The 45,036-nt window shown below is 72.3% G+C and carries 38 protein-coding genes, 1 tRNA gene and 5 pseudogenes (1 of these 44 only partly in view); 26 read left to right on the top strand and 18 right to left on the bottom strand.

The features are described 5' to 3' along the window. Positions 1–534, bottom strand: the 5' end (the start) of a protein-coding gene (locus AC5WS8_RS28150; protein ID WP_496106293.1) for a baeRF2 domain-containing protein. The gene continues 573 nt to the left of window position 1, outside the view; only the first 534 of its 1,107 coding nucleotides appear in the window; it begins with the start codon at positions 532–534; its stop codon lies beyond the left edge, outside the window. 13 nt (positions 535–547) lie between these two features. On the opposite strand from AC5WS8_RS28150, the gene AC5WS8_RS28155 reads away from it, so the two are divergent. Continuing rightward, positions 548–880: a DUF6158 family protein gene (locus tag AC5WS8_RS28155; RefSeq protein WP_496106336.1), complete on the top strand. Its 333-nt coding sequence runs from the start codon at positions 548–550 to the stop codon at positions 878–880. Between the two features lie 186 nt (positions 881–1,066). Here AC5WS8_RS28155 and AC5WS8_RS28160 read toward each other — a convergent pair whose 3' ends face one another. The 5 genes from AC5WS8_RS28160 to AC5WS8_RS28180 form a co-directional block, all read right to left on the bottom strand. After that, entirely contained in the window at positions 1,067–1,606 is a 540-nt protein-coding gene (locus AC5WS8_RS28160; RefSeq protein ID WP_496106294.1) for a type 1 glutamine amidotransferase domain-containing protein, read from the bottom strand. A gap of 32 nt (positions 1,607–1,638) precedes the next feature. Further along, positions 1,639–2,316 (bottom strand): diguanylate cyclase, encoded by a 678-nt coding sequence (locus AC5WS8_RS28165; protein WP_496106295.1) that lies wholly within the window; start codon positions 2,314–2,316, stop codon positions 1,639–1,641. Positions 2,317–2,338: 22 nt separating this feature from the next. Then, positions 2,339–2,779 (bottom strand): CBS domain-containing protein, encoded by a 441-nt coding sequence (locus AC5WS8_RS28170; RefSeq protein WP_496106296.1) that lies wholly within the window; start codon positions 2,777–2,779, stop codon positions 2,339–2,341. Between the two features lie 109 nt (positions 2,780–2,888). Next, entirely contained in the window at positions 2,889–3,260 is a 372-nt protein-coding gene (locus AC5WS8_RS28175) for a DUF2795 domain-containing protein (RefSeq protein ID WP_496106297.1), read from the bottom strand. Between the two features lie 121 nt (positions 3,261–3,381). Beyond that, positions 3,382–5,181: a thiamine pyrophosphate-requiring protein gene (locus tag AC5WS8_RS28180; protein WP_496106298.1), complete on the bottom strand. Its 1,800-nt coding sequence runs from the start codon at positions 5,179–5,181 to the stop codon at positions 3,382–3,384. Positions 5,182–5,602: 421 nt separating this feature from the next. Between AC5WS8_RS28180 and AC5WS8_RS28185 the strand changes: the two genes are divergently transcribed. Next, entirely contained in the window at positions 5,603–6,397 is a 795-nt protein-coding gene (locus AC5WS8_RS28185) for an RNA polymerase sigma factor SigF (protein WP_496106299.1), read from the top strand. Here the strand turns inward: AC5WS8_RS28185 and AC5WS8_RS28190 are convergent. Then, positions 6,394–7,503 (bottom strand): GAF domain-containing protein, encoded by a 1,110-nt coding sequence (locus AC5WS8_RS28190; protein ID WP_496106300.1) that lies wholly within the window; start codon positions 7,501–7,503, stop codon positions 6,394–6,396. The genes AC5WS8_RS28185 and AC5WS8_RS28190 overlap by 4 nt on opposite strands. A 142-nt stretch (positions 7,504–7,645) precedes the next feature. Here AC5WS8_RS28190 and AC5WS8_RS28195 point away from each other — a divergent pair, with 142 nt between their 5' ends. The 4 genes from AC5WS8_RS28195 to AC5WS8_RS28210 all read left to right on the top strand — a co-directional run bounded on the left by AC5WS8_RS28195 (position 7,646) and on the right by AC5WS8_RS28210 (position 12,215). Next, positions 7,646–8,392 (top strand): ANTAR domain-containing response regulator, encoded by a 747-nt coding sequence (locus tag AC5WS8_RS28195; RefSeq protein WP_496106301.1) that lies wholly within the window; start codon positions 7,646–7,648, stop codon positions 8,390–8,392. Positions 8,393–8,518: 126 nt separating this feature from the next. Further along, the gene (locus tag AC5WS8_RS28200) at positions 8,519–9,682 is read left to right on the top strand and encodes a hypothetical protein (protein WP_496106302.1); all 1,164 of its coding nucleotides are present in this window, start codon (positions 8,519–8,521) and stop codon (positions 9,680–9,682) included. A 218-nt stretch (positions 9,683–9,900) separates the two neighbouring features. Then, positions 9,901–11,145, top strand: a complete 1,245-nt coding sequence (locus tag AC5WS8_RS28205) for an aminotransferase class I/II-fold pyridoxal phosphate-dependent enzyme (protein ID WP_496106337.1) — start codon at positions 9,901–9,903, stop codon at positions 11,143–11,145. Then, complete coding sequence (locus AC5WS8_RS28210) at positions 11,142–12,215, top strand: MBL fold metallo-hydrolase (protein WP_496106303.1); 1,074 nt, start codon at positions 11,142–11,144, stop codon at positions 12,213–12,215. Before AC5WS8_RS28205 ends, AC5WS8_RS28210 begins: the two co-directional genes overlap by 4 nt. Before the next feature lie 15 nt (positions 12,216–12,230). Here AC5WS8_RS28210 and AC5WS8_RS28215 read toward each other — a convergent pair whose 3' ends face one another. After that, positions 12,231–12,854 (bottom strand): DedA family protein, encoded by a 624-nt coding sequence (locus AC5WS8_RS28215; RefSeq protein WP_496106304.1) that lies wholly within the window; start codon positions 12,852–12,854, stop codon positions 12,231–12,233. Further along, positions 12,854–13,627, bottom strand: a complete 774-nt coding sequence (locus tag AC5WS8_RS28220) for an MBL fold metallo-hydrolase (RefSeq protein WP_496106305.1) — start codon at positions 13,625–13,627, stop codon at positions 12,854–12,856. Before AC5WS8_RS28220 ends, AC5WS8_RS28215 begins: the two co-directional genes overlap by 1 nt. Before the next feature lie 85 nt (positions 13,628–13,712). Between AC5WS8_RS28220 and AC5WS8_RS28225 the strand changes: the two genes are divergently transcribed. The 4 genes from AC5WS8_RS28225 to dnaK all read left to right on the top strand — a co-directional run bounded on the left by AC5WS8_RS28225 (position 13,713) and on the right by dnaK (position 18,900). Then, positions 13,713–14,165 carry a hypothetical protein gene (locus AC5WS8_RS28225; RefSeq protein WP_496106306.1) on the top strand — a complete coding sequence of 151 codons (453 nt, stop codon included), beginning with the start codon at positions 13,713–13,715 and terminating at the stop codon, positions 14,163–14,165. Between the two features lie 85 nt (positions 14,166–14,250). Then, a complete protein-coding gene (locus AC5WS8_RS28230; RefSeq protein ID WP_496106307.1) occupies positions 14,251–16,332 on the top strand; it encodes an alkaline phosphatase family protein in 2,082 nt (693 codons plus the stop codon). A gap of 113 nt (positions 16,333–16,445) precedes the next feature. Further along, complete coding sequence (locus tag AC5WS8_RS28235) at positions 16,446–16,871, top strand: OsmC family protein (RefSeq protein WP_496106308.1); 426 nt, start codon at positions 16,446–16,448, stop codon at positions 16,869–16,871. 166 nt (positions 16,872–17,037) lie between these two features. Next, positions 17,038–18,900: a molecular chaperone DnaK gene (gene dnaK, locus AC5WS8_RS28240; protein WP_496106309.1), complete on the top strand. Its 1,863-nt coding sequence runs from the start codon at positions 17,038–17,040 to the stop codon at positions 18,898–18,900. A 106-nt stretch (positions 18,901–19,006) separates the two neighbouring features. On the opposite strand, the gene AC5WS8_RS28245 is transcribed toward dnaK, so the two are convergent. Further along, positions 19,007–19,810 carry an SAM-dependent methyltransferase gene (locus AC5WS8_RS28245; protein ID WP_496106310.1) on the bottom strand — a complete coding sequence of 268 codons (804 nt, stop codon included), beginning with the start codon at positions 19,808–19,810 and terminating at the stop codon, positions 19,007–19,009. 302 nt (positions 19,811–20,112) lie between these two features. Here AC5WS8_RS28245 and AC5WS8_RS28250 point away from each other — a divergent pair, with 302 nt between their 5' ends. Then, positions 20,113–22,830: a SpoIIE family protein phosphatase gene (locus AC5WS8_RS28250; protein ID WP_496106311.1), complete on the top strand. Its 2,718-nt coding sequence runs from the start codon at positions 20,113–20,115 to the stop codon at positions 22,828–22,830. 25 nt (positions 22,831–22,855) lie between these two features. On the opposite strand, the gene AC5WS8_RS28255 is transcribed toward AC5WS8_RS28250, so the two are convergent. Further along, complete coding sequence (locus AC5WS8_RS28255; protein ID WP_496106312.1) at positions 22,856–23,719, bottom strand: Sco1979 family transcriptional regulator; 864 nt, start codon at positions 23,717–23,719, stop codon at positions 22,856–22,858. 147 nt (positions 23,720–23,866) lie between these two features. Further along, positions 23,867–24,709 (bottom strand): helix-turn-helix domain-containing protein, encoded by an 843-nt coding sequence (locus tag AC5WS8_RS28260; RefSeq protein ID WP_496106313.1) that lies wholly within the window; start codon positions 24,707–24,709, stop codon positions 23,867–23,869. 28 nt (positions 24,710–24,737) lie between these two features. Between AC5WS8_RS28260 and AC5WS8_RS28265 the strand changes: the two genes are divergently transcribed. The 5 genes and pseudogenes from AC5WS8_RS28265 to AC5WS8_RS28285 all read left to right on the top strand — a co-directional run. Further along, entirely contained in the window at positions 24,738–25,802 is a 1,065-nt protein-coding gene (locus AC5WS8_RS28265) for an ADP-ribosylglycohydrolase family protein (RefSeq protein WP_496106314.1), read from the top strand. Between the two features lie 111 nt (positions 25,803–25,913). Beyond that, a complete protein-coding gene (locus AC5WS8_RS28270) occupies positions 25,914–26,219 on the top strand; it encodes a 4a-hydroxytetrahydrobiopterin dehydratase (protein ID WP_496106315.1) in 306 nt (101 codons plus the stop codon). Positions 26,220–26,232: 13 nt separating this feature from the next. Then, positions 26,233–26,619: pseudogene (locus AC5WS8_RS28275) on the top strand (class I SAM-dependent methyltransferase); the annotation flags it as partial. A gap of 113 nt (positions 26,620–26,732) precedes the next feature. After that, positions 26,733–27,620 (top strand): class I SAM-dependent methyltransferase, encoded by an 888-nt coding sequence (locus AC5WS8_RS28280; RefSeq protein WP_496106316.1) that lies wholly within the window; start codon positions 26,733–26,735, stop codon positions 27,618–27,620. A gap of 35 nt (positions 27,621–27,655) precedes the next feature. Continuing rightward, a pseudogene (locus AC5WS8_RS28285) lies at positions 27,656–27,825 on the top strand (short-chain dehydrogenase); the annotation flags it as partial. A 95-nt stretch (positions 27,826–27,920) separates the two neighbouring features. Here the strand turns inward: AC5WS8_RS28285 and AC5WS8_RS28290 are convergent. The 3 genes from AC5WS8_RS28290 to AC5WS8_RS28300 form a co-directional block, all read right to left on the bottom strand. Next, a complete protein-coding gene (locus AC5WS8_RS28290; protein ID WP_496106317.1) occupies positions 27,921–28,757 on the bottom strand; it encodes an aldo/keto reductase in 837 nt (278 codons plus the stop codon). Between the two features lie 169 nt (positions 28,758–28,926). Next, complete coding sequence (locus AC5WS8_RS28295) at positions 28,927–30,753, bottom strand: AMP-dependent synthetase/ligase (RefSeq protein WP_496106318.1); 1,827 nt, start codon at positions 30,751–30,753, stop codon at positions 28,927–28,929. Positions 30,754–31,180: 427 nt separating this feature from the next. After that, complete coding sequence (locus tag AC5WS8_RS28300) at positions 31,181–32,044, bottom strand: LysR substrate-binding domain-containing protein (protein WP_496106319.1); 864 nt, start codon at positions 32,042–32,044, stop codon at positions 31,181–31,183. Between the two features lie 171 nt (positions 32,045–32,215). On the opposite strand from AC5WS8_RS28300, the gene AC5WS8_RS28305 reads away from it, so the two are divergent. Beyond that, the gene (locus AC5WS8_RS28305; RefSeq protein ID WP_496106320.1) at positions 32,216–33,229 is read left to right on the top strand and encodes a bile acid:sodium symporter family protein; all 1,014 of its coding nucleotides are present in this window, start codon (positions 32,216–32,218) and stop codon (positions 33,227–33,229) included. Positions 33,230–33,482: 253 nt separating this feature from the next. Beyond that, positions 33,483–34,010, top strand: a complete 528-nt coding sequence (locus tag AC5WS8_RS28310; protein WP_496106321.1) for an isochorismatase family protein — start codon at positions 33,483–33,485, stop codon at positions 34,008–34,010. Positions 34,011–34,307: 297 nt separating this feature from the next. Here the strand turns inward: AC5WS8_RS28310 and fdhD are convergent, their stop codons facing one another. Both fdhD and AC5WS8_RS28320 read right to left on the bottom strand, forming a co-directional pair. Continuing rightward, positions 34,308–35,156, bottom strand: a complete 849-nt coding sequence (gene fdhD / locus AC5WS8_RS28315) for a formate dehydrogenase accessory sulfurtransferase FdhD (RefSeq protein ID WP_496106322.1) — start codon at positions 35,154–35,156, stop codon at positions 34,308–34,310. Between the two features lie 7 nt (positions 35,157–35,163). After that, positions 35,164–35,410: pseudogene (locus AC5WS8_RS28320) on the bottom strand (2Fe-2S iron-sulfur cluster-binding protein); the annotation flags it as partial. A gap of 201 nt (positions 35,411–35,611) precedes the next feature. Between AC5WS8_RS28320 and AC5WS8_RS28325 the strand changes: the two are divergent. The 6 genes and pseudogenes from AC5WS8_RS28325 to AC5WS8_RS28350 form a co-directional block, all read left to right on the top strand. Next, positions 35,612–35,838 (top strand): annotated as a pseudogene (locus AC5WS8_RS28325) (MFS transporter); the annotation flags it as partial. 10 nt (positions 35,839–35,848) lie between these two features. Then, positions 35,849–35,938: pseudogene (locus AC5WS8_RS28330) on the top strand (MFS transporter small subunit); the annotation flags it as partial. Between the two features lie 154 nt (positions 35,939–36,092). Continuing rightward, positions 36,093–37,040 (top strand): beta-ketoacyl-ACP synthase III, encoded by a 948-nt coding sequence (locus AC5WS8_RS28335; RefSeq protein ID WP_496106323.1) that lies wholly within the window; start codon positions 36,093–36,095, stop codon positions 37,038–37,040. A gap of 235 nt (positions 37,041–37,275) precedes the next feature. Next, on the top strand, positions 37,276–37,953 hold the full coding sequence (locus AC5WS8_RS28340; protein ID WP_496106324.1) for a GntR family transcriptional regulator: 678 nt from the start codon (positions 37,276–37,278) through the stop codon (positions 37,951–37,953). Between the two features lie 372 nt (positions 37,954–38,325). Then, on the top strand, positions 38,326–39,867 hold the full coding sequence (locus tag AC5WS8_RS28345; protein WP_496106325.1) for an aldehyde dehydrogenase family protein: 1,542 nt from the start codon (positions 38,326–38,328) through the stop codon (positions 39,865–39,867). 324 nt (positions 39,868–40,191) lie between these two features. After that, positions 40,192–40,276 (top strand) — tRNA-Leu (locus tag AC5WS8_RS28350). Here AC5WS8_RS28350 and AC5WS8_RS28355 read toward each other — a convergent pair. Continuing rightward, a complete protein-coding gene (locus AC5WS8_RS28355) occupies positions 40,241–41,950 on the bottom strand; it encodes a recombinase family protein (RefSeq protein WP_496106326.1) in 1,710 nt (569 codons plus the stop codon). The two genes, AC5WS8_RS28350 and AC5WS8_RS28355, sit on opposite strands and share 36 nt — an antisense overlap. Positions 41,951–43,828: 1,878 nt before the next feature. Between AC5WS8_RS28355 and AC5WS8_RS28360 the strand changes: the two genes are divergently transcribed. Then, positions 43,829–44,269 carry a hypothetical protein gene (locus AC5WS8_RS28360; RefSeq protein WP_496106327.1) on the top strand — a complete coding sequence of 147 codons (441 nt, stop codon included), beginning with the start codon at positions 43,829–43,831 and terminating at the stop codon, positions 44,267–44,269. Between the two features lie 390 nt (positions 44,270–44,659). Continuing rightward, positions 44,660–44,995, top strand: coding sequence for a hypothetical protein (locus tag AC5WS8_RS28365; RefSeq protein WP_496106328.1), 336 nt, complete (start codon positions 44,660–44,662; stop codon positions 44,993–44,995). Positions 44,996–45,036 lie beyond the last annotated feature (41 nt).

Raw genomic sequence — 45,036 nt, forward strand, 5'->3', positions numbered from 1 at the left:
CGCCGCGTTGTGCTCCCAGGTGTTCTCCACCCGCAGCTGGAAGTGGCGTACCGACCAGTCGCCGCTGCTCGTACGGTGCAGCGGATGCTGCTTCCCGGTCACCGACCCGGCCTGACGGCTGCCCAGGGCCCCGCGCAGCTCGAACTCGGCGCCCTTGCGGTCGATGTACGCCACCACGCACACCGGTTCCTCGTTCGCGAGCTCCAGCAACGGTGCGGTGTGCGGCAGCGTGGCCCACAGCGCGGAGGATCCCTGCGGCGGCGCGGCCAGCGGAGGATCGAGTACCACCTCGCCCGCATGGGCGAACAGGGCCCTGCCGTGCGGCTCGGGGGAGTGGGCCAGGTCCTCGACAGCGGACTGCACGGCCCGGCACGTCGGCTCGTCCGCACCCTGCTCGGCGAGGTCCCGGTACAGGGACTGAGCGGTCAGGGAGCGTTCGTGAGGCGTGGACTCGGTATGCCGGGAGGTGTCGACGTATACGGAGGCCCAGGGGCCGGGGTGTTCGTACAGTGGATGGAGAAAGGCGAGATCCATGGCTCCCTCCCGGATGCCGCTCGGGGTAGTGCTTTCGCCGGGCGGGTACCCGGACCGCACCGACGAACACGACGAGCGGGGTACCACGATGACCGGAGTCGACCCGGGCCGGCTGACCGACCAGCAGCTCATGAAGGAGCTGGAGACGATCCACCGCACGCGCCACGACACGCTGCTCTACGGCTCGAACGACGCGCTGCGCGCGCACAACGACCGGATGGCGCAACTGGAGGGCGAATACCTCCGCCGCAATCCGCGCCGCCTGACCACGGCCGGCCGCACCCGCGACGGCGCCAGGGAACGCGGCACCTGCGAAGAGACCCAGGAAGCCGAACCGACCCGCTGACCGGCCGCCCGTGCGAGAACCCGCCCAGCGACCCCCTTGGGCGCCGCGGGGCGGGTTCTCGCACGGTTTCTTCCGCCCGGTCGGGCGATGGTCATGTCCGCCCGGTCGGGCGACGGTCATGAGGGGTGTTTCCGACGGTCGTGTCAGACGGTCCACGCCCGTCGTCACCTGTCTGGTGGCACTCGTTCAGGCGCTGCCGCCGGCGAACTCCGTCACGATCGCCTCGTCGAACGCCTTCAGGTCGTCCGGCTTCCGGCTGGTGATCAGCACATTGCCGTCGCGGTCGATGTGCACCTGCTCGTCGACCCAGGTGCCGCCCGCATTGCGGACGTCCGTCTTGAGACTGGGCCACGACGTCAGGGTGCGGCCCCGGACGACACCGGCCTCGATCAGCGTCCACGGGCCGTGGCAGATCGCCGCGACCGGCCGCCCCCGGTCGAAGAACGCGCGGACGAAGGACACCGCCTGCTCGTCCGTCCGCAGGAAGTCGGGGTTGGCCACCCCGCCCGGCAGCACCAGCCCGTCGAAGGACTCGGCCGGCACCTCACCGACCACCGCCTCCACCGGGAAGGTGTCCGCCTTGTCCAGGTGGGTGAACGCCTGCACGTGTCCCGGCTTCGTCGACACCAGGACCGGCTGGTGGCCGGCGTCCTTCACCGCCTGCCACGGCTCGGTGAGTTCCACCTGCTCCACGCCCTCCGGCGCGGTCAGGAACGCGATACGCATGCTCTTCACAGTCCTTTCTCTGCCTGTGCCTGTCACACGGCCTGGTCCTGCGCCTGCCACACGGCCTCGTCGCCCGTCGCCGCCCACGCCTTGCCGTCGCGCGCCCGGCGCCGTCCGGCCCGGAGACAGCGCAGCAGCTCCTCGCCGTAGGGCAGGGCCACACAGGCGCCGATCGCCGCGGTGATGCCCATGACATAGCCCCGTGGTAGCGGTCGCTGTCGCCGTACCAGCCGCCAGGCGCGCGCATCGCCCCGGCCGCCCCGCAGCAGCGACCGCACCTGGTCGGAGTGCAGGCACCCGAGCGCCGTGAGCGCCGCGAACGGCAGCGACTCCAGGAAGCTGTGGATGTGCTGCTCCACCGGCTCGACCTCACGGCCGCTGTCCTCGGCGGTCCGCACGTCCCACAGCGCGGTCGCCTCGTGCACCGCGGTCCCGGCCAACTGCACGCACAGCAGCAGCGGGTTGACCTCGTAGCGCAGGGTGAGCGCGATGGGTACGCCCAGCTCGGTCATCATCAGCGCGTGGATCAACGACTCCTTCGTACCGGAGGTGTCCTCGATCCTGGTGCGCCGGTGCATCACCCAGTCGGCGAGGCCCGGCGCGAACCAGAACGGCAGCAGCCCGTACAGCAGGTACCGGGTCGTCGCGTCGCCGACGTCCACGGTCGCGCCGTAGGCGCTGACCCGGCCGGCCCTGCCCCGGCGGATCACGGGGTCACCCGACCGGCCGCGCTCATACCGGCACCCCGCCGCGCCCGCCTCCGGGTTCGGCCCGGCTGATGTCCGCGAGGGCCGATGCCGGGTCCTGCGCGACCGCCAGGTCGCCCAGGCTCACCACGCCGACCGGCCGACCGTCCTCGACGACCGGCAGCCGGCGGACGGCGTGCCCGCGCATCAGCTCCACGGCCGTGGACACCCGATCGCCGGGGCCGATCACCACCGGGTCGGCGGTGCACGCCGCCCGGGCGCTCACGGTCAGCGGGTCGGCGCCGTCCGCGACGGCCCGCAGCGCGATGTCACGGTCCGTGAGTACGCCGACGACGTGCCCGTCCTCGGCGACCAGAACGTCCCCGATGTCCTCGGCGCGCATCAGCTGCGCCGCCTCCACCAGGGTCGCGTCCGGGAGGACCGCCACGACGCCCGGCGTCATGACCTCCCTGACGAATTGGGCCATGGTCTGCTGTCCTTTCTGCTCTCCCCGGTCGGCGGGGGTGGGTGGGCGCGTCAGCGGGACCGACGCCCGCAGTACCCGCACGCCGGACGCCCATGCGCCGGCCCGCCCCTCAGCCGCCCACGATCGCCTCGGCCAGTTCCTGGGCGTTGGCGTAGCGCGCCGAGCGCGGCAACCGCTCCAGGGGCGCGACGAGCGCGTCCGGCGCGTGATGACGGCGCAGGGCGTCGATCAGCTCGGGCGGGCGGCCCGGGAACGCCGTACGCCCCAGGATCCGCGCCAGCTCGAAGCGCACGTCGGCCACGGACCGCGCGCCGCCCGGAATCACCGGACCGGCCCACACCGCCGGGTCGTCGTCGGCGGTCGGCTCGGGATCGTGCCACTCCTCGGTCCGCGTCGGGTGGCCGGAGCGCAGCAGCCCCTGGAGTTCGTGCTTCATCTCGTCGTCACGGTGGACGTTCAGCCGGTCGCTGCCTCGCTGCATGAGTCCCTCCATATGTCGCGTGGCCCCCGCGTGTACCCGAGGGGCGGCCATCGACACGGCCGTGCGGCAGGTGATGGTCCGCTTCCGGCCGTGTCCGGTCCCGATACGGCTCCTTACGTCCTTACGACTCCTTGTCGCCGCGTCCGGGCAGGAACTCCTGCACCTTCGCCTTCAGACCCTGGCGGATCATTCCGGTCCGGTCCGCGTCGCCCTTCAGGATCGAGGCCGCCGTGGCCTGCATCTGCTCCCAGCTGGCGTGCGGCGGGATCGGCGGCACCGCCGGGTCGGTCAGGAACTCCACGACCGCCGGGCCGTCGGCCTCCAGCCCCGCACGCCAGCCCGCCTCGACGTCCTCCGGCTTCTCCACCCGGATGCCGGTCAGGCCCAGGGAGCGGGCGAACGCGGCGTACTGCACGTCGGGGATCTCCTGCGACGGCAGGAAGGACGGGGCGCCCTCCATCGCGCGCATCTCCCACGTCACCTGGTTGAGGTCGTGGTTGTTCCACACGCCCACCACCAGCCGCGGATCCTCCCAGCGGTCCTGGTACTTCGCCGCCGTGATCATCTCCGCGAGGCCGTTCATCTGCATCGCGCCGTCACCGACCAGCGCGATCACCGGCCGGTCGGGATGGGCGAACTTCGCGCCGATCGCGTACGGGACCCCGCTGCCCATCGTCGCCAGCGTCCCGGACAGCGACCCCCGCATTCCGGGCCGCATCGTCAGGTGTCGCGCGTACCAGTTCGCCACCGAACCCGAGTCGGAGGTGACGATCGCGTTGTGCGGCAGCAGCGGGTCCAGGGCGCGGGCCACGTACTCGGGGTTGATCGGGTCCGCGGACAGCTCCGCCCGCCTCTGCATGACCTCGTGCCAGCGGGACACGTTCGCGCACACGGTCTCGAACCACTCGCGGCCGCGGTCCTTGTCCAGCAGCGGGATCAGACGCTGCAGGGTCGCCTTGGCGTCGCCGACGAGGTTCACCTCGTACGGGTAGCGCATACCGATCATGTGCGGGTCGATGTCGATCTGCACGGCCCGCGCCTTGCCGAAGTCCGGCATGAACTGCGTGTACGGGAAGGACGAGCCGATGGTGAGCAGGGTGTCGCAGTCGCGCATCAGCTCGTACGACGGGCGGGTGCCCAGCAGACCGATCGAGCCCGTGACGTACGGCAGCTCGTCGCTGAGCACGTCCTTGCCGAGCAGCGCCTTGGCCACGCCCGCGCCCAGCAGCTCGGCGATCTGCTGCACCTCGGTCACCGCGTCGGCCGCGCCCTGGCCGATCAGGACGGCCACCTTGTCGCCGGCGTTGAGGACCTCCGCGGCCTTCTCCAGGGACCCCTGCGAGGGAACCGCCGTCCACGCGCTGCGGCCGAGGCTCGAGGGGACCATCTTGAACTCGTGCGTCGGCGGCGAGTAGTCCAGCTCCTGCACGTCACCGGGGAGGATCAGCGCCGTGGGGGCACGGCGCGCGTACGCCGTGCGGATCGCCCGGTCGAGGACGTTCGGCAGCTGCTCGGGGACCATCACGGTCTCCACGAAGTCCGAGGCCACGTCCTTGAAGAGGGTGTGCAGGTCGACTTCCTGCTGGTAGGAGCCGCCCATCGCCGTGCGGTGGGTCTGGCCGACCAGCGCGAGCACGGGCACGTGGTCGAGCTTGGCGTCGTACAGGCCGTTGAGCAGGTGGATGGCGCCGGGTCCCGAGGTGGCCGCGCACACGCCGAGACGTCCGCTGAACTTGGCGTAGCCGACCGCCTCGAACGCGGCCATCTCCTCGTGCCGCGCCTGCAGGAAGCGGGGCCGGTCCTCGGCGCGGCCCCAGGCGGCGAGCAGGCCGTTGATGCCGTCGCCGGGGTAGCCGAAGACTTGCTCCACGCCCCACTCGCGCAAGCGCGCGAGGACGTGGTCGGCGACCTTGGTGGCCATCGGGAACCTCCCGTGGGAAGAGGGGGCGTACGGATCGCACCTGTCGAGTCACCCGGCCGGTGCGGGGAAAACCTGCCGCCGGAACGGGGCGGGGAGACACGGGAGGCGCGCCAGGCCTTCGGGCGCGGCGCTGCCGCCGGTCGCCGGGTGACCGGGTCCCGGCGGACCTGCGAAGCCGTCGAGAACCCGGGCGGGACGGCCCCCGGGCGGTGCGCCGAGGCGGACCGCAGGGGATTGGGAAGACCGGTGTTTGCGGTGCATGCGCCCGGGCAGGCGCGACTCAGTGCTTCGGACAGGAGGCACGTCCGTGGGAGCGGTGGATCACGCCACGGTGTGCCCTGTCGCACTTCCGCCTCCCCTCCCACGGTGACCGTCCACCCAAGGCACCAGCAAGGCACCAGCAAGGGAGTTGCGACGCACCATGCAGAACCGAGCTAGCGTGAAGCACCACCCCCACGACGACGCCCCCGACACCTCGGAGGCCTTCCGCAGGCTCGCCTCACTCCCCCCGGGCCCCCGGCGCGACGAGCTCCGCGACGAGATCGTCGAGGCCTGGCTGCCCATGGCCGAACGGCTCGCGGGCCGCTTCCGCAGCCGCGGGGAGAGCTTCGAGGACCTGCGGCAGGTGGCGTTCCTCGGCCTGATCAAGGCCGTGGACCGGTACGACCCCGAGCGCGGGCACGCCTTCGAGAGCTATGCCGTCCCCACCGTCACAGGAGAGATCAAGCGGCACTTCCGCGACCACATGTGGACCCTGCATGTGCCGCGCCGCGTCCAGGATCTGCGCAACCGCGTCCGCTTCGCGGTCCAGGACCTGTCGCAGACCGTCTCGGGCCGCAGGCCCACCGTCGCCGAGATCGCCGAGCACGCCAACATGAGCGAGGAGGACGTGCTGGCCGGCCTCGAGGCCCTGGAGAGCTTCACGGCGCTCTCCCTGGACGCCGAACTGCCCGGCAGCGAGGACGGGTACTCGCTCGGAGACTCGCTCGGCTCCCCCGACCCCGCGCTCGACACCGTCGTGGACCGCGAGGCCGTCAAGCCCCGCCTCAAGGCCCTCCCGGAGCGCGAACGCGCCATCCTGTACATGCGCTTCTTCGACGACATGACCCAGAGCAGCATCGCCGAGCAGCTCGGCATCTCCCAGATGCACGTCTCCCGCCTGATCAGCCGCTGCTGCTCCCGGTTGCGCGAGCAGGTGATGCGGGACGCCGTCTAACCGACGGGGCGCAGCGCCAGCGCGATGTGACGGGACATCATGTCCATCGCCTGTGCCTCCGCCATCGAGAACGCCGGCCGGGCCCCGCTGCGGAACAGCGTGAGCACCCCCCGCACGGTGTCCCCGTCGGTGAGCGGCACGCACAGCAGGGACGTCACGTTCGCACGGATCAGGACAGGGGCACCCGAGGCGTCCCGCCCGAACGCCTCCGGGTCCTCCGGCCGCAGGACCGAGGACCCGCCGCGCGCCGCCTCGACGACCAGGGGGCACCCGGCGGGGTCCTGCGCGGCCAGCGCGTCCACGTCCGCACCGGCCGGCCCCAGAACCGTCGTACGGCTCAGGCGCCCGCCCCCGGCGTCCGCCACCACCCAGTCCGCGAACCGGCCGTGCAGCACCCGGGCCGCCCGCTCCAGGGCGGCCCCGGTCGGCGCGGTGAGCAGGGCACTTGTCATCGCGTCCAGCAGGTCCATCAGCGCGACGTGCCGGGAGGCCTCGGTCAGGTCCGGGACACCGCCGGGCGGAGTGTGCTCGCCGACCGCAGGCCCCCGGGTGTCCGCGGGCTGCAGCACCACCATCACCGCCGTGCGCGGCTCCCCGCTCGGACGTACCGCGACCAGCGTGGCCCGCACCGGCACCGAGGGATGCTGCGGCAGCCGTACCGTCATGCTGCGGTCGCCCTCGCCGCGCGCGACCGCGGCCGTCTGGGAACGGAACGCGGCCCGGTGGGCGTGCGCCAGCAGCCCGGTCAGCGGGCGGCCCGTCGCATAGCCCGCGCGGGCCCCGGTGAAGGAGATGGCCGCGAAGTTCAGCCGCCGCACCACCGTCTCGCGGTCCACCAGCGCGACCGGCACCGGGAGCCGCTGGAAGAGGGTCTTGAGCAGCTGCTGTTCCTGGCGCTCGCCGGAGCCGGCCGCGGCGGCCCCGGTGCCCGTGGACAGCCGCTCGTACCACGGCCACAGCTGACCGGCGACATGGTCGAGTTCGAAGATCGCCGCGTCGAGCACCGAGGGGAGGTCGCCCCTGGGTATGGCGCGGGCCGCCTTGAGTTCCGCCACCCGGCGGACGAAATCCGCCAGCTCTTCACCGTATTCGTCCGTCTGCGCCATGCGATGAACCTAACCCGGACGCGCGGCTGCCCGAGAGCCGCAGGGGTGCCTGCCGAGGGTGCGCAGACGGAACCAGCCAGGTCGGCACGGTCGCCGTTTCCCACCGGAGTGTGCGGGCAGCCGCCCGAAGAGGAGGTGAGGAATGCCGGAGACCGCACAACTCGCGTACCACCCGGGGCGTTTCCGCCTGCCGGCCGAATCCCCGGAGTCCGCCCTCCCGGGACGCCGGCTGTCGGAACTCGTCGAACAGGCCGCGCGGTGCACCCCCGACTGCTGCGGCGCCAGCACCACGGTCGTCGAAGGCGGTGGCGAGGCCGGGACGGACCGGCCCGCCGCCGTCACCCACCCCGATCTCGTCCCGCTCGTCACGGCGCAGCTCCGCGGCGACGACGGGCCGATTCCCGTGGCCCTGGAGTCGGGGGAGCCGGTCCACGCCTGCGACCTGCTGCACGACGAGCGATGGCCGGAGTACCGGGCCCTCGCCCTGGACGCCGGCGTACGGTCCAGCGTCACGCTCGCCTTCCGCCGGTCCGGACTGGCGGTCACGCTCAGCCTGTACAGCTTCCGGCCCGGGACCCTGGAAGGCGCAGCGCACGGCCCCGCCCGGGTGCTCGGCGACCTCGCCGTGGGCTGCCTGGTGCGCGACCGCTCCTACCGTGCCGTCCTCACGGAACTCGACCAGCTCGGCGCCGCCCTGCGGTCCCGGCCCGTCGTCGACCAGGCGTGCGGCATCGTGATGCACGTCCTCGGGTGCGACGCCGAGACGGCCTTCCACGTCCTGCGCCGCGTCTCCCAGGGTGCCAACCGCAAACTCTCCGACGTCGCCGCCGTCGTCGTCGACAAGCGGGGCCGTGGCCTGGAGCGCGAGCTGGCCTCGCTGGCCGGCTGACGCGTCCGCCGCGCGGCCGGCCGTCACCCGTACGGTGGTGCCGGTCGCGCGAATGGGGCACGGCCGCGCGCGGGCCTCGGCCGGACGGGCTGTCATGGGAGGAACCCGGCCGAAGGAGCCCGCCCCATGCGCAGCAGTGTCCGCGTCCTGTCCGCCGCCGCTCTGACCGGTGCCGCCCTGGGGGCCGTCGCCCCGTCCGCGTCCGCCGACTCGTCCGCCGACGTCACCCCGCGCTCCGTCGCGCCCGGCGGCACGGTCACCGTGTCGGTGTCCTGCGAAGGGGGCGGCGCCGGTCTGCCGGACGCCATCGACGGCGCCTCTCAGGCCTTCGAGGGGGGCAGGGTCCGGCTGCACCGGGTCGACCGTGACGACGGCGACTGGACCGTACGCCGGGGCGGCGCCCGCTACAGCGGCACGGCCCGCATCCCGGCCGGCGGGAGCGTGGACGCCGTGGCCGGCATGGCCGGCCGCGAGGCGGAGTGGGGCGTCTTCGGACGGTGCCCCGGTGGCCCCGGCGGCCGGGAAAGACGGTGGACCGTCTCGTTCACCGTGTGCCGTGAGGGCCACGGTCACCACGGCGACGGGGACGACCCACCGGGCGGAAGACGGCACGAGGAGGGGCGGACGCAGCAGCAGGGGGAGGGCCGGTCAGAGCAGCAGGACGGCCACTCCAAGCAGGGAGAAGGCCAGTCCAAGCCGCAAGGTGATGACCAGAGCAGGCAGCAGGGTGACGGTCAGTCGCAGGGGTCCGGTAGGCAGCAGGGTTACGGACAGGGCAGGCAGGGTGACGGTCAGGGCAGGCGGGGTGACGGTCAGTCGCAGGGGTCGGGGCGGCAGCAGGGCGACGGCCAGTCGCAGGCGTCGGGGCGGCAGCAGGGTGACGGACAGGGCAGGCAGGGTGACGGTCAGTCGCAGGGGTCCGGCAGGCAGCAGGGTTACGGGCAGGGCAGGGAGGGTGACGGTCAGTCGCAGGGGTCCGGTAGGCAGCAGGGTTACGGGCAGGGCAGGCAGGGTGACGGGCAGGGCAGGGAGGGAGATGGTCAGTCGCAGGCGTCGGGGCGGCAGCACGGCGAAGGTCGGGACAAGCAGGCCCCCGGCAAGCGGCAGGACCAGGAGAAGCAGGGCGCGGCCCAGCCTCCGGTCGGCGCCCAGCACGGTGTGCACGCCGGTGAAGGCGGTGCCTTCGCCGGTTCCGTGCCCGCCCTGGTCGCCGGCGGCCTCCTGATCGCGGGCGCCCTCGGTGCCGCGGTCCACCGGGTCTGGGGGCGGGCGCGGTCCGGTCCCGTCTGAAGCCGCGCCCGCGGGCCGAGCGCCTGACCCTGTGATCCGGGCAACCCGGCCGCACGCCCATGACCGGCCCGGACCCGGGGTACTCAGAGCCCGAGGGCGTCTTCGACACCGTAGAGGAGCAGGAGTACGGCAGCGGGCGGCGGCCGCGGGTCGAGGGCGTGGAGCGAGCCGGGACACGGCGGACCGGCGACGGCACCAGGGACTGCGCGGAGGCACGCATGCGGCGGACGGATCCGGAAGGGCACGGCCCCGTCCGCTTCGGGCCGCCCCTCCCCGAGCAGGGGCTGCCGCTCCTGCCGGGCCTGTCCGCGGCGCTCGCCGAGGCCGCCGACCACGACGCCTCCGGCCCCTCCGGACCGCCTGCCCTCCTCGACGCCGCCAGCGGCTACTTCACGCGGCGCGGACTGCCCACCGAGCCCGACGACGTCGCCGCCGCCCCCGGCGCCCCCACGCTCTTCGTCGCCGTCACCGCCGCGCTCGGCGGCGACGTACTCGTGCCGCGCCCCTGCCCCGCGTGGTGGGTGCCCCAGGTACGGGCGCTCGGACGGTCCGTGTTCCATGTGCCGACGCCCATGGAGTGCGGCGGCGTTCCCGACCCGTACGCCCTCCTGGAGACCGTCCGCAGAATCCGCACCGAGGGTGGCGACCCCCGTCTGCTCGTGCTCGCCGTCGCCGACGACCCCACCGCCACCGTCGCCCCGCCCGAACTCGTGCACGAGACCGTCGAGGCCGCCGCCGGCGAGGGGCTGCACCTGGTCAGCGACGAGACCTGGCGCGACACCGTGCACCGGCCGCACGACACCGTGCTGCTCAGCCCCGCCGAGATGCTGCCGGACCGGGTCACCGTCGTCACCGACCTCGCCGGGCCGTTCCTGCCACCGGGCTGGCCCGCGGCCGTCGCCCGCTTCCCGGCCACCGCCGACGGTGCCGGACTGCGGGCCCGCGCCCTGGACGTGCTCACCGCGCTCGGCGCCCGGATCGCGGACCCGGTCGCCGCCGCGGCCGCGTACGCCCTGGACGAGCCCGCCGACGTCACCCAGCGCCTCACCGCCGGCACCGCGCTGCACGCGCGCGTGGCCGACGCCGTGCGCCGGGCCGTCGTCGCGGCGGGCGCCCTCGCCCTGCCCCCGCAGGCCGGGCGCCACCTCTACGCCGACCTGGAGCCGCTGCGCTCCGCGCTCGACGCGCGCGGCGTCGGCGACGCACAGGAACTCGAGGACCTCCTCACCGCCCGGCTCGGCATGCCCGCGCCCGGCGGCCACCGCTTCGGCGACGACCTCGCGGCGCTCCGCGTCCGTCTGTCCACCGGCCCCCTCCTGGGCGCGACCGCCGGGGAACGGGCGCAGTGCCTCACCTCACCGGAGCCGCTGGAACTGCCACACGTACAACGCGCGTTGACCCATGTGGGATCCGTCCTCGACGATCTCCGCGACGACGCTCAGCGATGGGAGCCTCCCCGATGACGCAGCAGCCCGAGTCGACCACGAGCACTGTTGCGGCACACCGGGACACCGGTGAGCCCACGCCCACTCCTGTGCTGAGCCGGGACCGCGCGCAGCTGGTCGCGCCGCTCGCAGCGCCCCGCCCCCTCGGCGAGCGCCGTATCTGGCCGCGCTCCTTCACGGACCGGCTGACCGCGCCCCTGCCCGGCCTGGGAGCGTTCGCCCGCTTCGCCCGCGAGGGCGCGGTGCGGCCCGGCCCGGAGGGCCTGAAGGACATTCCCCTGCTGCCCTATGAGCCGGGTCCGCTGCCGCGGGTCGATGCGCGCACGGTCGCCGTCTCCTGGGCCGGCCACGCCAGTTGGGTGGTGCGGATCGGCGGGCTGACGGTCCTCACCGACCCCGTCTGGTCCCGGCGCATCCTCGGCACACCCGCCCGGATCACGCCCGTCGGCATCGGCTGGGACGCCCTGCCGCACGTCGACGCGGTCGTCATCAGCCACAACCACTACGACCACCTCGACGCCCCGACCCTGCGCCGCCTCCCGCGCGACACGCCGCTGCTGGTACCGGCCGGGCTCGCCGCGTGGTTCCGCCGCCGGCGGTTCACCTGCGTGACCGAGCTGGACTGGTGGGAGGCCGCCGAGGTCAAGGGCGTCCGGTTCGACTTCGTGCCCGCCCACCACTGGTCCAAGCGCACCCTGACCGACACCTGCCGTTCGCTGTGGGGCGGCTGGGTGCTGACGGCGCCCGACGGACACCGGGTGTACTTCGCGGGCGACACCGGGTACGGGCACTGGTTCCAGCGGATCGGGCAACGCCATCCGGGGATCGACCTGGCCCTCATGCCGATCGGCGCCTACGACCCGCGCTGGTGGCTCAGCGACGTCCACTGCGATCCGGAGGAGGCGGTCCGGGCGACGCTCGACCTGGGCGCACGGCGGATGGCGCCGATGCACTGGGCCACGTTCGTGCTGTCGGCGGAACCGGTCCTCGAACCGCTGACCCGGGTGCGGGCGGCCTGGGCGAAGACCGGGCTGCCCCGCGAGGACCTGTGGGACCTGCCGGTGGGGGCGTCACGGGTGCTGGAGTGACCCGGAACCCGGGACTCACGAGGTGGCGGCCCTGCGCATCCGGCGCCACAGACCGGGTGCCGCGCTGATCACGACCGTCAGCACGACCGCCGCCACCACACCCTCCCACGGCTCCGGGAAGAGCGAGCCGCCCAGGATGCCGATCAGCTGGTACGTCACCGTCCAGGCGAGACAGGCCGGCGCGTCGCCACGGGCGAACTCCCGCAACGGCATACGGGCCAGCAGGCAGGCGAGCATCACCGGGACACGGCCCGCCGGGACCAGCCGGGAGAGGGTGAGCACCGCGGTCCCGTGCTCGTTCAGCTTCTCCTGGGCCTGGGTGAGCCGGTCCTCGGGTGCGCGGCCGCGGAGGTTCTCCAACCAGCGGGAACCGTTCTCGGACCGCATGCCGCGCCGCCCGAGCCAGTACAGTGCGATGTCCCCGAGGAAGGCCGCGAGCGCGGCGACGACGAAGACCATCGCCAGGGAGAGGGGCGCGGTCCGGTGGAAGGCCACGACCGCCGCGGAACTGACCAGCGCCCCTGTCGGCACCACCGGCACCAGCGCCCCGATCAGCACCAGCAGGAACAACGACGGGTAGCCGACGGCCTGCTGGGTGGACTCCGTGGGCACGAGGGTGGTCGTGGCGGCGAGATGCATCACCGGGCGGCCTCCAGGCGGGCGCTCTCACCGTGGGACAGCAGGTGCACCTCGACGTCCGGGGCGTACCGGGCGGCGAGGCGGGCGAACTCGGCGCCGGGTGCGTGGAATTCGTGGGGGCGCACGGCGTCCATTCCGATCGGCCAGTACGTGCCGTGGTGCACCGGCACCGCGCTGCGCGGCGTCAGCCGGGCCAGTGCCCGCGCCGCCCGCCCCGCGTCCAGGTGCCCCTCGCCGAGGTACGGCCCCCAGCCGCCGACCGGCAGGAGCGCCACGTCGACCGGCCCGACCTCCTCGGCCATCGACGGGAACAGAGCGGTGTCGCCGGCGAAGTACGTCCGCGCGACCCCCTCGACGACGAACCCGAGGGCGGGGGAGCGGTGCGGCCCGAGCGGCAGCCGGCGCCCGTCATGCCGTGCGGGCACCACCCGTACGACCAGGTCACCGACCCGCACCCGGTCCCCGGGCACCACCTCCGTGAGCCGCAGACGGCCCAGCCTGCGCAGCCCCGGCACCTGGGCCGCGGCGCCGCGCGGCACCAGCACCCGGGTGCCCGGGGCCAGCCGGGCCAGCGACGGCACATGCAGGTGGTCGGCGTGCAGATGCGACACCAGCGTCACGTCCGCGACCGCGGCCTGGGGCGGCGGCGGGGCACCGCGGCGCCGCCGCAGATGCGCGAGGCGGCGCGCGAACAGGGGGTCGGTGAGCACCCGTACGCCGGAGTCCTCGACCGTGCAGGTGGCGTGACCCCACCAGGTGACCTCCACCGGCACTCCGTTGCCTCCTTCGCGTGACTCCCCCCGAGCCTACGGGCAGGGGTAGGGTCTGCGGCGAAACCCTGAGGTGAGGGGGGAGCCCATGGGAGAGGCGCACGGCACCGCCGGCGCGCGCGACGCCTGCGACCGGCCGGGCACGGTCCGGGTCACGGCGATCGCCAGCCTGACGCCGCTCGAGGAACTGGACGCGGACCCCTTCCTCGTCGACTCCCGCAGCCAGCACGCGATGTGCGCGCGCTGGGCGGCGGAGCAGGGATACGTGGTGACGCGGGAACTCCTCGTCCGTGGCCTGCGCCCCGACCACCGCGCGCTGTGGACGGACGTGGAGGCGGGTCTGGTCGACCTGTTCGTCGCCCCCAGCCGCCGCGTCCTGGAGCGGGCCCTGACCTCGGTGGACGAGTTCACCGCGGAGTGCGCCCGGCGAGGCGTCCGCGTCGAGACGGTCGGCCGCGCGGAACCGTCGTACGACGCCCGGATGAAGGCCCGCGTCCACCGTCGCCTGTCGCTGCCGACGGCGGGTTACGACGGCCGCTGACCGGGGGGTCCGCGTGCTGTGACAAGGTGGGGCGGATCCGAGAGGGCCATGGGGCCGCAGGACCGTGACATGAGGTGAGCGGGGCGTGGGGCACGGGCGTTGGCGGAGGGTGCTCAGCGGTGCGGGGCGCAGCGTCGCCGTGTGGGCCGCCTCCACCGCCACCCTGCTCCTGCTCGCCGCCGTCCTGCCCGACTTCCGGCTGGAGTCCCCCGGGGGTGACAGCGCGACCCGTATAGCCGTCACGGCCGCCGCCGGTGCCGGGGTCTTCGGTCTGCTGTCCTCCCTGGTGTGGCCGCTGCTGGTGCGGCTCCTGCTGCTGGTCCCCGCCCTCGTCCTCGGCCTGCTCGTCTTCTTCCTCAACGGCTCCCTCCTGCTCGTCGCCCTCCGCGTCACCCCCTCCGGCGACGCGGAGGCCGCCCCCGAGACCGCTGTGGTGGTCGCCGCCGCGATGTCGGCCGTCGCCTCGGCCACCGGTGCCGCCCTCGCCGTACGGGACGACGACGCGTACCGCAGAAGGCTCCACCGGCTCGCCGACCGCAGCCGCGCCGACGGACGCTGCGGCCAGGTCACCCCCGGCACGGTCTTCGTCCAGCTCGACGGCCTCGGACACGACGTGCTGCGTGCGGCCGTCGGCAAGGGACTCATGCCGACCGTCGCCTCCTGGCTCGCCCCGCGCGACGGCCGCGGCCCGACCCACCGGCTCACCGCATGGCGCACCGACTGGTCCAGCCAGACCGGCGCCAGCCAGCTCGGCATCCTGCACGGCTCCAACCACGACGTCCCGGCCTTCCGCTGGTACGAGAAGGAGACCCGCGAGATCGTCGTGTGCAACCGTCCGACGAGCGCCGCGGAACTCCAGCGCCGCGCCGTCGAGCGGACCGGCGACGGCGGCCTGCTCACCGTCGACGGCGCGAGCCGCGGCAACCTGTTCAGCGGCGGCGCCGACCAGCTCGCCCTGGTCCTGTCCGTCTCCGCCCGGCGGGGCAGGGAGAACCGCTCCCGCGCCGGCTACTTCGCGTACTTCAGCGATCCCGCGAACGCGGTACGCACCGCCATGTCGTTCGCCGCCGAGGTCGCCCGCGAGATCGGCCAGTCCACCCGGGCCCGGTTGAGGCGACAGCGGCCGAGGGTCGGCCGCGGCGGTCTGTACCCCTTCGTCCGCGCCTTCGCCACCGTCGTCGAACGGGACGTGGTCGTCGCCGCGGTGATCGGCGACATGCTCGCCGGGCGCAGCGCGATCTACGCCGACCTGGTGGCCTACGACGAGGTGGCCCACCACTCGGGGCCGCACAGCCGTGACGCCGAGAAGGTCCTGCACCGGCTCGACCGGTCCCTCGCGCTGCTCGCCCAGGTCGCCGAGCACGCGCCGCGTCCGTACCGGATCGTCGTCCTGTCCGACCACGGGCAGAGCCCCGGCGAGACCTTCCGGACCCGGTACGGGCTCGGCCTCGCCGATCTGGTGCGCGCCGGCTGCGGTCTGAACGTGCCGCGCAAGGTCGGGCGCACCCACAGTGGGGCGGAGGCGCGCGCCGCCGTACGGGCCGCGCTGCGCAGGCCGGTCGAGGAGGACGGCGAGCACAAGCGGGCCTCCCGCCGCCACTCGGAGCCGATCGTGCTCGCCTCCGGCAATCTCGGCCTCGTCTCCTTCCCCGACGTGCCGCACCGGATGAGCAAGGAGGAGATCGACCGCCGCCACCCCGCGCTGCTGTCCACGCTCGCCGACCATCCCGGCATCGGGTTCGTCCTCGTCCGCAGCGAGGAGCACGGAGGGGTGGTGCTCGGCGCGTTCGGCGCCGAGATCCCGGTGGACCGCCTCGCCGACGAGACGGGTCCGCTCACGGGCTTCGGGGCGGGTGCCGCCGACGCCGTGCGGCGCACGCACTCCTTCCCGCACGCCGCCGACATCATGGTCAACTCCTGGTACGACCCGGTCGAGGGCGAAGTCCTGGCGTTCGAGGAGCAGATCGGCTCCCACGGCGGGCTCGGCGGCGCCCAGGGCCGGCCCTTCCTGCTGTGGCCGGTGGGACTGTCCGCCCCGGCGGAGGAGGGCGCCGAACTCGTCGGCGCCGAGCAGGTCCACCAGGTCTTCCGTCGCTGGCTGCGCGAGTGGGACGGCCCCCAAGTACCACTGCCCCTCTCCGAGGAGGAGGACGAACGCGCCGCCTGACGACGAACCGGAGGCCGACGCGGAGGGAAACCGGGTCCGCGGGGGCCGGGTGTGATCGGATGGGAGCGACGGAACCCCGGCAACGGGACCCCCATCGAAAAGAAGGAAGAACCGTGGCAACCACGCGCACCGCTCACACCGTCTGGGAAGGCAACCTGCTCGAGGGCAACGGCGTCGTCACCTTCGACTCCTCCGGCATCGGCCAGCAGCCGGTGTCGTGGCCGTCGCGGGCCGAGCAGGCGAACGGAAGGACCAGCCCCGAGGAGCTGATCGCCGCCGCCCACTCCAGCTGCTTCTCCATGGCGCTGTCGCACGGCCTGACCGGCGCCGGCACCCCGCCCACCAAGCTCGAGACGAAGGCCGACGTCACCTTCCAGCCGGGTGAGGGCATCACGGGCATCCACCTGACCGTCGAGGGCACCGTCCCCGGTATCGACAACGACGCGTTCGTCGCCGCCGCCGAGGACGCCAAGAAGAACTGCCCGGTCAGCCAGGCCCTGACCGGTACGACGATCACGCTGGACGCCAAGCTCGCCTGACCCTCGTGTTCGCGAAGGTGCCGCGCTTCCCGCCGAGGGGGCGCGGCACCGCCGTTTTCCGGGTACTCGGCCTCGCGTCGGGGCCCCCGGGTCGTGCACCTTGACAAGGGGTCACTCAAGTTTTGTGATGGGGTCGGGGAAGGCGCCCGTGCGGAAGGGGACGGCGATGACACGCGCGGTCGGGATCGATCTGGGGACGACGAACTCGGTGGTGGCCGTGCTGGAAGGCGGTGAGCCCACCGTCATCAGCAACGCCGAGGGTGCGCGGACAACGCCGTCGGTCGTGGCCTTCGCCAAGAACGGCGAGGTACTGGTCGGCGAGGTGGCCAAGCGGCAGGCCGTGACGAACGTCGAGCGCACCGCGCGCTCGGTCAAGCGGCACATGGGCGACGCGCACTGGCGTTTCCCGGAGCAGGGATCCGTGGACGGCACCCGCTTCCGGGCCCAGGAGCTGTCCGCGCGCGTCCTGCAGAAGCTGAGGCGGGACGCCGAGGCGTATCTGGGCGAGGACGTCACCGACGCCGTGATCACCGTGCCCGCGTACTTCGACGACGCCCAGCGGCAGGCCACCAAGGAGGCCGGGGAGATCGCGGGGCTGAAGGTCCTGCGGATCATCAACGAGCCGACGGCGGCGGCCCTCGCCTACGGCCTCGACCGCGGCGAGGAGCAGACCGTCCTCGTCTTCGACCTCGGCGGTGGCACTTTCGACGTCTCGCTGCTGGAGATCGGCGACGGAGTGATCGAGGTCAAGGCCACCAACGGTGACACCCACCTCGGCGGTGACGACTGGGACCAGCGGGTCGTGGACCACCTGGTGAAGCGGTTCAAGGGCCAGTACGGCATCGATCTCGGCGCCGACAAGATGGCGCTGCAGCGGCTGCGGGAGGCGGCGGAGAAGGCCAAGATCGAGCTGTCCGCCTCCACCGAGACGACCGTCAACCTGCCGTACATCACCGCCTCCGCCGAGGGGCCGCTGCACCTGGAGGAGAGGCTGACCCGCGCCCGGTTCCAGGAGCTGACGGCCGACCTCCTGGATCGTTGCCGGGCGCCCTTCCACCAGGCGGTCCGGGATGCGGGCGTGGAGCTGTCCGCGATCGACCATGTGATCCTCGTCGGCGGCTCCACCCGGATGCCCGCGGTCACCGACCTGGTGCGGGAACTCACCGGCAAGGACCCGCACAAGGGCGTCAACCCGGACGAGGTCGTGGCGGTCGGCGCGGCCCTCCAGGCCGGTGTCCTGCGCGGCGACGTCAAGGACGTGCTGCTGCTCGACGTGACCCCGCTGTCCCTCGGCATCGAGACCAAGGGCGGCATCATGACCAAGCTGATCGAACGCAACACGACCATTCCGACGCGGCGTTCGGAGATCTTCTCCACTGCCGAGGACAACCAGCCGTCGGTCGGCATCCAGGTCTACCAGGGCGAACGGGAGATCGCCGCGTACAACAAGAAGCTCGGTGTCTTCGACCTGACCGGGTTGCCGCCCGCGCCGCGCGGGGTGCCGCAGATCGAGGTGACCTTCGACATCGACGCCGACGGGATCATGCACGTCTCCGCGAAGGACCTGGCGACGGGCCGCGAACAGAAGATGACGGTGACCGGCGGCTCGGCGTTGCCCAAGGACGAGATCGACCGGATGATGCGGGACGCGGAGGAGTACGCCGAGGAGGACCGCAGGCGCCGGGAGGCGGCGGAGACGCGCAACCAGGCGGAGCAGCTCGTCCACCAGACCGAGAAGTTCCTGCGGGAGAACGACGAGCGGGTGCCCGCGGACACCAAGGGCGAGGTGACGGCGGCGGTGACCGAACTGAAGGACCTGCTCAAGGAGGGCGCCGACACGACGGCCCTTCGGGGCGGCGTGGACAAGCTCGCCACGGTCGGCCAGAGGATGGGCCAGGCGATGTACGCCCAGTCCCAGCAGACGTCCCCTGACGACGCTCGGCAGCACACGGCACCGCGGGAGGAAGAGGGTGTGGTGGACGCGGAGGTCGTCGACGAGGACAGGGACACCAAGGGGGGCGCGGCCTGAGCCCGCGCTCGCCGCCGGGCACGGTTCGGGCGGGCACGGCGGAGCGGCGCCGGCGGCGGGCGCGGGGTGCCTGTCCGGTGGGGACGGCCGGGACGGGCGGCGGGTGTCAGGGCTTGCGGGCCACTCCGGCGTACACCGGGACGATGCCCTCCTCCTGGGCCGTCACGTCCTCCGGGTCCGGGCGCCAGCCCGAGACCGGGATGATGCCGGGGCCCAGCAGGTCCAGGCCGTCGAAGAAGCGGGCGAACTCGGTGACCGAACGCGGGAAGAACGGTGTGCCGCTGTGGCGGAACAGGGCGGCGGCCTTCTCCACCGCCTCGGCGTTGAGGTCGGGGGTCACCTGCGACACGACCAGGTGGCTGCCGGGGGCGAGCGCGTCGGTGTAGTGCTTCAGCAGCCCGTACACCTCGTCGTCGAGGTAGTGCGTGAGTGCCACCAGCGACAGCGTGACCGGCTGGGCGAGGTCCAGGAAACCGGCGGCCCGGGTCAGGACGGCGTCCGGGTCCCGGACGTCGGCGTGAAGGTAGTCCGTGCGGCCCTCCACCGTCCCGCGCAGCAGTGCCTCGGCGTGCCGCAGCACGATCGGGTCGTTGTCGACGTACACCACCCGCGCCTCGGGCGCGACCGCCTGCGCGACCTGGTGGAGGTTGGGCTCGGTCGGGATGCCCGTCCCGATGTCGAGGAACTGCCGCATGCCCGCCTGGGCCAGCGTCCGCGTCGCCCGGTGCATGAACCGGCGGTTGGCCCGCGCCCCGCGCCGTACGGCCGGGTCCGCGTCGAGGATCTTCCGGCCCAGTTCCTCGTCCACCGGGTAGTTGTCCTTGCCGCCCAGCCACCAGTCGTACACCCGTGCGGGATGGGGTCGGCTGGTGTCGATGCGGGTGGGCGCCGCCTCCGGTACGGTCGTCATGCGGTGTTTGTAGCAGCCCGGGACCCCGCGGGTCCGGAGCATGATGGACCGATGTGGGGATTTCGCGTGGAGCCAGGGGCGATCCGACGAGGGCCGACAGCCCGGAAGATCGACCGGTGCACTGGGATTTCCGCAGGTGAGCGCGGTCCTGCGGGGGCGCCGGGCGCGCTGCGGCCGGGCCGCGGAGCCTCTGGACGGCGGCGTAGGATCTGGCGTGAACCTGCCGCTCCGGCGGGCCGCGCGGAAGCCTGTGCTAGAAATGTCGCATGGCGAGCGGAAACGCTCGATTTCGGCGCATACCGATGCGGTCCTTGATCGGCAGAAGTCCACGAAGCGTCGCCGGGCAGGTTTTCGTCCTGCAGGTGGCGCTGGTCGTGCTGCTCGTCGTCTGCGCCGTGGTCGCCCTCGTCCTGCAGTCGAAGCGGGACACCAGCGCTGAGGCCAGGCGCCGTTCGATAGCCGTCGCACAGACCTTCGCGCACTCTCCCGGCGTCCTGAAGGCGCTGCAGGCCCCCGACCCCACGAAAGTGCTCCAGCCGCTCACCGAGGCCGGACGCAAGGCCGCCGGCGTGGACTTCATCGTGGTCATGGACACCAAGGGCATCCGCTACACCCACCCCCTGCCCAGCCGCATCGGCAAGCGGTTCGTCGGCACGATCGGCCCCTCGCTGAAGGGGAAGGTCTACACCGAGACCGTCCACGGCCCGCTCGGTCACGAGGAACAGGCCACCGTTCCCATCGAGAAGCCCGACGGCAAGGTGGTGGCCCTCGTCTCCGCCGGCCTGAAGGTCAAGAACGTGACCAACGAGGTGAACCGGCAGCTCCCGATCATTTTCGGCGCCGGGGCCGGCGCGCTCCTGGTGTCCACCGGCGGCACGGCACTGGTCGGCAGGCGGCTGCGACGGCAGACCCACAGCCTGGCCCCCGACGAGATGACCCGCATGTACGAGCACCATGACGCGGTGCTGCACTCGGTGCGCGAAGGGGTCCTCATCATCGGCGGCGACGGTCGGCTGCTGCTCGCCAACGACGAGGCCAGGCGGCTTCTGACCCTGCCCCTGGACGCCGAGGGACGGCACGTGTCCGAGCTGGCCGCCCTCGAACCCGCGACGATGGCGCTGCTCCTCTCCGGGCGCGAGGCGACCGACGAGGTGGTCTTCGCCGGGGAACGCCTGCTGGCGGTCAACCAGCGGCCCACGGACCGTGCCGGAGGTCCCAAGGGCACGGTGGTGACCCTGCGCGACTCCACCGAGCTGCAGGCGGTGTCCGGCAGGGCGGAGGTCGCGCGGGAGCGGCTGAAGCTGCTCTACGACGCCGGACTGGGCGTCGGCACCACGCTCGACGTGGTCCGCACCGCCGACGAGCTGGCCCAGGTCGCCGTCCCCCGCTTCGCCGACTTCGTCACCGTGGACCTGGCCGACGCCGTGCTGCACGGCGAGGAACCCGGCCTCACGGCCACGGACATGCGGCGCACCGCCGTGCGCGGCGTCCGCGACGACCACCCCCTCTACGAGAGGGGCCGGCTGTTCGACTTCGTGCCCTCCACGCCCCAGGCGCGCGGCTACGGCACCGGCCGCGCCGAGCTGGTGACCGACCTGGCGACCGCCACGGACTGGCACACGCAGGATCCGGAGCGCACCAAGGAGGTCGTGGACTACGGCATCCACTCCCTCATCGCCGCCCCGATCCAGGCCCGCGGTGTCGTCCTCGGCATGGCCAACTTCTGGCGCTCCACCCAGCAGAAGCCCTTCGACGAGGAGGACCTGTCGCTGGCCGAGGAGCTGGTGGCCCGTGCCGCGGTCAGCATCGACAACGCCCGCCGTTACACCCGCGAGCACACCCTGGCGGTCACCCTGCAACGCAGCCTGCTGCCGAGGGCCCTGCCCGAGCAGAGCGCCCTCGACGTCGGCTACCGCTACGTGCCGGCCCAGTCGGGCGTGAGCGGAGACTGGTTCGACGTGATCCCGCTGCCGGGCAGCCGGGTGGCGCTGGCCGTCGGCGACGTGGTCGGCCACGGACTGCACGCCGCCGCGACCATGGGACGGCTGCGGACCGCGGTGCACAACTTCTCCGCCCTCGACCTGCCGCCCGACGAACTGCTCAGCCACCTCGACGACCTGGTCGGCCGCATCGACCAGGACGAGGCGGGCACCGAGACGCCCGCGGGCGTGGCGGGCGCCACCTGCCTCTACGCGATATACGACCCCGTCACGCGCCGCGTGGCCATGGCACGCGCCGGACACCTGGCACCCGCGCTGGTCCACCCCGACGGAGGCGTCACCTTCCCCGACGTGCCGCCCGGGCCGCCGCTCGGCCTGGGCAGCATGCCCTTCCAGACGGCCGAGCTGGATCTCCCCGAGGGCACCCAGATCGTCCTGTTCACCGACGGCCTCGTCGAGGACCGCACCCGCGACCTGGACGTCGGCATGGAGCTGCTGGGCGACGTGCTCGCCGGTCACCCCGGCCGCTCGCCCGAGGAGAGCTGTCAGGCCGTACTGGACCAGCTGCTGCCCGGGCGGCCCAGGGACGACGTCGCCCTGCTCATCGCCCGCACCCGGGCGCTGCCGGCCGACCGGATCGCCGACTGGGACGTCCCGCCCGACCCGTCCGCCGTCGCCGGGATGCGCGTCGCCCTCTCCCGCAAACTCGACGAGTGGGACCTGGCCGAACTCGGCTTCGGCATGGAACTCGTCCTGAGCGAACTCGTCACCAACGCCATCCGCTACGGCTCCCCGCCGATCCACGTACGGCTGATCCACGACGACAGGGCGCTGGTCTGCGAGGTGGCCGACGGCAGCAGCACCTCGCCGCACCTGCGCTACGCGGCGGCGACCGACGAGGGAGGCCGGGGCCTGTTCCTGGTGTCGCGGATGACCGAGCGCTGGGGCACCCGGTACACGCCGCAGGGCAAGGTGATCTGGGCCGAACAGGCGCTCCCCGGAGTGACCGGGACACCCGCGCGGAGATCGCCCGACTCGGACGCGGACCTGCTGGACATGTGGGCGGACGAACCGCTGTGACGGCTGCCGGCCCCTGCGGTGCCGGTCAGAACCTGTCGCGGTACTCCCGCAGGATCTCCCGCGTACGCGGCACGGAGGCCGCCCTCGCCGCCATGTGGTCCAGGACCTCCAGGTGCAGGGCCACCTCGGTGCGTGAGTCCAGGTAGAGGGCGCCGGTCAGGTACTCGCTGTACACCATGTCGGGCAGCTCCGGCTCCGCGAAGCGGAAGAGCACGAACGGCGTGTACGTCCCCGGGTGCGGGCCGGAGGCGTACTCCGCCACCTGCAGGGTGATCGCCGGGTTCTCGGAGGCCTCCAGGAGGCGGTCGAGCTGGTCGCGCATCACCTTGGAGCGGATGCTGACCGGGCGCCGCAGCACCGTCTCGTCCATGATCACCCACAGGTGGGGCGGGTCGTCCCGGGTCAGCAGCTCCTGCCGGGCCAACCGCAGCGCCACATGCCGGTCGATGTCCTGGGGCCGGACCTGACCGACCGTCCCGGCCTCCAGTACGGCACGCGCGTAGTCCTCGGTCTGCAGCAGCCCGGGCACGAAGTGCGGCTCGTAGGACCGGATGATGCGGGCGGCGCCCTCCAGGCTGACGTGCAGGCTGAACCAGTCCGGCAGCACGTCGTGGTACCGCTGCCACCAGCCGGGCTCGTTGGCCTCCTCGGCCAGCCGCACGAAGGAGGCGATCTCCTCCTCGCCCACGCCGTACGCCGTCAGCAGCACCTGCACGTACGGGATCTTCAGCGCGACCTCGGCGGTCTCCATGCGCCGCACGGTCGCCGGCGCGACGCGCAGCACCCTCGCCGCCTCCTCGCGCTTCAGCCCGGCGGCCTCCCGCAACTCCTGCAGCCGCCGCCCGAGCACCACCTGCCCGACGGTCGGCGCAGCCCGCCGCTCGCTCACGCCACGCCTCCCCTACGCGCCGAGGTACGCGAGCAGTGTGGCATGTTCGAGCGGAACGCCGGTGCGATTCCACGGTGCGCAAGCGCCGGGTGGCCGGAGTCGGGCTCCTGTGCGGGTGCCGGTACGGATGACGCTGGAAGGGAGCCGTCAGAAGCTGAGTGACCGGAGGTACTTCACCGTCGCCGGATCAGCCGGCAGGAACGTCTCGATGGCCAGTTCCGCGACCGTCACGTCCATCGGCGTGTTGAACGTGGAGATGGACGACACGAAGGACAGCACCCGGCCGTCGTGTTCGATCCGCATCGGCAGCGCGAAGTACGGGACCTCCTCGGCCTCCTCGCCCGCTCCGGATGCGGAGTCGGTCCGCTCCGGGAGCGGGTACGCCGCCACCTCCTCGTACAGCGCGCGCAGAGCCGGCGAGCGCTGCAGCGCGATCTGGCGCTGCATCTGCGCGAGCAGGTGGCCGCGCCACTCCACCAGGTTGCGGATGCGCGGCGCCAGGCCCTGCGGATGCAGCGTCAGACGCATCGCGTTCATCGGCGGGGAAAGCAGACGGTCCGGGACGCCCTCCAGGAACATCGCGATGCCGCGGTTCGCCGCCACCACCTCGTACGTCGCGTCCACCACCAGCGCCGGACAGGGCTCGTAGCACTGCAACAGCCGCTCCACACCCGCCCGCAGCGCGTCCATCGACGGGTCGTCCAGCGGCGTCTCCGGGTAGTGCGGGGCGTAACCCGCCGCCAGCAGCAGCGCGTTGCGTTCGCGCACCGGCACGTCCAGATGCTCGGCGAGGCGCAGCACCATCTCCTCGCTGGGCCGCGACCGGCCCGTCTCCACGAAGCTGATGTGCCGGGCCGACGAGCCCGCCCGCAGCGCCAACTCCAGCTGGCTGACCCGCCGCCGCTCCCGCCAGCCGCGCAGCAGCGGGCCGATTCCCTGCTCGGCGGGGGCGGGTGAGCAGGCGACGGGTGAGGACGCGACAATGGTCATACAGAGGACCGTAGTCGAGGAGTGGTGCATGTACGACCGGCTGAACCCGTCCTGGGAGGCGACCGCGATCTACCGCTCCCGGGTGCGCGGGTCGCTCCTCGGGGGCGCCGTGGGCGACGCCTTGGGCTACCCCGTCGAGTTCTCCTCCCTGGACCGCATCCGCGCCACCCACGGGGCGAGGGGCGTCACCGGTCTCGTACCCGGCGGACAGGGCACCGTGGGCCACGTCACCGACGACACGCAGATGACCCTGTTCACGGTGGAGGGCCTGCGGCAGGCGCACGGGCGCGAACGCCGCAAGGGCATCGGCGGCGGCTGGCCCCGGCTGGTGCGGGACGCGTACGGCCGCTGGTTCGACACCCAGCGCCTGCCCGGCCCGCCCGCCGACGCCGTCGGCCTTGCCGCGCAGCAGTGGCTGTACGCACGTCGCGCCCCCGGCAACGCCTGCCTCTCCGGCCTCGCCCAGGACTTCGTGCCCGACCCGGGCGCGGAGCTGGGCCGCCCCGGACCGGTCAACTCCGACTCCAAGGGCTGCGGCGCGGTCATGCGCTCCGCGCCGTTCGGTCTCGCCCGGGTACCGGCCGGCACCGCGTTCCTGATGGCCGCGCTGTGCGCCCAGACCACCCACGGCCACCCCACCGGCTACTACTCCGCGGGCGCCTTCGCCGCGATCGTCGCGCATCTGGTGGAGGGCGACTCCCTGGAGGGCGCGGTGCTGCGCGCCCTGCGCCTGCTCGCCCGTCACCCCGGCCACGAGGAGACCACCGCCGCCCTGCGGCGCGCCCTCGACCTGGCCGCCGAGGGCTCGCCGACCGCCGGGAAGGTGGAGACGCTCGGCGGTGGCTGGATCGGCGAGGAGGCCCTGGCCATCGCCGTCTACTGCGCCCTGGCCGAGCCCGGCGTCCGGGCCGCGCTGCTGCTGTCCGTCAACCACTCCGGCGACAGCGACTCCACGGGCGCGATCTGCGGCAACCTTCTCGGCGCCCTGCACGGCGACCACGGACTGCCGCACGAGTGGCTGGAACACGTCGAGGGCCGGGCCGAGATCACCGTCCTGGCGGACGACTTCGCCGCGGAGTGCGTACGACGCTGAGGGCGTGTGTCACTCGGCTCGGAGGGCACGGCCGTGCGTACGGGGCCGCACGGAGGGGATGTGACAGGGTGGGGCCGTCCCCGCGTCACGTCGTACGGAAGGAGCCAGGTCATGCCCGTCGAACCACTGTCGCAGAAGGAGATCGAGGACCGGCTGGCGGAGCTGCCCGGCTGGTCCCTCGAGGACGACCGGATCGCCCGCTCCTACCGGCTCGGCTCCCACTTCGCGGCGACCGCGATGGTCGTGCACATCGCCCGGGTGCAGGAGGAGCTGGACCACCACTCCGACCTCACCCTCGGCTACAACACCGTCTCCCTGACGGTGAACACGCACAGCGTGGGCGGCGCGGTCACCGACCTCGACTTCGAACTGGCCCGCAGGGTCGAGGAACTGGCGCCCGGCCACGGCGCGCACTGAGCGGACGGCACGGGTGCCGGACTACGACGAGGAGGCCGCGGAGTACGACGCGCTGCGCGGCGGCGAACCCCGGGCCGCGGCGGCGGCCGACGCCGTGGTCGGACTGATACCCGAGGACGCCGGCCGACTGCTCGACGTGGCCTGCGGCACGGGCATCGTCACCCGGCGGCTCGCGGCCGCGCGGCCCGGGCTGCGGGTCGTGGGCGTGGACCTGGCGTACCGGATGGCGTGCCGGGCCGCCGCCCGGCTGCCCGGCGCCGTGGTCCTCGCCGACAGCCGCCGACTGCCGTTCGCGGACGGGGCGTTCGACGCGGTCACCAGCGTGCGGCTGCTGCATCTCCTGGACGGTCCCGAGGCCGTACGGGCCGTGCTGGCCGAGTGCGCCCGCGTGCTGCGGCCTTCGGCGGCCCGCCGACCGCGGCGCACCTCTTTTTTGCCGTACCGGCAACAGAAGTGGCCCCCTCGCGGTGCGTCGGCGCAGGCTGGCGAAACCGAGAAGAGAGGGTGATCACCATGGCGCACGACCACCACCGTCACCACACCGACGTCGACTGGGCCGCGATGGCGCCACTGCTGGAGTCGCAGGCCGAACTGCTCGCCCCCATGTACCGCCGGATCGCGGGCTGGCTGGGGGAGCGCGCTGCGCGGCCGGGGCTGATCGTCGACGCGGGCAGCGGGCCCGGAACCGTCGCCTGCGTCCTCGCTCAGGCCTTCCCGGACGCGCGGGTGGTGGCGGCCGACGCGTCCGAGCCGTTGCTGGAACGCGCCCGCATGCGAGCCGCCCGGCTGGGGCTGGCCGACCGCTTCAGCACCCTGACCGGCGAACTCCCGGGTACGCTCGCCGAGTTGGAGTACCCGGCGGACCTGCTCTGGGCGAGCCGCAGCCTGCACCACCTCGGTGACCAACGTGCCGCACTCGCCGCTTTCGCCGATCGGCTCGCTCCCGGCGGGGTCCTGGCCCTGCTGGAGGGCGGTCTGCCCTCGCGTTCGCTCCCCCGTGACATCGGCATCGGACGCCCGGGGCTGGAGGCCCGGCTGGACGCGGTGGAGACCGAGCGGTTCAACGCGATGCGCGCGGAACTGCCCGACGCGGTGTCGGAGTCCGAGGACTGGGCCGCACTCATGACCTCCGTCGGGCTGCGCGCACCGGTGACCCGCACCTTCCTGTTCGACCTCCCCGCCCCGCTCTCCGACGAGGCCCGTGCCTGTGTCGTCACCGAGTTCGAGCGCCGTCGCGACAAGCTCGCGGACGCCCTGGACACAACGGATCGCGCCACTCTGGACCGCCTCCTGGATCCGGACGACAAGGCGAGTCTGTACCACCGCCCCGATGTCTTCGTGCTGGAGGCGCACACCATGCACACGGCCGTGCGGGCTCGACCCGGGGAGCACTCCACGTGACGGACTACCCGGCGTTCACCGGGTGGGCGTCACCGGTCGCGCCCGGCCGCGTCGAGACGCCGTTCCGGGAGAGCCACGGCAGCTCCCGCGCGGTCATCTCCGCACCGTCGACCAGATCGCGGACTCGATCGTCTGGACGATCCTGCAGCCGGCGGGCGCCGACGCCGACACGGTGGTCGTACGACCGATCGGCCGGCGCGGGTGATGCGACCGGGCACCCGGTGGCGGGCGCCACGACGACGGCCCCGGTCGCGCGGAACGCGGCGGGGCCGTCGGACGGTGCGGGGGCGACGGGCGGCGTCAGCCCATGTCGAACGTCGCCGGGTCCGGGCCGAGGCGACGATCCTCGTTCAGCGCGCTGATCGCCGCCATGTCCTCGGTGTCCAGCGAGAAGTCGAAGACGTCGATGTTCTCCCTGATCCGCGCCGGGGTCACGGACTTCGGAATCACGATGTTGCCGAGCTGGAGGTGCCAGCGCAGCACGATCTGGGCCGGGGTGCGGCCGTGCTTCTGCGCGATGGCCACGATCGCCGGAACCTCGAGGAGACCCCTGCCCTGGCCGAGCGGCGACCAGGCCTCGGTCGCGATGCCCTGCTCCGCGTGGTACTCGCGGGCCGCGTGCTGCTGCAGATGCGGGTGCAGCTCGATCTGGTTGACCGCCGGGATGACGGACGTGGCGTCGATCAGCGTCCGAAGGTGCTCCGGAAGGAAGTTGGAGACGCCGATCGCCCGGGCGCGGCCGTCCGCGTGGATCTTCTCGAAGGCCTTGTAGGTCTCGACGAACGTGCCCCGGGACGGCAGCGGCCAGTGGATCAGGTACAGGTCCACGTACTCGAGGCCGAGCTTCTCCAACGACGTGTCGAAGGCGCGCAGCGTGGCCTCGTACCCCTGGTCGCTGTTCCAGAGCTTGGTGGTGATGAAGAGGTCCGCGCGCGGGACGGCGGACGCGGCGACGGCCTTCCCGACACCCTCCTCGTTGCCGTAGATCGCCGCCGTGTCGATGCTGCGGTAGCCGGCCTCCAGTGCGGTGGTGACCGCGCTTTCCGCCTCGTCGTCCGGCACCTGCCAGACACCGAAGCCCAGCTGGGGCATCTCGATGCCGTTGTTCAGGATGATCGGGGGGACCTTGCTGCTCACGAGCTCTCGATCCTTCAGTCGTCGGGTGGTGCTCCTATCGTCAACGATCACCACCTTACGTGCATTCCTGACCGGCGGGTTCCCCGCGAAGCCCTGACGGCAACCACGGAATGACCAAGATCACGCCGGCTCGGACGCGGGCCGCGGCGACCGTCCGGCTGCGCCGGGCTCAGGTCCTGTACAGCGCCTCCACCTCGTTCGCGTAGGCGTTCTCGATGGCCTTGCGCTTGAGCTTCAGCGACGGGGTGAGGAGTCCGTGCTCCTCGGTGAACTGGTGGGCGAGTATGCGGAACGTCCGGATCGACTCCGCCTGGGAGACCAGCGTGTTCGCGGCGACCACCGCGCGCCGCACCTCCGTCTCCAGATCCGGATCGCGCACCAGCTGGGCCGGGGACAGCTTCGGCTTGCCCTGCATCTGCAGCCAGTGCTCGACGGCCTCCGAGTCCAGGGTGACGAGCGCGGCGACGTAGGGGCGGTCGTTGCCGACGACGATGCACTGCGCGACCAGCGGGTGGTCCCGTACGCGCTCCTCCAGCAGCCCGGGTGAGACGCTCTTGCCGCCGGAGGTCACCAGGATCTCCTTCTTGCGCCCCGTGATGGTGAGGTAGCCGTCCTCGTCGAGGGAGCCCAGGTCGCCGGTGGCCAGCCAGCCGTCGTGCAGGGTCTCGTCGGTGGCCTTGGGGTTGTTGAGGTAGCCCTGGAAGACATGGGCGCCGCGCAGCCAGATCTCGCCGTCGTCCGCGATGTGCACGGTGGTGCCGGGGATGGCCTGGCCGACCGTGCCGTAGCGGGTGCGCTCGGGTGGGTTCGCGGTCGCCGCCGCCGTCGACTCCGTCAGTCCGTAGCCCTCGTAGATGTGCACGCCGGCGCCCGCGAAGAACAGTCCGAGCCGGCGGTCCATCGCCGAGCCGCCGGACATCGCGTGCCGGACCCGGCCGCCCATCGCGGCGCGGATCTTGGCGTACACGACCTTGTCGAAGAACTGGTGCTGCATGCGCAGGCTCGCCGACGGGCCGGGGCCGGTGCCCCACGCCTTCGCCTCGAGCGCGTCCGCGTATCTCACGGCGACCTCGACCGCCTTCTCGAACGGCCCCGAGCGGCCCTCCTTCTCCGCCTTGCGGCGGGCCGCGTTGAAGACCTTCTCGAAGATGTACGGCACGGCGAGGAAGAACGTCGGTCTGAACGCGGCCAGATCGGGCAGCAGAGCCGTCGCGTTGAGCTGCGGCTGGTGGCCGAACTTGACCCGGCCGCGGATGGCCGCCACCTGGACCATCCGCCCGAAGACGTGCGCCAGCGGCAGGAACAGCAGGGTCGCCGCCTCGTCGCCCCGTTTGGAGTGGAACACCGGCTCCCACCGCTGGATGACCGTGTCGGCCTCGAACATGAAGTTGCCGTGCGAGAGGACACAGCCCTTGGGCCGGCCGGTGGTGCCGGAGGTGTAGATCACGGTCGCCACCGTCTCCGGGGTGACCGCCTGCCGGTGCCGGTGCACGACCTCGTCCTCGATGTGCGCGCCCGCGTCGTACAGCTCCTGCACGGCGCCCACGTCGAGCTGCCACAGCCGGCGCAGTTGCGGCAGCCGGTCGATGACCGTGGCGACCGTCATCGCGTGGTCCTCCTGCTCCACCATCGCGGCCACCACTTCCGCGTCGTGCAGCATCCAGAAGACCTGCTCGGCCGACGAGGTGGGGTAGACGGGGACGACCTGGGCGCCGATCGCCCACAGCGCGAAGTCGAAGAGCGTCCACTCGTAGCGCGTACGGCACATGATCGCGACCCGGTCGCCGAAGCGGACGCCCTGGGCCAGCAGGCCCTTGGCGAGCGCCAGCACCTCGTCGCGGAACTCCGCGGCGGTCACGTCCCGCCACCGGCCCTGCTCGTCCTTGCGGCCGAGGGCGACACGGAGCGGATCTTCCCGGGCATACTCGAAGACGACGTCGGCCAGGCCGCCCACCGGCGGCGCCGACGCCGACGGAGGGTTGGTGAACTCGCGCAATCCCCGCTCCCGGCTCCTCGGTACGCCTGCGGGACGCTCCAGCCGGTCAGGCTCGCTGGTGGCGCTCCGCACAGCGCCGTGAAAGCTACCCCACCACGGGATCGGGCGGGAGAGGCGGAAAAGCCGGGAACTCCTCACAAACGCACAGGTCAGCCACGGAAAATGCGAGCACAAGGGGAAGGGGCGGACAGAACCCCTTACGGCGGCGTAAGTTCCGGTTCCGTAATCTCCACGGAATCTGTACGGCGCGGTTACCGCCCCCCACGTCCTACTGGCGAGTAGGGGCGGGGCGGTGGCCGGTACCTTCCGCCGACCGCCGCCCCCGGCGGTCACCCCAGCGGTACCACTGTCTCCTTCAGCGTCCGTGGCGCCGATCCCGTCACTCGGCCCGGGGGCCGCCGCGCCGGTACCGGCACGGCGGCCCCCGTCACCGCCGGTGCAGCCGGTCGCCGCCTGCCAGGATCGCCGACGCCAGCGCCCGGGCGGCGTCGTGGGCCGGGCCCCGGCGTTCCGGGTGGACCAGGACGAAGTCGACCTCGCCCAGGTCCGGCAGGCCCGCACGCTCGGGGATCCGGACGAGGCCCGGAGGGACGAGGTCGCGGGAGTGGGCCATCACGCCGAGTCCCGCGCGGGCCGCCGCGATCAGGCCGTTGAGGCTGCCGCTCGTGCACGTGATGCGCCAGGCGCGGCCCTGACCCTCCAGGGCCTCCAGGGCGCGGGCGCGGGTGATGCCCGGCGGCGGGTAGACGATCAGCGGAACCGGGCGGTCGGGGTCCAGGCGCAGCCGCTCCGCGCCGATCCACACCAGCCTGTCGTGGCGGACCAGTTCGCCGCGCGGGTCCTCGGGGCGCCGCTTGGCCAGCACCAGGTCGAGCCGGCCCGCCGCCAGCCGTTCGTGCAGCGTGCCCGACAGTTCGACCGTCAGCTCCAGGTCCACCTCGGGGTGCTCGTACCGGAAGCCCTCGAGGATCTCCGGCAGCCGGGTGAGCACGAAGTCCTCGGAGGCGCCGAACCGCAGCCGGCCGCGCGGCCGGGTCCCGGTGAAGAACGCCGTCGCCTGCTCGTGGACCTCCAGAATCCGCCGCGCGAAGCCGAGCATCGCCTCGCCGTCCTCGGTCAGCTCCACGGAGTGCGTGTCCCGCAGGAAGAGCGGCCGCCCGGTCGCGTCCTCCAGCCGCCGCACGTGCTGGCTCACCGTGGACTGGCGCAGCCCCAGGCGCCGGGCGGCCCGCGTGAAGCTCAGCGTCTGGGCCACCGCCAGGAACGTACGCAGGTGGGACGGGTCGTACACAGGGTCAAGGCTACCGCGGGCCATCGCGAAACCCGATCACAGTCAGAGCGGTGTGCGGGATTCCCGATCACCTCTCGGGAGAGGAGGATGGAGGGGGCACGGCCGTGCCCCTGCCCCGTACGTACAGCGAAGTAGTGGAGCACTGTGAAACGCCTGCGATGGCCGCGTCGGATGCCCGTCGACCCGTACATCCTCCTGCTGCTGGGGACCGTGGGGCTCGCCGCCCTGGTACCGGCGCGCGGCACGGCCGCGGGCGTCACCTCCGGTGCCTCCACTGCCGCGATCGCCCTCCTCTTCTTCCTGTACGGGACCCGGCTGTCCACCCACGAGGCGGTGGAGGGGCTGCGGCACTGGCGGCTCCACGCCACCGTGCTGGCCTGCACCTTCGCGATCTTCCCGCTGCTGGGTCTGGCGCTCCGGGGCCTGGTGCCGGTGTTCCTGACGCACAACCTCTACACCGGCCTGCTCTTCCTCACCCTCGTCCCCTCCACCGTCCAGTCGTCGATCGCGTTCACCTCGGTCGCCCGCGGCAACGTGCCCGCCGCGATCTGCGCGGGCTCGTTCTCCTCCCTCGCCGGCATCGTCATCACCCCGCTGCTCGCGGCGGCCCTGCTGGGCGGCAGCGGCGGCGGGTTCGCCGCGGACTCGCTGGTCAAGATCGTGCTGCAGCTGCTGGTGCCGTTCCTCGCGGGCCAGGTGCTGCGGCGCTGGATCGGGGGATTCGTCACCCGGCACAGGAAGGTGCTCGGCCTCGTCGACCGCGGCTCGATCCTGCTGGTCGTCTACACCGCGTTCAGCGAGGGCGTGGTACGCGGCATCTGGCACCAGGTGAGCCCGCTCCGGCTCGGCGGCCTGCTCGTCGTCGAGGCCGCGCTGCTCGCCGTGATGCTGACGCTGACCTGGTACGGCGGCCGTGCCCTCGGCTTCGGCCGGGAGGACCGGATCGCGATCCAGTTCGCCGGGTCGAAGAAGTCGCTGGCCTCCGGGCTGCCCATGGCGAGCGTCCTGTTCGGCGCGCAGGCCTCCCTGGCCGTGCTCCCGCTGATGCTCTTCCACCAGATGCAGCTCATGGTCTGCGCGGTGATCGCCAAGCGCCGCTCCCGCGATGCGGACAGCCCGGCGGGCGGCCCGGAACCGGGCGCGGCGGCACGGACTGCGGCCGGCACAACGACACGTTCCGGCTGATCTCTCCTGCGCCGGGGCGCCCGTGGACGCTTTCGATGTGGTCGGCCCGGCGGGCGGCCGGGGTCGGGGGCGGTGGCGCGGACTGCGGTCGGCCCAGTGACACGTTGCGGCTGGTCTTTCCTGGGGCGCCCGTCGACGCTGCTCGCACCGCCTTGGCGGGGAACGCGACCGAACGCTGCTGCACGCGGCCGGTTCATGAAGCTGTTGATCCGTATTTCCGGTACGGATGGCTGACGGCGGCTAACGTTCCGTCATGACCGCAGCTGACGTACTCGATCCCGCGCGCACCGCCCTCGTGCTCGTCGACCTGATGGACCGCATCGTCGCCCTGCCTCTGGAGCCGCGCAAGGGCACGGACGTCCTCGCCACGGCCGAGGCGCTGGCGGACGCGTTCCGCGCGGCCGGCGCTCCCGTCGTCCTCATCCGTGTCGAGCGCCCCGGCGTCGCAGAACAGCCACCCGGCAGCGGTCTGGTGGCCGGCCTGCTCCGGGACGGCGACCTGGAGGTGGTGAAGCGGACGATCGGCGGCTTCCAGGGCACCGGCCTGGACGAGCGCCTGCGCGAGCGTGGCATCACCACCCTGGTGTTCGGCGGCATCGCCACCAACCTCGGCGTGGAGTCCACCGCCCGGGCCGCCGCCGACCTCGGCTACGACCTCGTCTTCGTCGAGGACGCCATGGCCGCCCTCACCGCCGCCGAGCACAAGGCGTCGGCCGGGCTGGACTTCCCGCGCCTCGGATCGGTCGTGGCCGCATCCCAGGTGGCCCTGAAGACCGGCTGAGGCGTCGGGCCGGCAGTCCACGCCGTCCAGGACCACACACCGAGCCCGGGTTGTGGCCGCGGCCCGGACCGGTGCGAGCTCCAGGGCCGGAGCCCGGGTGAGCGACTCCGTCGCCCCGCACAGGCTCGCCGCGGCGCTCGCGCCGGGAAGCGGACGGCGCCCGCGAGCCGCCGTGGCCGGCACCACCGAGCCGCGCTGCCCGTAGGCCGACGAGCCGAACAGCACAGCAGGGCCACCGAGGGCGCGGGGGGCGCTCCCCGCCCGCCGGAGCCGCGCCGCCGTGTCGCGGGGAGGCGGTCAGCCCTGGGCGGTCGCGGCCCGCAGAGCGATGCGGTGCTCGCCCGCGTACACGTTCATGGAGCTGCCCCGCAGGAAGCCCACCAGGGTCAGCCCGGTCTCCGCGGCCAGGTCCACGGCCAGCGAGGAGGGCGCCGAGACCGCCGCGAGGACCGGGATGCCCGCCATCACGGCCTTCTGCGCCAGCTCGAAGGAGGCGCGGCCCGACACCAGCAGGATCGCGCGGGAGAGCGGCAGGTCTCCGTTCTGCAGGGCGCGGCCGACCAGTTTGTCCACCGCGTTGTGCCGGCCCACGTCCTCCCGCACGTCGAGCAGCTCGCCGTCCTCGGTGAACAGGGCCGCCGCGTGCAGGCCCCCGGTCCGGTCGAAGACCCGCTGGGCCGCGCGCAGCCGGTCGGGGAGGCTCGCGAGCAGTCCCGGCTCCACCCGGACCGGGGGCGTGTCGGCGATCGGCCAGCGCGCCGTCGTACGGACCGCGTCCAGGCCGGCCTTGCCGCACAGGCCGCAGGAGGACGTGGTGTAGACGTTCCGCTCCAGCGTGATGTCCGGGATCGCGACGCCGGGCGCGGTCTTCACGTCCACCACGTTGTAGGTGTTCGAACCGTCCACGGTCGCGCCCGCGCAGTACACGATGTTCTGCAGGTCGTCGGCGGCGCCGAGCACCCCCTCACTCACCAGGAAGCCGGCCGCCAGCGCGAAGTCGTCGCCGGGCGTGCGCATGGTGATCGCCAGGGGCTTGCCGTTGAGCCGGATCTCCAGCGGCTCCTCGGCCACCAGCGTGTCCGGGCGGGTGGAGACCGCCCCGTCCCGGATGCGGATCACCTTGCGTCGTTCGGTGACTCGTCCCATGTCCTGATCAGCCCCGGTTCTGTACGTGCTGGTAGCCGAAACGGCCCTTGATGCGGAGGTTGCCGTGGGTCACCGGGTTGTCGTGCCGGGAGGTGACCTTCACGATCTCATTGTCCTGTACGTGCGGCGTCGGGCTGCATCCCGCCCGGCAGTACGCGCCCACGGTGCTCGTCCGCGTCTGCCGACTCGTCCCCGGTGCCCGCCGCGCGCCTGTCGAACACCGACCTGAACGACAGCGCACCCGTCGGGCGCACCCTCGCCGCGCTGTTCACCCCCGACGGCGTTCTGCGCATGCCCGACCTCCCGGTCGAGCCCATCGGCCGGGAGGAGATCCGGGCCGGAGGCGAACGCCTGCAGAGCCAGTGGGACCTCTTCGTGCAGAACAGCCACCCGGGCACCATACGGATCGACGGCGACACCGCCACCGGTCGCACCGCACCCGGCGGCACGACCCGTCGACCGCGGGAGTCCTCGGGCCGCCGATCGTCAACTGGATCGCCGACCGCCGGAAGAAAGCCGGAAAACACGGGTCGTCCCTCCACCGCCTGTCCTTCCCCCTTGATCATGACGGGGCTGCTCGTCACCGGTGTTCGTCGCCGACGAGCTGGTCCGGCCCGTCCACCCCGTCACCACGCCCCGCACCGAAGGAGTCCCCGACGGCTGCCGAGAGCAGCCCGCCTGACCGGCGTCCTCTGATCGTCCTCGCCCGGCTGTGGGTGGGGGCGCCGCTGGCCTACGGCCGGTACGGGCTGGTGCTGGAGGCCAGGCAGCTCCTCACCGGACAACAGCGCGCGGGACATGCTCGGGGGTCCGAAGAACTGCGGGAAGCCGACAAGCCGGCCGCCTCATTCCTGTCGCTTCACCTGCCGTCCTACCCGTGAGTCACTGATCAGACTGGTGGATCCCGACACCCACGGTCACGAGGGGGAACCACCCATGAACGGCTCACGCATCACGGCCGTCGGCCACTACCAGCCCGCCAGGGTGCTCACCAACGAGGACCTGGCGGGCATGGTCGACACCAGCGACGAATGGATCAGGACCCGCGTGGGCATCCGCACGCGCCACATCGCCGGAGCCGACGAGCCCGTCGACGAGCTGGCCGCACACGCCGCCGCCAAGGCGCTCGCGGCGGCCGGCCTGGCGCCCGGCGACATCGACCTCGTCCTGGTCGCCACCTCCACCGCCGTCGACCGCTCCCCGAACACCGCGGCCCGCGTCGCGGCCCGGCTCGGCATGCCCCGACCCGCCGCGATGGACGTCAACGTCGTCTGCGCCGGCTTCACCCACGCGCTCGCCACCGCCGACCACGCCGTGCGCGCGGGCGCGGCCGGCAGGGCCCTCGTCATCGGCGCCGAGAAGATGTCCGACGTCACGGACTGGACGGACCGTACGACCTGCGTCCTGGTCGGGGACGGCGCGGGGGCCGCCGTCGTCGAGGCGTGCCCGGCCGGTGAGGAGCCCGGGATCGGGCCCGTGCTGTGGGGCTCGGTTCCCGAGATGGGACACGCGGTCCGCATCGAGGGCACGCCCGCACGGTTCGCGCAGGAGGGGCAGAGCGTGTACCGGTGGGCGACGACGCAACTGCCGCCCATCGCGCGCCGGGTGTGCGAGCGGGCCGGGATCGCTCCCGAGGAACTCGCCGCGGTCGTGCTGCACCAGGCCAACCTGCGCATCATCGAACCGCTCGCCGAGAAGCTGGGTGCCGTGAACGCGGTCGTCGCGCGCGACGTCGTCGAGTCGGGGAACACGTCGGCGGCCAGCATCCCGCTCGCTCTGGCGAAGCTCGTGGAGCGAGGGGAGATCTCGAGCGGCGAACCCGTCCTGCTGTTCGGATTCGGCGGGAACCTCTCCTATGCCGGACAGGTGGTCCGCTGTCCCTGAGGGGGTGCCGGCTCCCCGCCGGACCGCCTCCTGTGCGCCGTGGACGGTAGACGAAAGACAATCCGTACCGACCTTCCGGCTACCGCGCCGCCGTCGCCCTGGACGTGGCCCTGGACGTGGCCCTGGACGTCGCCCTGGACGTCGCCCTGGACGTGGCCCTGGACGTGGCCCTGGACGTCGCCCTGGACGTCGCCCTGGACGTGGCCCTGGACGTCGCCCTGGAAGGGGGACCGCCATGCTGTCGACAGGACTGCCGCAGGGAGCGGTGCCCAGGCTGGAGCGGCCCGGCCCCCTGCGGGACCGCGTCTACGAGGCACTGCTCGAACACATCACCACGCGTGCCCTCCAGCCGGGCCAGCACCTGGTCGAGAGCGAGCTCGTCGGGCACCTCGGGGTCTCCCGGCGACCGGTGCGCGAGGCGCTGCAGCGGCTGAACACCGAGGGGTGGGTCGAGCTGCGGCCCGCCCAGGGCGCGTTCGTGCACGAGCCCACGGAGGAGGAGGCCGACCAGCTCCTCACCGTCCGTACGCTGCTGGAGGCGGAGGCCGCCCGGCTGGCCGCCGCGAACGCGGACAGCGCGGGTGTCACGGCGCTGGAGGAGCTGTGCGCCGAGGGCGAGCGGGCCGTGGCGCACGACGACGTGGACGGGGCGGCCGGGCTCAACGCCCGCTTCCACGCGAAGGTGGTGGAGCTGGCGGGCAACGCGGTCCTCGCGGAACTGGCGGGGCAGGTCGACCGCAGGGTGCGCTGGTACTACGCGCCGGTCGCCCGGCAGCGCGGCCGGCAGTCGTGGGTCGAACACCGCGAGCTGATCGCGGCGATCGCGGCCCGTGACGAACGGCGCGCCCCCCACCTCATGCGCGAACACACCGAACACACACGGCGGTCGTACCACACCCGGTCGAAGTCCTGAGCCACAGGCCGGACCAGACACTCCTTCGACGGCCCGTGTGAGGCGGCCCCATGTGAGGCGGCCCTCCCCGGTGCAGGGGAGGGCCGCCTCACATGGGCGCCGTCAGCCCGTGGTCTGCGCCTGGAGGTGGCCGGGGTGAACGGGGGCGGCACACCGGCCGAAACGGCACGAATGGCACTCGGCGCACTGGCAGACCAGGCGTGACGTCACCGATAGTGGACGCAAGGTGACCGCCGCGTTGGTCCGCGACGTCACCGGCTTCCCTCGAACCACGCAGGACGCACGACGTACGACGTCCCCGCACGGCGGTGCGAGCCGTGTGCGGGACGAGCCCTGTTCCTCTCGCCCGTGCACCGAGAGCGGAGCCCATTCATGACACCCACCCTCACCCTCAAGTCCGGCACGTCCTGGTCCGACGCCTGGCGGCGCGCTCTCGCCGTCGCCCCCGAGGCATTCCGCGACGACCGTGTCCTCAACCTCTGGAACTCCACCTGGCAGCCGGACGGCCGGGCCCTGCCCGCCACCAGCCCCGTCGACGGCACGCCCATCGCGGGCCCGCCGCGCGTCGGCCGGGGCACCGCCCGGCGCGCCGTGCGCGCGGCGCTGGACCAGCACCGCGTCTGGCGGCACATCCCCCTGCCCGAACGCCGGGCCCGGATCGCCGCCACCCTCGACGCCCTGACCGAACACCGCGAGCTGCTCGCCCTGCTCCTCGTATGGGAGATCGGCAAGCCGTGGCGGCTCGCCCAGGCCGACGTGGACCGGGCGATCGACGGCGTGCGCTGGTACGTCGACGGTATCGAAGAGATGATCGGCGACCGGGTTCCGCTGGACGGCCCGGTCTCCAACATCGCGAGCTGGAACTATCCGATGAGCGTCCTGGTCCACGCCCTGCTGGTCCAGGCCCTGGCCGGCAACGCGGTCATCGCCAAGACCCCGACCGACGGGGGTGTCGCCTGCCTCACCCTGGCCGCGGCGCTCGCCGCACGTGAGGGGGTTCCCGTCACCCTCGTCAGCGGCAGCGGGGGCGAGCTGTCCGAGGCGCTGGTGCGGGCGCCGGAGATCGGCTGCGTCTCCTTCGTCGGCGGCCGGGACACCGGCGCCGCAGTGGCCACGGCCGTCGCCGACCTCGGCAAGCGGCACATCCTGGAACAGGAGGGACTCAACACCTGGGGGATCTGGAACTACTCGGACTGGGACGCGCTCACGGCGGTCGTCCCCAAGCTCTTCGACTACGGCAAGCAGCGCTGCACCGCATACCCCCGCTTCGTCGTCCAGCGCCACCTGTTCGACGCGTTCCTGGCGGCCTACCTGCCGGCCGTCCGCACACTCCGGGTCGGTCACCCGCTCGCGGTCGAGCACCCGGACGATCCTCATCCGCTGCTGGACTTCGGTCCGCTGATCAATGCCGCCAAGGCCAAGGAGCTGACCGACCAGGTCACCGAGGCGATCGCCCGCGGCGCGATCCCCCTGCACCGCGGCGGGACCGCCGACACCCGCTTCCTCCCTGGTCAGGACACCTCGGCCTACGTCCAGCCGGTCACTCTCCTCAACCCGCCCCCGTCCTCCCCGCTCCACCACGCGGAACCCTTCGGCCCGGTCGACACGATCGTCCTGGTCGACACGGAGGCGGAGCTGCTGGCGGCGATGAACGCCTCCAACGGCGCCCTGGTCGCCACGCTGTCCACCGACGACCGGGCGACCTTCGACCGGCTGGCCCCCCAGATCCGCGCCTTCAAGATCGGCCACGGCACACCCCGCTCCCGCGGCGACCGCGACGAGCTGTTCGGCGGCTTCGGCGCGTCCTGGCGGGGCGCGTTCGTCGGCGGCGAACTCCTTGTCCGCGCGGTGACCCAGGGCCCGGCGGGGGAGCGGCTGCCGGGCAACTTCCCCGAGTACCAGCTCATGCCCTGACCGGCGCACGGGGGGCGCCCGCGTGCGGCGGGCGCCCCCCCGGCGACGAACGCGTCGGGGTCCTACCCACCGGGCGACACCCGGTGGTCAGGGCCGCCGCAGATCGAGCACGATGCGGTACACCCCGGCGGTGACGGGTTCCCCCCATGCCGGCACGCGTCGCGCTGAGGGAAGCCGCGTCACAGATCGAACTGACCGGACGTCTCGACGGTGGCGGAGGGCGCCGGCTGCCGGGGGGAATCGCAGGTGAAAGGCACTCCGAAACCTTGGTATTGTTGTCCCTGTCGCCGCGGGGAGGAACCCCGGCAAGGCGGCGGACACCTGGTCCGGGTGGCGGAATGGCAGACGCGCTAGCTTGAGGTGCTAGTGCCCTTTATCGGGCGTGGGGGTTCAAGTCCCCCCTCGGACACAACCACTGACGATACGGTGACGAGGGCCTCGACCTGACGGTCGCGGTCCTCGTTGCGTGTTCGTAGCTGATGGTGATGCCGAGGGCTTCGTAAAGCGGGCCCTTCTTGTCGACGCTGGCCGTTTGGATGCGCTGTGCAATGTCTCCAAGACTCTCAGTGATCTGCCGGATCTGTTGCGCGTTGAGAGGGGGTTCCTTCTTTCGAGTGACGGTGGGGAGTGCGTCGAGCTTCGCCTGCGCTGCTTCCCTGTCTCGCTGTGCGTCGTTGATCCACTGGGTGACGACGGCTGGGTCGGCTCCGGCTTCGAGGGCTGCTTGGTAGCGGGCGAGTCGTCGCTCGCAGTCCTTGATCGCCTGGCGTGCTTGAGCCTGCTCGGGTGTATGCGTTTCTGCTGTGCTTGCTGCGGCGCTTGCGAGGGTGAGCGCTTCGATGGTGGCGGTGAGCCGGCCGGGGGCGAAGGCCCGAGCGATCCACGGGTCCAGGGCGTGGCAGACGATGTCTTCGCGCAGGTTGATGGTGCGCGGGTGGGTGAGGTCGGGGTAGAGGGCGGCTTCCTGGTCTTTGAATTCGCAGCGGTAGTAGACGTGGTTGCGGATGGTGGCGGGCTGCATCTTGCGCCCGCACAGGCTGCACCTGACCCGTCCGCGCAGGGCGTAGGGGCGTGCGCCTTGCTTGCCGGCGCGCTCCTGGCGTCCCTGATTGCGGGCACGCTGCCTGCGGAGGGTTTGGACGGTATCGAACCGGCTGGGGCTGATGATCGCTTCGTGGGCGGGTTCGTTGGAGCGGATCCACTCCTCGGCGGGGTTGTGGGTCATGCGGGTGGTGTGGCCGAGGGTGACGTCGTCGACGTCGAGGAGGCGTTCTTCCTTGCGTTGCTTGTTCCAGATCTCGTAGCCGGTGTAGCGGGGATTGATGAGGATGGCGCGCACGGCACCCTGCTGCCATGCGGTCTTCGTGCGGTGCGGATTGCGGGTGGCGTCGTGGGCTGAGGGACAGGGGATGCCTTCGCGGGTGAGCTGGGCGGCGATGGCCTTGTCACTCATGCCGTCGAGGTACATGGTGAAGATCCGCTGCACGATGAGTGCGGCGACGGGGTCGGGCTCGAGTTTGTGGATGAGCTGTCCGGCCGCGGCCTTCGAAGGGTTGGGGTGGGGTCCGGCGTCGGCGATCCGGTAGCCGTAGGGTGGTCGCCCGCCGAGGTAGCGGCCCTGGAGCTGGGCCTGGGAGCTCATGGCGGTACGCACGCGGATCTTGATGCGGTTGCGTTCTCCCTTGCTCATGCTGCCGAAGACGGACATGACCAGGTCGTGGGCCTCGTTGTCCGGGTCGATCGGGCCGCCGACCTCCGGTACCCAGAGCGGGATGCGGAAGTGCACGAAGACGGGGAAGGTGTTGCCGAACTGGTTGCCGTAGAAGGTGCGCTGCGGCTCCCCGATGACGACCGCCTCGAAGCCGCGGTTAGGGTTGCGGAGGGCCTGGAGGAGCTCGTTGGCGCGGGGCCGGCGCTGCCAGGGCAGGGAGCGGCTGTGGCCGATGTCGAAGTACTCGGTGACGATCTGGCCGCCGGCGGGTTCGATCAGGGCGCGGGCGCGGGTGAGCTGCCAGTTTCGGGAGGCTTCGGGATCTTGAAGGTCCTCGGTGGAGCAGCGTCCGGCGAAGGCGAAGCGGATCACGTGTGGTGAGACCCCCGTGTGTCGGGCGTGGACGTGTTGCGGATGATTGTGGCGATCTGTCATACTTCGAAGGGTTGAGAAGAGCCAGCGGCCGTCCGCCCCGCCCGGCTTCCTCCGGTCTCGGCGCATGGCCGGCTGGCATCGGCAACCAAGAGGTGAAGGAGATGCAGGAGGGCGACAGCGACGCGCTCGGTCATCTCGGGTGGCTCCTGAGGGAGGACCACTTGGATCTTCGGTGGGTCATCTGTGCTCGAGTGCCGTTGGGCTGCGAGCTGGAGGCATGCGCCATTGGGCGCCGGGTTCGGCGAACTCGTCGTTTCTGACACATCTCTTATAGAGATCTCGGACGGCTGATTTGTCGTCCTGCGTCAGCCGAGGACCTGGTGGGGCGGGCTCGGTGGCCGAAAGTCACGTCAAGGGCAGGGCGCCTGTGGAGGGGCGCGGCGAGGTGACGCAGGATAGGGACGTCGTGGAGTTCCGGTTCAACGTTTAGTTGCCGCCATAGCGTCGACGCGCCGATTTGGCAAATGCGCAGGTCAGGCGGAGTCGACCCTATCGCGGGTCGGCCCCGTCGCTGTATCGGCTGCTGGATCCGTGCTGGATTTCCTGACGTCTCGTCACCTGTCGTCATCCGTGGTTATCCGCACCCTTGCTGGATCGGCGCTGGATAGAGCTGACGGCTCATCAGCTGGATGCGGGCGTCTTCGGTTGCGAACTCCGTCGCGCACGGCGCGCTGCGGGTCGGTCAGCGCACGGACGCCCTCCGGTGGTGCCGCTACCCCGGGCGCGGCCACGGACACCGGACGGGGCCCGTGGCGGGCCCGTTGCGCGCGGCCGGCGATCGGGGGGATTGAATCGATAGGCGGTCTGCGCTTGGCCGCAGGTTCGAGTCCTGGGCGGGGCACCAGACAGATGGGAACGGGGGCGGGCGGTGGTCTCCGGCATCACGGATCACCGTGGAGTCCACTCTGTACCTCTGAAGCGGCTCGGCCGTTGGCCACAGGTTCGAGTCCTGGGCAGGGCGCGTTCGGAGAGGGCGCTCTCTGGCCGCTGCCCGTCGACGAACTCTACTGCTGTTCACGGTGGGCCTCCTGAAGTCGCCCGAGGGCTCTGGACTTCGTGGACGCGTTGTGGGCTGGTTGGCTTTCCTGCTCTGGCCTGGAAGCCGGAGTTGGCGGCCGGGTGGCCATCCGTGGCGCTGTTGCTTTCTGTCGAACTCTTGACCCATCGGCCCGACGGACGTGGTGGTGGGAGTGGCGGCGAAGCGGATGTATGTGGAGGCGAGCAGGAATCCGGTGATCCGTTGATTGAACGGCGCGCCACCTGGATGCCCGGCATCGAGGGATCCATCAACGCCCCATCTCGGCCCTGTCGTTTTGCAAGAAGTTGCGGATCGGGCGGACCGGTCGAGGCAACTGGTCGCCATGGTGCGCGCCGGCCGCAACGGCAGTGCAGCCGGCGACAGGCGGTGATCCCCGTCAGCGCTGGCGCCGGGTTGTTAATACGCGACTTCTTCGTCCTGAATTAGGTTCGATCACGGTGTCCATCTGCCACGAGGTGGTCTGTGCAGGTCACAGGGTTGGTGGCGGTTGGCCTGGGGTGGTGTCGCGGGGGCTCTGGGAGAAGATCTCCTCCCAGATTCCTCCCAAGCGGCGGGGTGACAGCGTGACAGTCGCTTCAGCATGCCGCGTTACGCAGGCGAATTTGCACGACGCGGTGCGGTGTCGGCGGCCGCCTGGCGCGTGGTGCACCGCCGCCTACACATCGCTCACGCAGTGGAGGTCGGCTGAACCGTCCTGTTAAGGACGCCGACGCCTCCCTGCTCGGCCAGAGGGAGTTGGCCGAAGCCGGGCGTGCACCCTCACGTTTGGAGCAAGAATGGCTGCCTGGTGGATCAACAAGGCACAGGGGGTGGAGTTCTGCATGACGAGCCGGGTGGAAAGCGTCGGCCTGAGGATCGCCAAGGCACTGTCGTACGTGTGTGGGCATCGGGACGAACTCGCCGCGCTGCTCGACGAGGACGACACCACCTTGCGTGCTGTCGAAGCCGCAGTCGGCGGGTCGCCCGCGGATGACGTTACGCTTACTACCCTTCTGGACGCCTTGCACGGAGCGGTTCGATGCGCAGGCGACCCGTCGGGGGTGTATGGGGGAACGGGCGGTAGCGTGATGCCGGCCGGTGTTGCTGATTTGGAAGTCGTGTACCAGTGCCCCTTGCGGCTGTGTATCGGTCGATCCGGCCATGAAGTGGACGACGCCGAGCCACGCTGCCAGTTCGCCCCCGGAGAGACGGCGCTGATCCGTGAGAGGCTCCCATAGTGGGAGGGCTGCTCAGTGAACTCGGCAAGAAGCTGGCCGAGCGGTGGCTGACTCTCCTCGTACTGCCAGGCGCGCTCTATTTGGCGGTCGCTGCAGCCGGACACACCCTCGGGCAGAGTGCCGCGTTGGACGTGGGGCGGCTTACTCACGCGATCTCCGACGCTGCTCGGGCCCCCGAGGTAACCACGGTAGGCGGCCAGGTCGTGCTGCTCGCCGCCATCCTGGCCGGTGCGGCCGCCACCGGCCTGGCCGCCCAGTCACTCGGCTCCGTTGTCGAGCGCGTGGCCCTGGCTGCCGGCTGGGGCGCATGGCCGTGGTTATTCCGGGAGTTGGCCGAGCGTTACGTGGCACGCCGACAGCGTCGCTATCCTCTGGCCCCACCTGTGGCTCGTGCTTCCGGAAGAGATACGCGGCGAGATCGGCAGGGCCCGCGCCGCGTTGACGCGAGCTGCCGTCCTCGGTGAATGGGCCCTCCTCTATCTGCCACTGGCCTGGTGGTGGTGGCCCGCGGTGCCGCTCACCGCCACACTGATGATCATTTCGGCACGTCGCCTCCGTATCGCGTCGGACACCTACGCCACGCTTCTGGAGGCATCCGTGCGCCTTCACCTGACCGACCTGGCCGACAAGCTGCGCATCGAGGAACAGCCGATGGGCCCTCCGCTCGGCGGCGCGGTCATGCGGCGGCTGAGCAGCCCGGCGCCTTGGACGGAACCGGCTTCGTGAGCTCATGGAATTCAGAGGCTCGCCTCGACGGACCTGAATAG

The sequence above is a fragment of the Streptomyces sp. PTL18 genome, from assembly GCF_059510295.1.

Excerpts from the sequence above, each read along its gene's own strand:
- AC5WS8_RS28215 (WP_496106304.1), bottom strand. The coding sequence starts at position 12,854 with ATGCATCTCGCCGCCACGACCACCCTCGTGCCCACGGAGTCCACCCAG.
- AC5WS8_RS28305 (WP_496106320.1), top strand. The coding sequence starts at position 32,216 with ATGCCCGTCGACCCGTACATCCTCCTGCTGCTGGGGACCGTGGGGCTC.
- AC5WS8_RS28335 (WP_496106323.1), top strand. The coding sequence starts at position 36,093 with ATGAACGGCTCACGCATCACGGCCGTCGGCCACTACCAGCCCGCCAGG.
- AC5WS8_RS28280 (WP_496106316.1), top strand. The coding sequence starts at position 26,733 with ATGGCGCACGACCACCACCGTCACCACACCGACGTCGACTGGGCCGCG.
- AC5WS8_RS28205 (WP_496106337.1), top strand. The coding sequence starts at position 9,901 with ATGCGGCGGACGGATCCGGAAGGGCACGGCCCCGTCCGCTTCGGGCCG.
- AC5WS8_RS28340 (WP_496106324.1), top strand. The coding sequence starts at position 37,276 with ATGCTGTCGACAGGACTGCCGCAGGGAGCGGTGCCCAGGCTGGAGCGG.
- fdhD (WP_496106322.1), bottom strand. The coding sequence starts at position 35,156 with ATGGGACGAGTCACCGAACGACGCAAGGTGATCCGCATCCGGGACGGG.
- AC5WS8_RS28195 (WP_496106301.1), top strand. The coding sequence starts at position 7,646 with ATGCCGGAGACCGCACAACTCGCGTACCACCCGGGGCGTTTCCGCCTG.
- AC5WS8_RS28310 (WP_496106321.1), top strand. The coding sequence starts at position 33,483 with ATGACCGCAGCTGACGTACTCGATCCCGCGCGCACCGCCCTCGTGCTC.
- AC5WS8_RS28225 (WP_496106306.1), top strand. The coding sequence starts at position 13,713 with ATGGGAGAGGCGCACGGCACCGCCGGCGCGCGCGACGCCTGCGACCGG.
- AC5WS8_RS28245 (WP_496106310.1), bottom strand. The coding sequence starts at position 19,810 with ATGACGACCGTACCGGAGGCGGCGCCCACCCGCATCGACACCAGCCGA.
- AC5WS8_RS28155 (WP_496106336.1), top strand. The coding sequence starts at position 548 with ATGCCGCTCGGGGTAGTGCTTTCGCCGGGCGGGTACCCGGACCGCACC.
- AC5WS8_RS28160 (WP_496106294.1), bottom strand. The coding sequence starts at position 1,606 with ATGCGTATCGCGTTCCTGACCGCGCCGGAGGGCGTGGAGCAGGTGGAA.
- AC5WS8_RS28200 (WP_496106302.1), top strand. The coding sequence starts at position 8,519 with ATGCGCAGCAGTGTCCGCGTCCTGTCCGCCGCCGCTCTGACCGGTGCC.
- AC5WS8_RS28260 (WP_496106313.1), bottom strand. The coding sequence starts at position 24,709 with ATGACCATTGTCGCGTCCTCACCCGTCGCCTGCTCACCCGCCCCCGCC.
- AC5WS8_RS28180 (WP_496106298.1), bottom strand. The coding sequence starts at position 5,181 with ATGGCCACCAAGGTCGCCGACCACGTCCTCGCGCGCTTGCGCGAGTGG.
- AC5WS8_RS28270 (WP_496106315.1), top strand. The coding sequence starts at position 25,914 with ATGCCCGTCGAACCACTGTCGCAGAAGGAGATCGAGGACCGGCTGGCG.
- AC5WS8_RS28185 (WP_496106299.1), top strand. The coding sequence starts at position 5,603 with ATGCAGAACCGAGCTAGCGTGAAGCACCACCCCCACGACGACGCCCCC.
- AC5WS8_RS28345 (WP_496106325.1), top strand. The coding sequence starts at position 38,326 with ATGACACCCACCCTCACCCTCAAGTCCGGCACGTCCTGGTCCGACGCC.
- AC5WS8_RS28190 (WP_496106300.1), bottom strand. The coding sequence starts at position 7,503 with ATGGCGCAGACGGACGAATACGGTGAAGAGCTGGCGGATTTCGTCCGC.
- AC5WS8_RS28175 (WP_496106297.1), bottom strand. The coding sequence starts at position 3,260 with ATGCAGCGAGGCAGCGACCGGCTGAACGTCCACCGTGACGACGAGATG.
- AC5WS8_RS28360 (WP_496106327.1), top strand. The coding sequence starts at position 43,829 with ATGGCTGCCTGGTGGATCAACAAGGCACAGGGGGTGGAGTTCTGCATG.
- AC5WS8_RS28210 (WP_496106303.1), top strand. The coding sequence starts at position 11,142 with ATGACGCAGCAGCCCGAGTCGACCACGAGCACTGTTGCGGCACACCGG.
- dnaK (WP_496106309.1), top strand. The coding sequence starts at position 17,038 with ATGACACGCGCGGTCGGGATCGATCTGGGGACGACGAACTCGGTGGTG.
- AC5WS8_RS28250 (WP_496106311.1), top strand. The coding sequence starts at position 20,113 with ATGCGGTCCTTGATCGGCAGAAGTCCACGAAGCGTCGCCGGGCAGGTT.
- AC5WS8_RS28265 (WP_496106314.1), top strand. The coding sequence starts at position 24,738 with ATGTACGACCGGCTGAACCCGTCCTGGGAGGCGACCGCGATCTACCGC.
- AC5WS8_RS28170 (WP_496106296.1), bottom strand. The coding sequence starts at position 2,779 with ATGGCCCAATTCGTCAGGGAGGTCATGACGCCGGGCGTCGTGGCGGTC.